We start from the raw sequence: 56,028 nt of genomic DNA, 5'->3' as shown, positions 1-56,028 counted from the left end.
TTTTTTTGTTTTTGTCAAATTTTTCTATAAAAAAATCACTGACCCATGTAGATCAGCGATTTTCCTTATTCTTCTTCTGGATTATAGTTAACTATGGCTACCATTTTTCCGTCTTTGTCTTTTATTCTTCTTATTTTTCTATCGAAGTCCAGTCTTTTCATCCATATGTTTTTTTCACATCCCAGGCATTTTAGTTTTATGTCAGCACCTAGCCTTTGGATTTGCCATAAGTTTTCTCCACATGGATGTCCTTTTTTTAGGCTTACTATGTCATCTACTTTGTATTTTTTCATTGTTTGCACTCCACTAATGAACTTTTCATATTTCTTTTTTCCATTTCATATTTTATCATTTCTCTTATTTGTCTAGATATTTCCCATTGCATTCCATTTTTTACTTTTGCTGTTATTCTTACTTTGTATGAGAATTCGTTTAGGTCTTTTATTTCAAATATTTCAAATTTTTTCTTGAATGCCTTTTTATATTTTTCTTTTTCTGCTATTTCACTGGATATTTTCTTTACCATTTCTTTTACTTGATCAAGGCTTGTATCGTAAGATACACTAAAGGTCGCCTCAGATATCATTAGACCCCTGTTGAAGTTTTGGACGCTGGTTATTTCCGAGTTTGGAATTATGTGTAAGGAGCCATTGAAGTCCCTTATTTTTGTTATTCTAAAGTCAAGAGCCTCAACTTCTCCCTCTATTCCTGCTACTTTTATCCATTCGCCGACTCTTATTTTATCATCTAAGATTATTAGTATCCCTTTTATGAAGTCAGCAATTATTGTCTGAGTCCCAAGTGCTATAGCTACACCACCAACCCCTGCTGTAGCTATTAGAGTTGATGTGTTGATACCGAATATGTCAAGAACCATAGTTATAGCTATGAATATTATTAATACTCTTATTATGGAGTATAGGACCCTAGAGATTGTGTGTATTTTGTTTGTATTGACTGAAGATTTTTTTACTAGGCTTCCTTCCAGAAACTTATTTATTATTTTTTTTATAAGAGCAAGAATTATGACACTTACTAAAACTACTATAACTAGGGATATGGCTCCATAGAGCAGTTTATGCTTCATTATTTCTCTTACCATTTCTTGCTTTTCTATTTGTTCAATCATTAATTTCCCTTAATATTTCTTCTGCTAGTTTTTTGTGAAAATCCCTAGCCAAATGAATGCCATCAATGTATCTGCCAGAAATCCTCCTTGCATCTATTAGGATAAAATCTTTATTTTTTCTTAGCTTTCCTAATTTTTCTGTTAAGTAGTCGATTTTCATATTAACTTCTTTGTAAAAAATATAACTGGCTTCTTCTTCTATATATGGAGGTATAACTATAATTGTTTTTTCTAGCTTTCTCATATTTAATATACGTTTTAGATTTTGGTAGGCAAATTCTACGCTTATCGCGTTTAGAAAGTCATTCGTACCAGCAAATATTATAAGGGTGTCTTCTTTGTTTACTCCCTTGAATCTTTGGTATCTTTCTAATATTTCTTCAGTTGTCGAACCATTTACTCCCAAGTTTCTAACAAGAAAGCCCGCCTTCTCAAGAAAGCGGGTATAATTTTTATCTTCTACAAGATAGCCTTGGGTAAATGAATCTCCTAGGCAAATTATTTTCATTGTATTTTCTTTAAGGCAAGACCTGTTCTAGAAGGAATATATATCTTAATTCCATCATAGTCTGTTCCTGCCAACCTTTCTGTTTTATATACTTCCTCGTGGCTAATCCTATCAAATCCTCCAAATCTTGACTCATCCGTATCCATAGCAACTATAAATTCTCCTATGTCATGGATTGGCAAATGGAAGGATTCGTAAGAATTTTCTGGATGGAAGTTAAAGATATAGACCACATCCTTATTTCTGTAAGCTATAATTTTTCTGTCATTGTCAATCCACAACCTGTAGGTTTCAGTGGATAGTTGCTTATTGTTTTTTACAAACTCAATCATAGCTGTATCAAAGTTGTTTAGATATTGGTATTTCAAATCTTTGGAGTCGGCAAGTGACCATTGACGTCTGGCGTAGTGGTAGGAGTAGCCATTTCCTTCTCTCGGAAAATCTATCCATTCAGGATGACCAAATTCATTGCCCATGAAGTTAAGGTAGGCATCTGCTCCCATGGATATAGTAATCCACCTAATCATCTTGTGGAGGGCTACGGCCCTATCTATGATTATGTTATGATCATCTTTTCTCATGTTCCAATACATTTCTTGGTCGGCTAGCCTAAATATAGTAGTCTTTGAACCGACTAGGGCTTGGTCGTGACTTTCGACATAGGAAACTCTTTTTTCCTCTGGCCTATGGGTTGATAGTTCATACCACATTTGTGATAAGTCCCAATCTTCATCACGCTTTAGTAGTGATTTTTCCCAAAAATCAGGCATACCCATTGCTAATCTATAGTCAAAGCCAATTCCTCCATAGGAAATAGGCAAGCACATTCCAGGCATTCCACTCATATCTTCTGCTATGGTTATTACATCACTTTTTATTTCTCTGGCCAATTGGTTGGCAAGTTGCAAGTAATTAATTGCTTCAATGTCTGTATTCATAGAAAAATATTTCTTGTATGAGTCAAAGGCCTCTCCTCTTCCATGGTCCTTGTAAATCATTGATGTTACTCCATCAAATCTAAATCCATCGAAGTGATATTCTTCTAGCCAATATTTGATATTTGAAAGAAGGAAGTGGCAAACTCCGGGCTTTTTATAATCGAAAAGCTTGGAGTCCCAGTCAGGATGATTTCCTTCTTCTCCATCATGGAAGAATTGATAGACTGTTCCATCAAATTCATTAATTCCTTCAGCTGTGTTTTTTACCGAATGAGAATGGACTAGGTCCATTATTACATTAAGACCTAATTTATGGGCAGTATTCACCAGAGATTTAAGCTCATCATTTTCTCCATACCAGGAGCTTGGAGCAAAGAAGTTTGCTACTTGATAGCCGAATGAACCATAGTATGGATGTTCTGCTATAGCCATAAGCTGAATAGTATTGTAGCCGCCTTTTTTTATTCTAGCAAGGACATGTTTTTCAAATTCCTTATATGAGGATACCTTTCCCTCTTCGCCTGCCATACCAATATGAGCTTCATATATAAGCAAGTTGTCTTTTTGAGTCTTAAAGCCATCATCTTCCCAAACAAATTTCTTCCTAGGATTTTGTATTATGGCTGCATAGTCAAGATTCTCATTTCTTTCGACCCTAGTCGCATAAATAGGTATCCTATCTCTTATAGATCCATTTGCATCAACTAGGACCTTAACTCTCGACTTATGGGCAAGAGTTCTAATGCCTTTTATCTCAATTTCCCAATCTTCATCGTTTATCTTCTTCATAGGATGAGAATGTCTATCCCAATTATTAAAATCTCCTATAAGGTAGAGGCCCTCAGCGTGAGGGGCCCATTCCCTATAAATCCAACCTGTTTTTGTTTTGTGAAAGCCGTAGTAATTGTGTGCATTTGCAAAATCGGTTAGCTTTTTACCTTTTCCTAGGAGCTTTTGCCTTTGTCTTTCGAAAGATTCCATCCTCAAATTAATGTCATTTTCATAATCTTTTAGCCAAGGATCAATGTTTAATATTTCCCACTTTGCCATACACCCTCCTAACCTTCTTTTCTTAAATTATTTTCCTAAAATTTTCGCTGTTATTTCTTTTGGTACTTCTTCATATCTTACAAATTCCATAGAGAATGATCCACGAGCTGATGTTTGGCTTCTTAGGTCGATTGCATAAGTTAGAACTTCTGCTAGTGGAGCTTCTGCAAGAATAATTTGGCTACCGTCAGATTGAGGTTGCATACCCAAAATTCTTCCACGTCTCTTGTTCATATCTCCCATGACATCGCCCATGTTAGCATCTGGAACCTTTATTTCTAGTTTCATAACTGGTTCTAGTAGGATTGGATCTGCTTCTTCTATACCCTTCTTGAAGGCAATCTTGGCAGCAGTCTTGAAGGCTTGCTCATTTGAGTCTACTGGGTGATAAGAACCATCATATAGGGTTGCTTTAATACCTGTAACCTTATAACCACCAAGTGGGCCTTCTGATAGGGATTCTATAAGTCCTTTTTCTACTGCAGGGAAATAGTTCTTAGGAACTGCTCCACCGAATACTTCTTCTTCAAAGACGAAATCTTCATCAACTGGCTCAAATCTAATAAATACATCACCATATTGGCCTGCACCACCAGATTGTTTTTTATGTTTACCTTGAACATCTGACTTAGATTTGATTGTTTCCCTATAAGGAATCTTGTATTCAACGACTTGTGTATTTACAGAATAATTATCTTTTAGTTTATCCATCAATACTTCTAGTTGGACATTGCCTAGACCTGAAAGAATTGATTGGCTAGTTTCTTGATTTCTCTCTTGACCAAAGGTTGGATCTTCTTCGGCGAGTTTTTGTAGGGCTTCTGAAATCTTATCCTCATCATTTTTGCTTAGGGCTTGGATTGCGAAGAATAAAACTGGTTTTGGATATTTTATTTTCTTATATTCAATCTTATTTTCCTTTGTAGCTAGTGAATCCCCTGTTGAAGCAGACTCAATCTTAGAAAATGCTCCTATATCTCCTGCAACTAACTTATCGACCTTGATTTGTTCCTTGCCCCTTAGGACGAAGAGGTTCGCTACCTTTTCTTCAACATCCTTTGTTACATTATAAATCTTATCGTCTTTCTTTAAAGTACCGGAAATAATCTTAAAGATTGAAATTTTACCTACAAATGGGTCAGCAATTGTCTTAAATACAACTGCAGAGAATGGTGCATCCTTATTTATTTCGAAAGCTTCATAGCCTTCTTTTACCCTGTAGCCTATATTTGCAGCCTCATCATCTATGGCTGGCATATATTTTGTTATGCAATCGAGTAAAGATGTTAGTCCTATTTGTTTATCACTTGATCCTGCTATAAGTGGAACAACATCTCCTTGAAGGATTGCCTTAGATAGACCCTTCATAAATTCTTCTTCTGAGAACTCTTCTCCCTCAAAGAATTTTTCCATTAGACTATCGTCAGATTCAGCTACAGCTTCTATGACTTGATTGTAAACTTCTTCAACCTCTGCCATTCTTATCTCAGGAATCTCTACTTCTTTCTTTTCGTCATTTTCATAAGAATAAGCTTTTTTATCAATTACATCAATAATTCCTTCAAAATTTTCCCCTTCTCCAAGCATTAGGGTTAGAGGGATGATTTTCTTGCCAAATTCTATGTGGAGGTCTGATACTACCTTGTTGAAGTTAGCATTCTCTTTATCTAATTTATTTACAAAAATTATGGATGGTAGATTAATTTCTTGGGTATATTTCCAGTATTTTTCTGTTCCTACTTCTATTCCATTTTCTCCATCTATTACAAATAGTGCTGATTCTGCAGCTCTTAGGGCCTGCAAAACTTCGCCTTCAAAGTCAAAAAATCCAGGAGAATCTATAAAATTAATCTTAAAATCATTATATTCGATTGGAATAATTGAAGTTTGGAGGGATATTTTTCTCTTTTTTTCTTGTGCTTCATAATCTGAAACAGTTGATCCGTCTTCAACTTTTCCCTTCTTATCGATCACACCAGTTTTGAATAGTAATGACTCTGTCAATGAGGTCTTACCAGCTTTTGAGTGACCGACCAAAGCTAAATTTCTGATTTTAGATGTGTCATAATTTTTCATATTTACTCCTTTGCGAAAACATTTATTCTTTGCATAATAAAATGTTCTTTTTTGATATTTATACTATAATTATATAGCAAAAAACAAAATTTATCCACTAAATAGAAAATGTTTTCACGCAGTCAAGTTAAAAGCCCCCGTGAAGGGGGCTTTTAGTGTTTTTTGATAGCTTCTTTTAGATAATCTAAAACCGTCTTAGACTTTCTAAGTTTATCACTTGCTATATATTTGCTTATGGCTTTAAGGGTTTTCTTGTTATCTCTGCTTGCGAAAATGAAGTCGCCATTGTTTTTGGTGTGAATTGCAAATCTATTAATTCTTTTACCAAAGATAACTAGGGCAGTTATTAGTTTAATCTCTGTCCAAGGTATTTGAATGAAGTCATTCTTATTTCTATTGTTATAATATTCGAAGGCCTTATCTCCTACCATTATCTTTCCATTTGATGTAAAAGCGTTGAGATTTGTCGCATCAATAGCAAGATCCACCCTAGTATTTTGTGATTTTATCATTACATTATGCCAAAGAATCTAGCGACAATTCCTATTGCAAATAATACAAGAATTATTGTAATTGGAGAAACGTCTTTCTTTAGAAGTTTACAGATTCCAAGGGTTAGTAATAGTGGAATGAGTCCTGGGATTAGGCTATTAAGGTTATCTTGAAGGGTTGTAACCTTAACTGGATCTAGGGCTGTAGCTCCAATAGAGTTATATTGGCTTAGGGCTTGTTTTATTCCTTCTGCTCCAGCAGGAAGATTTGCCCAGTCTATATAAGAGCCTGTTTGTTGGGTAATTTCTGATACCTTTACTGTAAAGTTAATTGATACCCATCTTTGTACTAGGGCTCCAACTATAAACATACCAAGGATTGATGCCATCAAGGTGATTTTACCTAAGAGTCCTCCTGAAAGGTCTTTTGTAATTTCGCTACCTGCCTTGTAGCCCATCTCTTGAGTCTTCCATTCAAAGAAGTATCTAATTAAGTTCCATGCTACAAAGAAAATTATTGGTCCTAAGATATTGCCGGATAGGGCAAGAGAAGCTCCTAGAGCACCTAAAATTGGTCTTAGGGTAAACCAGAATACTGGATCTCCTACACCTGCAAGTGGTCCCATCATTCCTACTTTGACACCGTTAATTGCAGCATCATCTATTGGAGTTCCATTCGCCCTTTCTTCTTCCATAGCAAGGGTAACTCCCATTACTGGACTTGATACATATGGGTGGGTGTTATAAAACTCCAAGTGTCTTTTTAGCGCTTGTTTTTGATCTTCCTTATCCTTATAAAGAGCCTTGATAGCTGGAATTATAGAGAAGGCCCAACCACCATTTTGCATTCTTTCGTAGTTCCAAGTTCCTTGGAGAAATTGGTGACGGTTGCAAACTTTCCTACGAACAGATTCTGTAAGGACAATTCTTTCTTGATTTGTTTTAGTATTTTCAGTCATAATTGCTCCTTTTAATAATCATTAATTATATCGCCAAGTGGGTCGCCAGAGCCTGAACCTCCACCTTGATTAGACATTGCCAAGTTTTTGAGTGTCATATAGATTATAGCTAACACCACACCTATAACACCAAGACCTATTAGGGTTATTTGTTTAATAGCAGCAAATACAAAACCTAGAGCAAAGAATGGCCATGTTTCTTTTGTACTCATCATGTTTAATACCATAGCATAACCTACGGCCGCAACCATTCCACCACCTACAGCCATACCACCTTTTAGCCATTCTGGCATCATGTTTAGGGCATCAGTTACTACTTTTGGTGGGATGAAGCAAAGAACTAGGGCAGGAATAGCAATTCTTAGTCCTTGCATAACAATTCCCATCCATGATAGGACTTCTATTTTCCCAAAATCAGCATTTTCTGCCGCAGCATCCATACCATGAACCATTGGTATAGCAAGAGTCCTTGCAATCATTGTAAGAAATAACCCTGCTACAGAAAGTGGGATTGCAAGAGTTATTGATGTGTTTATTGCTGTCTCTACATTTTGGCTACCACCTCCTAGGGCAAGAGCCATGATTATAGCACTCGCTACAGAAGCTAAAGCAGCATCTGGAGCAACTGCCGCACCAACATTTGCCCAACCTAGGGCTATAAGTTGTAAAGAACCGCCCAAGATAACTCCTTCTTTTAGGTGACCTGTTACAAGTCCTATTAGGGTACAAGCAACAAGTGGTTGGTGGAATTGGAATTGGTCCAAAATCCCCTCACAACCTGCAAGAAAAGCTACAAGGACAATTAAAATTATATTAAGTATATTCATAATTTCTCCTATTAATTCATATTAAGTTCGCTTTTTGCTTTCTTCATTAAGTTGTCAAAGTTTTCGCTCTTATCTGCTGGAACTTTTCTAACATCAATCTTGATTCCGTATGATAAAATTTTATCAAAACACTCAACATCTTCTTTATTCATTGAAACCGCATTGGTAAGGTTGATGTCGCCTTTTTTGTAGGCCATAGATCCTAGGTTAACCTTTTCTAGTTTGCCACCTATTTCTAGGAATTGCAAAACATCTTGTGGTTTTTCAAACAAGAGCATAACACGAGTTGCCCCGAAACGAGGGTCATCTACAATTTCTTTCATCTTCCAAATTGGAACTACGTGAGCCTTAACTCCTGGAGGAGCTGCCTCCATTACCATGTTCTTTCTTAACTCATCCTTACTTACATTATCGCTTACTACTATGATTCTGTCCGGGTTAATGGACTTTGTCCAGCTAGTAGCGACTTGACCATGAAGAAGTCTTGTGTCTATCCTTGCAAGGCCAATGTCAATTTTGCCATCGCCAAGGACTGTTCCTTCAGGGATTGCTCCTTTTGGACTAGAAGTATCCTTAACTTCTTCTTTCTTCTCTTCAACCGGATTTAGCTCTTCCGGTTTGATTCTTACGCCTTCCTTGGCAGATCCTACTATAGCCTTTGCTACATCGTGGCTTTTGTCCGCTGTAAATCTTTCGCTTAAAGCTTCGATAACCATAGGAAGGTTCATTCCTGCAACTATTGCCCATTTTTCTTCATTACCCTCAAATAAATTTGAGCTTTGGTTAAATGGAGTACCACCCCATAGGTCAACCAAAAAGAGGATTTCTTCAGAATCTACTGCTTTTATAGCATCTTTGAGCTTTTGTCTGAACTCATCTGGCCCCATTGAAGCTAATAGGCAAACTGACTCGAATTTTTCTTGCTCGCCAAAAATCATTTGGGCAGATTCTTTGATACCATCTGCAAATCTACCGTGGCTTGCGAGTATTATTCCTAGCATACGAACTCCTTTCTTTAATTAGTTTTAATATATTCATAATATACCCACCTTCCAACATCCTAAGCCTTAAAAGATAATTTTTATTAATAATTTGGAAAAATACACCCAGCATTTCTTCTAACCCCATCTAAAATCCATGCTCTAAGTAGCTTCAGGAAATATTTATCGATTTCCTTGTATCACTTTAACTATAGGCTTATCATATTTCCTAAATTTATAAATAATCTATCCAAGGCTCATTTAAGTTTACTTGTTCATAATCTAAAAATATTAATATATATAAGTCCTAGACGTCTATTAGCTTGGGCTTACTATTATTTCTAACTCAATGACAAGTCAGTAAATCTTTTTTGCCATCAATAGGGCTAAAAACTTCTCTAACAGTTTTTTCTGCCCTCCAAGCCCAAGTTTCATAAGTCTCTTTCAAAGATTAGCCTTAGTAAACTTACCTTTATATAATAACATAATTTCACATCTTGGCAATAGTTAAAAACTTATCAATTTCTCAATATAATTTCTTTAATCTATAAGCTTATTTTAAGTAGTATAATATTACAAATGGAGGAAGTATGACTTACGATTTATTAAAAAAAGAAACTTTTGACAAATTAGGCCTTGAGGTTTTCTATTATGAGCATAAAAAAACTAAGGCCAAGATTATATATGTTAAGACAGATGATGAGAATAAAACTTTTGCTATAGGCTTTAAGACACCGCCCACAGATTCTAAGGGCAAGGCTCATATTATGGAGCATTCTGTTCTTAATGGTTCCAAAAAATATAGGACCAAGGATCCCTTTATGGATATGGCCTCCTCTAGCCTTCAGACCTTCCTAAATGCCATGACCTATCCTGATAAGACTGTTTATCCAGTATCTAGTGAAAACGATAAGGACTTTAGAAACCTAGTAGATGTCTATTTGGATGCCGTTTTTAATCCCTTGGTTTTGGAGAAGAAGGAAATTTTAGACCAAGAAGGTTGGCACTATGAAATGGAAGATGGAAAGATTAAAGGAATTTCTGGAGTTGTTTATAACGAAATGAAGGGGGCACTTTCTGATCCAGAAAGTCTAATCTATAATGACATCAACTCCCTATTATATAAGTATAGTCCTTATGAACACGAGTCTGGTGGCAATCCTGACTTTATCGGAGATTTATCCTATGATGAATTTATAGACTTTTACAAAGACCACTATCATCCATCAAACTCCCATATTTACTTTTATGGAAATATGGAAATTGAGCCACTCCTAAAAAGTTTAGACGAAGATTATCTAAGCAAATACGACTATAGAGAGATTGATACTTCCATAGAAGTAAAGGAAAATTATTATCCAAAGCTAGTAGAAGGCAAATACCCAACTAATAAGTTTAAAGAAAATGAAGATTACTTATCCTACGCCTTTCTTGCAAGCTCTGCCCTAGATAGCAAAGAATACCTAACTCTTTCAATCCTAGTTAACACCATCTTTAATATGGATTCGTCTAAGATTAGAAATGAAATCATAGAAAGGCTCAATCCAGAATATTTCTATGCAAGACCAGGCTATGGTAATAGGTCTTCTGTCCTTATCCAAGCTCAAAAGGCTGATGGAAGTAAGATAGATGAATTTGTAGAAATTATAGAAAGAGGCTTAGCTGAAGCAAGCAAAAATATTTCCATAGATAGCCTAAAGTCCGCTTTTTCTATATTTGATTTTGCCCAAAGGGAAAATCTCAACGATGTAAATCGTGGTCTAAATTATTATTTGATGACAAATTTCGATGGAGATCCTTTTTCTGTCTTTAGGATAGTGGATGTTTTAGATGAGTTAAAAGCTCTTATAGGGACTGGCTACTATGAGGATTTTATCAAAAAATATTTCATCAACAATAAGACCCGCCTAATCCACCTTGCAAGACCTGATGAAAATTATTGGCAAGAAAAAAATCAAAGCTTTAAAGATAAGATAGACAAACTAAATGCCACAATGGATGAAAAATCTTTGGCTATAATAGAAAACGACCTAAAAAGGCTCAATAATTATCAAAATAGGGAGAACACTCCAGAAGAAAAGGCGACCATACCAAGGCTTGACCTAAAGGATGTACCTACTAAGCTAAAGGAAATTCCAAGAGAAGTCCATGAGGATAAGTTCAAGATAATCTATCACGATTTAGAAACAAGTGGCCTTATCTATGCAAATCTATATTTTAATGTAAACCATCTAAGCCTAGAAGAATTGCAATATCTCCAACTAATCAATGAGTTTATGGGATCTATCGACACCAAAAATATTTCCTACAAGGAGATTGACGATGTCATCTGGCAATATTTGACAGGACTTAACTTTAGCCTAACAAATATTAGAATTAAGAAAGATGAAATCGAAAGTTACCTAAAGGCTTCCCTAAAGACCACTAGAGAAAATATTGATAAGGCCCTTGACATCATCAAGGACTTTCTATCAAATTCTATCTTCGATGACCAAAAGAGATTAATCGAACTGTTGCGAATTAGAAAATCAGTTTTCGAGTCTAATATGTATGACTCAGGACACCTCATAGCTATTAATAGAAATAATTCTCATATTGATAAGCTTTCTTATATAAAGGAGGCGATTTCTGGAGTTTCATATTATCTTTTTGTTAAGAAAATGATAAAAGAAGCAGGTGAGGACTTCCCTAGCTTTAAGGATAAACTTTCTAAAGTTTATGGAAAAATCTTATCTAAAAATCTCTTAGTAAATCTTACAGGAGCTAAGTCTGACCTAGACTTCTTTAGAAGCTCAATAGAAACTAAGCTAGGCTTTTTGGATAAGACCTATGAGAAAAAAGAAATTAACTTCGAGAAAAAAGCTATCAAGGAAGCCCTAGCCTCTGATGCTAATGTAAATTACGTTTCAAAATCAGCAGACCTTAAAGCCTTCGGAGCCAAATATGACGGTAGATTCTCTCTAGCAAGTGCTATAATATCAAACCCTTACCTCTATGAACTAATAAGGGCTAAGGGAGGAGCCTATGGGGCAGGCATGCTAGTAGATAGGTCTGGACTTTTTTCTAGTTATTCTTATAGGGACCCAAATATTAGAGAGAGCCTTGATAATTACGATAAAATTTCTACTATAGCAAGAGAGCTTGTAATGGATAAAAGGGATTTCGAGAACCAACAAATCTCTGCTATGGGGACAATCCTTAGACCAAAATCTCCTTCCCAAAAGGCCGACATGGATTTTCTAGCCTACATGAAAGGAAATCCTAAGAGCGAAGAAGAAATCCTCGCTGAGATTAAAAATGCCAAAATTTCTGATATTAGAAGTTTTGCTGATATCTTTGAAAAGGCCCTAGCCCTTAATAATATTTGTGTTTTTGGTAACAGAGGAAAGATAAGGGAAAACTCTGACCTCTTCGATAAGATAATAGACCTTGCTGATTAAGATAATTAATCAAAAATGAATTATATTTAAATATCTTTTATAATAAATTGATTTGTAGTATGATATAATTAAGAAAACAAAAGGAAGAATTATGTCAGATAAAAATAATAAAAATAAAAAAAACATCTCCGATTTTGTGGAAGATATCGAAAACTTCTCTTTTGACGATATCCCCTTTGCAGAAATTGGCGAAAGAATAAAAAATTCAATTAACGGAGCTTTAAGGGGCTTTTCTAATTCAGCCAAGAAGAGTCTTCCACCTACTAGAAATCCAAGGGTCTGTGCCCAAAAGCCACCACAAAAAGATTCGGGAGTCTTTGCAGGTATAGTTTCTTTTATAGGAGGTCTTACCGCTCTTTCAGCCTTTCCTATGTTACTCGATGGGGAGGTTATTGCAGCTTTCTTATCCTTCTTTTTTGGTATAGCCTTTGCAGGAGTTTTTTGGAAAATATCAGCTAGACTTAAAAGACTATCTAATAATTACCTAAGATATCTTAGGGAACTTGGGGATAATACAGTAATTTCCATCAAGGACCTGGCAAGTGCTGTCGCCCAAAGCGAAGAAGAAACCACCAAGGACCTCCTCTACATGATGAAGAAAAATTATTTCATGCAAGCAAGGATTGTCGAAAATGGAAAAATTTTTATCCTAGATATACCAACCTTCAAACTCTACAAGGAAAAACTTGAACAAATTCCTTCTTATAGGCAAAATCTAAGTGATGATAGCATGTTAGAAGCTAGTGATATGTCAGTTGAAGATTTAAATAGCGAAAGAGCCAAGGAGATTATTGCTGAATCCATAAAATCTTTGGATAAGCTTAATGATGAAAAAGAGAAAATCGAAAACTTAGCTTTTAGGGAGAATTTGGGAAAGCTTATTGATAATTCAACTGCTATCCTAAGGATAATCGAGAAGTATCCAGAAAAAGCAACAGGCCTTAGCAAATTTTCAAATTATTACTTGCCTACCAGCTTAAAGCTTGTTGCTTCCTACAAGGATTTCGAACTAGTAAATAGTAGCGACCCTAGGATATTAAAGTCCATGGGAGAAATCGAAGGCTCTATAAAAACTATAGGAGAGGCCTTTGACAAGATGAAAATAGACCTCCTTGATGATAGGGCCATGGACATAAAGACTGAAATCGACACAATTAACCTCTTGTTAAAACAAGAAGGGCTCGCAGATGATGATTGGAGTAGAAAATGAGCGATATTAAATTAACCCTTGATGGGGCAAATGAAGATGACAAATTAGAAGAAGTCGGAAAAGAAATAGACCTAGTAGAAAATAAAATAACTTTTTCTCCTGAAGAAGACAAGATGATAGAAGATTTTTCCCAAAAAATCGACCTTGAAGATACTAATATTATCCTCCAATATGGATCTGGAGCCCAAAAGAAGATTTCAAACTTCTCAGAAAAAACTCTCGATACCGTAAGAAACAAGGACCTCGGAGAAATCGGTGGCCTTCTAGATAAATTGGTTGTGGATATAAAAAGTATGGATGCCGAAGAAAGCTCTGGTCCACTCGGCTTTTTCAAAAAGCAAATAAATAAACTCGATGCCCTAAAGTCTAAGTACCAATCTGCAGAAAAAAATATTTCTGATATTTCCAAGATCTTAGAAAACCATCAGATAACCTTGATGAAGGACATTTCCATGCTTGATCAAATGTATGATCTTAACGAAGAATATTACAAGGAAATTTCCATGTATATAGAAGCTGGCAATAGGAAACTTATGAAAACTTACAAGGAGGATATACCAGCCCTTGAAAGTAAGGCAAGAACATCAAATCTTCCCCTTGATGCCCAAAAGGTTAATGACTTAAAATCCCAAGCCAATCGCTTCGAGAAAAAACTCCACGACCTAGACCTAACTAGAATGGTATCAATTCAGATGGCCCCACAAATAAGGATGGTTCAATCATCAAATTCCATCATGGCAGAGAAGATTCAAACTACAATCGTAAATACCATACCTCTTTGGAAAAACCAAATGGTTTTAGCCTTGGGTATGAACCACACCGAACAAGCTATCAAGACCCAACAGAGGGTAACTGACCTTACTAATGATCTTCTAAGAAAAAATGCCGATATCCTAAAGCAAAATACCATAGAAACTGCCAAGGCTACCGAACGTGGAATAATTGACCTTGATACAATCAAACACACCAACGAAGCCTTAATTTCAACTATAGAAGAAGTGAGAAATATCCAAATAGAGGGCAAAAAGAATAGAGAACTTGCCAAGGCTGAGCTTAAAAACCTTGAAGAAGAACTAAAGAAAAGGCTAAGCATAGGAAACTAGGGTATAATGTATTTGGTAATCTTTATCAATACTAGGGACTGTTTTACTTAGGGCTTGATAAAGTAGAAGAAGAATTAAAGGAGAAATAATGACTGATAAATTAGAATTTAAGTTCGACTGCCAAATGCTTATAGCAGGCGAAGATTTGGACGAAGATGAAATATTTGACTATATAACAGAACACCTAGAAGGCGATAGCCTCCTTGCTGTAGGAGATGAAGACTTAATCAAAATCCACTTTCACTCCAACAAACCTTGGGAAGTCCTAGAGTATGCAGCAAGCCTAGGAGAAATTCACGATATAGTAATAGAGAATATGCAAAGACAAGCTGAAGGCCTCCAAGGCTAGAAATCAAAAAGACTATCAGGTACAGAGATTGATTGATAGTCTTTTTTTTGGGGATAACCCCAAGCCTTATTTACTTTATTTCAAAATTTTAATCCAAGAGTTCTTTTAGTCTACCTATAACTTTGTAGTCGACTTTTTTCAATTCTTCGATATTTTTTGCCCCTACTAGGCACATAATAATTTTTATCTTGTAATTTAAATCCCTTAGGAAGTCTTCGCAAGCCTCATAGCCTCCATGGAGGAGATATCTTAGGACTTCCCCGCTCATAGCTGCCATATCAGCACCTATTATTATGGATTTTACGATATCCATGGCGTTTCTCAAACCGCCTGAGGCGATTATAAATACATTTTTTGATACGCTTCTTACATCTATAATTGATTTTGCTGTAGGGATGCCCCAGTCGTAAATTTCTGAGAAGTCTGTTTCTACATCTCTTAAATCTTCTATCTCTATGAAGTTGGTTCCGCCTTTGCCTGCTACATCAATGTATTTTACACCCATAGTCATAAGCTTTTGGGCAACTTTTTTGGAAATTCCAGAGCCTGTTTCCTTTACTATTATAGGCAAATCAAAATTTTCTACTAGATTTTTGATATTTTCATCAAGCTTTCTAAAGTCCCTATCCCCTTCTGGCATTACCAGCTCTTGGGCTATGTTTAGGTGAACCTGCATGGCATTTGCCTTGATTAAATCTCTTGCAAAAATAAAATCCTCTAGACTTCTTTCACTTCCCAAATTACCAATTTTGATTAATTCTTTATCCTTCATTAGGGTGAAAGCATCTCGACTTTCTTCATCGTCTATGGCTATAGCTTCGCTTCCTACAGCCATAGGGATTCCTACGCTCTCGCAAATTGATGATAAGTCTTCGTTAATATCGCAACCTGCCTCACCACCTCCGGTCATGGCGTTAACCATAAGAGGCATGGTGATTTTTTTGCCTAAAAATTCTATGGATGTATCAATTTCATCCAAGCTCAAATTTCCCAAGGCATTGTGCTCTATATAAATATCGTCTAGCAGGCTATTGGTTAAACTTTCACTCTTTAAATAATTTTCTATATGTTCGTCTTTCCTTAATCTTCTTTCTTCCATTTCTCCACCTACTATTCGTCTATATCGCTAGTGTCAGCTTTTTCGACTGTGCTTTCTTGAGGAGCTTCTGGGGCTGGCTCACTAGGCTTACTCTCCTCTTGAGGCTCTTGTTTGCTTGTATCTTCTGTATTTTCATAACTTGGCTCATAATATTGACCTTCTGGCTCTGGCTCATAGTAATAATACCTTTCATTGTTTGTATTACTATTATAGCTTGGAGGGTTAGCTGGTGCTTGATTTTCCACTGGAGGATCAGGTTTAAGACTTCCAGTATTTTCTTCCTCTTCTTTTTCGAAGCCCGCCTTAGACTTATCCCAGTTTTTAAGTTTGAAATCTTTGAAGTGCCTATCCACAAGCTTTAAGGTTTTTTCAAAGTCAGGTATATAATAGCTTGTCCCATATATAGTTTGCTCATGACCAGGAACCATATAGGTGCTTACCTTATCTGATGAGAAAACTTTCACATTATTAGCTAAATCCATCATGATTGGCATAGGTAGGTTGGTCTTAACATATTTCAAATAGTTAGTTATAAAAGTCATAAGATTAATCTTTTTAGACTTATATACAATTTGATCGACCATAGCCTTCACAAAACCTTGTTGGGCCTTGACCCTTCCTATATCACCATTTACATAGATTTTTCTAGTTCTAAGATACCAAAGGGCATGCTGACCATCGAAATGGTTCATTCCTTCTCTAATTTTTAGTCTTCCGACATCTATTGAGACACCTTCCGGCACATCAAAGTCTACACCTCCCAAGGCATCTATAATATTTTCTACAGCCTTGTAATTGACTTGTACATAATAATCTATATCAAGACCCAAAAAGTTCCTTAGAGTTTGCATAGTTAGCTCAATTCCTCCAAAGGCATGGGCATGGTTTACCTTATCAAATTCTTCTCTTATTTTAACCCTAGAGTCCCTAGGAATTGATAGAATGTCGATTTTGCCCGTTTCAGTATTTGCTTTCATAAGCATAATAGTATCAGTTCTGGTAAAATCGTCATTATTATCGCTATCTGAATTTTTATCTACTCCAACAAGTAATATCAGATGCTCATGTTCATTAGTAGAAACGGCATTATCATCGAAAGAATAACCTTCGCCAAAGGTCTTCTTTAGCTCTCTTGCTTGAAGCTTATCAAGAATTGCACTTGATCCAAAATATGCTAGAACAGCAACCATAACTACTGCCAAAATTCTTTTTAGTTTCATCTTATTTCCTTATCTAAATTTCAATAGTCCTTATCTATACTATTATATGCTAAATAACATCTCCTACAAGATACTTAGCTTTAGATTTGCACGAAAAAAAAGGAGGCGATGCCCCCTTATTAATCACTTAGAACTTTCTAATATCTTCCCTTAAACTTCAAGGCTTCTGCCATAGATTTGATAGCTACCATGAAAGAAGCTTGTCTGAGGTCGACATCTTTTTCTTCTGCCATATCGAAAATTCTTTTGAAAACTCTTAGCATATCTTCTTCTTCTTTATCTTTAACTTGATCGTAAGAGAAATAATAGCCTAGTTGATTTTGTATCCATTCATAATGGCTTACCAAGACTCCGCCGGAGTTTGCCATTATATCAGGAATAATAGTTACTCCCTTAGCCTCTAAGAAATCTGATGCAAGAGGAGTTGTTGGGCCATTTGCCCCCTCAGAAATAACTTCTGCCTTAATACTCTTAGCTATATCTTCTGTAATAACATTTTCTAGGGCACAAGGTAGGAGAATGTCAGTATCTAAACCAAAGAATTCTTCGTTAGAAATCTTCTTAGTTCCTTCTGCCTCAAAATCTAGGACAGACTTACCAGCTTCCTTTAGTTCTAGTAGGGCTTCTGGATCAAAACCATTTTTGTTAACTATAGCAGAAGAACCTGATGGAGCATTTTTATCGCTAGCATTTACAGCAATTAGCTTTGCCCCAAATTCCTTTAGATACTTGCAGGTAAAATATCCTACATTACCAAAGCCTTGGCAGATAAAAGTTTTTCCTTCCAAGCTTTCATTTTTTCTTTGATAGTAATATTTTACAGAAAGAGCAACACCAAAACCTGTAGCTTGATCTCTAGCAAAAGATCCGCCTAGGGCAAGTGGCTTACCTGTAAATGTAGCTATATCTTGCTTACCTTCATTTAGGCTTATATACTCATCAATAAAATATCCCATTATCTTTGCATTAGTATTTACATCTGGAGCTGGAACATCTTGTCTAGAACCTAAATAATTATTTATGCTTCTAACATAGGCTCTGGATAAAAGCTCTAGTTCTCTTTCGGAAAGTTCTTTTGGATTAACGCAAATGCCACCCTTGCCTCCACCTAGAGGAAGACCTAGGAGGGCTACCTTGATGCTCATCATCATAGAAAGAGCTTCAACTTCTTCTCTTGTAACCTTATCATCAAATCTAACTCCACCCTTGGATGGGCCTAGGGCTGAAGAATGTGCTGACCTATAGCCTTTAAATACCTTAGTGTAGCCCTTATCCATCTTTACAGGAATAGCTACTTCTAAGATTCTTTCAGGCTCTTTTAGTATCTCATAAACACTAGGATCTAGATTAAGTTTGTCACAAGCATCCTTGTATCTTAATCTGGTTGCTTCTAATATATCCAATTTTTCACTCATCATTAGCTCCTTATATTGTTTTATATTAATAATAATACATACATATTTATAGATAGTCAATTTTAAAAATAAAAAAACTTTCCGAAATTTTTCAGAAAGTTTTCATCAATTTTTAGCCCCCATTAGCTGTTGGATAGTTGTTATCGAATCCCTATAAGATTTGGATAAAATATCTGGTGCTGTTGGGTTTTCTTCATTAATTTTTCCTGCTGGATCATAACCGAGAGTATTGGTATAAGTAAATACTAGACCAGAATTTGGCATAACAGAATTTATTACTCCTAGGGTTATTCCATCTCCACCAGTATTTTGTCCGATAAGGGTTGCTGTGTTAGAATATTTTACAAAGTTTGCAAAGCCTTCTGCTGCAGAAAATACTTCTCCATCTACCAAAAGATACATAGAGCCTGGATAGCCATAATCCTTATCCGATGTATCTGGATTAATGGTTAAGACTTCCTTCATATAAAAGTCAAAACGCTTGAGATCATCAGCATGGTCAAGTTTTATTGCTGAGATATCGACATTAGAAAGTCTTTCTACATTTAAACTGTTATCAGCAAAGATAAGTTTAGACTCGTCAGATTCCTTGAAGAATAAATTGTTAGTAACTGTTTTTGGCCCAGTTATTAGCTTAGGTAGGAGGAAGTTTTGCCAATATTCCATGTTTCCTCCGGTATTTCCTCTTATATCAATAGCTAGGGCCTTGTATAGGTGTTTGTTTTGGAGAAATTCTTTTAAGACTTTGAGGTCTTGGCTATATTTATCGCTAGATGCCATAGACTTTACTTTTAGTAGGGCTATACCATCAGCCGCTTCTTCAAATTCTAGATTGTTATCAGAAATATTGTCAAATATAGCCGATCTTCTATCAAGATCAAGCTTTGCCTCAGTATCACTTTGGACTCCATCTATCCCATACCTATTTCTAACTACCTGCCTATTTAGGTTTAAAAATTCGTAATAAATTGACGGAGACTTCCAATTTTTAGAAAAATACTTCATGGTCTTTAGGACATAGTCCCTATCTGCAATCCTAGTGTGATTATTTTTTAGGTCTAGCATGACCTCTTCCATGGTTTTTCTAAATTCTTCGTCATTTTTGCATGCTTCTACCATGCCCTTATACTTATCATAATTGTTTAGAAAGTCCATCTTGTGCTTTCTCTTTAGGACACCAAAAAAAGGATAATTATTTTTGATTTGATCAAAGAAATAGTTAAAGTCCTCCACTCTTTGCTCTTTAGTAAGCTCTTTTGGTCTTTGGACCTTGGGAAGCTGAAGCTTTAGGGGATGGCTTAAACCCTTATACCATTTAAGGTAATCATCTACTGAAAAATCCGTAATCTTATCTGGGTAAAATGAACCGTCAGAAAGGACAAGTCCCTCCTTGTCATATTCCCTCATGGCTTTTTTCATTTTCATTGATTCAAATCTTCTTTCTACACAAGAAGTCAGAAAAAGGAGGATGATTAATAAAAAGCCAACCCTTAGTTTTTTATTCATCTATAAGTCCTCCATTTAAAACCAAATCTCTCTTGTAGAGATCATAGAGAAGGGCAATATTACCCAAAGGATTAACTAGAGAATAAATTATTATAAAAAGGATTATAAAGGATAATTTATTTAACTCAACTCTTCTGATAGAGGCCTGGCTATAGTTGGTGTTTTTGAGATTTAGGAGGGAATAAATCATAGCAAAGACTCCAAATACAATCTCAAATATCTCCCTAAAATATATACCAAAGGCTAAAACTCCCAAACCCGACAAAAACCATAACAAGGAGCTTAGTTTAACTAAGCTATTATATTTTCTTATTACATTTCTTTCTTTGTTTTTTCTCTTGCGCATATCATAATTCCAGATTCGGATAGACTTTCATGAAATTATCGTCCACATCTCCGTTTTTATAGTTAAGATAACCCGCCATGGCTATCATAGCCGCATTGTCTGTACAAAGTATGGTTGAAGGGTGGTAGAATTTGATATTTTCCTTCTCACATTCTTCTGTCAACCTCCCCTTCAATCTAGAGTTTGCTGCAACTCCTCCGCTTACTGCTAGTGTTTTCATCCCAGTTTCTTTTAATAAAGCCATGGACTTATCTACCAAAACATCGACAACTGCTTCTTGAAAGCTTGCTGCAAGATCAGCTTTATTAAACTCCAAGCCTTTTTGTTCCATATTATTAGCATAATTAAGGACAGCTGTCTTTAGGCCAGAAAAAGAGAAATCATAGGACCCCTTCTTTAGCATAACCCTAGGAAAGTCGATGGCTTCCTTATTTCCATCCTTGGCAAGCTTGTCGATTTTTGGTCCTCCAGGATAGCCTAGACCAATCTTTCTTGCCACCTTATCAAAAGATTCTCCAGCCGCATCATCTAAAGTCCTACCCACAACTTCATAATCAGTATAGGAGTTTACCTTACACAAATAAGTATGACCACCTGATACAACTAGACTTATAAAAGGAGGCTTCAAATCTTTATTTGATAGATAATTAGCACATATATGACCCTGCATATGATTTGCACCGATTAGGGGGGCGCCTGTAGCTAGAGAAAGTCCCTTGGCAGCAGAAATCCCTACCAAAAGAGATCCCATAAGACCTGGACCCTTGGTTACAGATATAAGGTCTATATCATCATAGCTAAGCTTAGCATCAGCTAGGGCCTTTTCGATCAGAGGATTTATCGCCTCAAGATGCTTTCTGCTGGCAATTTCTGGTACGACTCCACCAAATAAGGCATGGATATCTATCTGAGATGATATCAAATTAACCAAAACTTCTCTTTCGTTTTTTAAAATTGCAACCGAGCTGTCATCACAGCTGGTCTCAATTCCCATTGTATAAAAATCACTCATATAATTTCCTCTTCATATTGTAGGCATCTTCTCCCAACTTCTGATAATAATTTTTCCTTATGCCGTCTTTTTCAAATCCGAAATTCTCATAAAGGGAAATAGCCTTGATATTTTTGACCGATACCTCAAGCCAAATTTCACTTGTCCCACTTTCTTTACTCTTATCTATCAAATGCCTAAGAAGCTCGCTGGCAATTCCTTTTTGCCTGTGATTTTCGTCAACAGCTATGGTAAAAATCTCTACAAGATCAAGGACCTTACTAGCTATATAAAAGCCTACAACTTCTCCATCAAGTTCATAAACATAGTGCTTCAAGAGGGAATTGTCCATAAGCTCTTTTATAAGCTGTTTTTTGCTCCAAGGTTCGAAAAAAGATGCATTTTCTATTTCATAGACCTTGTCAGCATCCCTTATTTCCATCTTTCTTATCATTTTTATGTAACTGCCTTTCTGCTTGACTAGCCCTTAGATAATTTGGAACAAGTTCATAAAGTTTTGGGCTAGGGGCCTTATCTTCTAAGGCTATCTTAATCAAAGACCTGCCTATAGAATTGTTGAAATTAAGAGAAAGAGGCCTTGCCTTAGTAAATTTATCCCTATATTTCTCATTCATAGTTCCAATAAGCTCGACTTGTTGATCTAAATCATTGACAAGCCTAGCTAAATCGTCAATATTATATAAATCTTCCTTAATAAGTTCATTGAAATCCCCATCGAAGCAGGCCGCATACACCCTATCTCCCCTTGCATCAATCATAGGTAATTTAAGAGTCTTTGATGAAGAGTTATTAGCTAGGGCAAGGAGTGTAGATACTGGGATCAAATCCTTATTTCCTACTTGAGCCAAGGTCTTTGCTATGGTCATTCCTATCCTAAGGCCTGTAAAGGAACCTGGCCCCTTGGCTATGACGAATTTATCAATATCGGCTATCTTCATTCCAAGAAGGGACAAAAGACTTTCAATCATAGGAACCAAGGATTCGCTATGAGTTTTTTGTTGGTTGACATTAAAATCTCCAATAATCTCCACCCCATCTGATATAGTTACAGTAGAAATCATTGTAGATGTATCAATTGCTAAAATATTCATTTATTTCACTTCCCCTAGGAGTATCATTATCAATAATAAGCTGTCTACTAGTCTCATCTATCTTTTTTATCTCTAGATTAATCATATCATTTGGCAAGTAGCCTTCGACATTTTCTGCCCATTCAAGAATAGTGATAGCATCTTGAGGATAAAAATATTCCTCAAAATCTATATCCAATACATCGTCTGGATGATCAAATCTATAAAGATCAAGATGATAAATCTTTTTATCTCCATCGTAAATATTTACAATAGCAAAAGTAGGAGATGAAGAATCGTCTATATGAAAATACTTACAAATATAGCCTGTAAGTGTAGTCTTGCCCGCTCCCATATCTCCTATTAAATTAACGACATCGCCTTCTTTTAAAAGAGAGGCGAATTTATCTGCAAAATTTTTTAATTCTTCTAAATTTTTAATAATCATAATTCCTCTTAATTTATATTATACTAAGAAAGAGCAAATAAAAAAGCCCAATCGGTCTGATTGAGCTAATAAGCTATTTGTACTTGATTATATGTGATACTCTCTTATAAATCAAATCGGTAACAAGACTTGCTATAAGGCCCTTAACTATATTAAATGGTAATATTGATAAAATCATTAGAGAAAAGTAGCTCTTTACAAGGCCATTTGTCTTAGCTGTCATTGCTACAAAAGCATTTAGGTCTATACCCATAACCCTAGCATAGGTTGGAAAAACTACAAAAGCATTGGATATGGTAGCAATTGCAGTCATCGCTACAACTCCTAGGCTTAAAGCGAAGAGAGCATTCTTTTTAGTCTTTCTATTCTTATAAATACTTGATGAAACATAAACAAATACTGCACCAACTATGAAATTAGATAACTCTCCAACACCACCTGTTGTTGTCTTTGTAAGATTCAATATATTTTTGATAAGTTGGATAAGAACTCCATACCAAGGACCCATAGCAAAGCCACCTATGAGGGCTGGCACATCAGCAAGATCGACTTTCATAAATGGTGGGGCTATTGGTATTGGGAATTGAATAAACATCAATATGTAGGCAAAGGCTGCCAAGACACCAACTTTTACAGCTGAATTTAAACTAAAACTTTTACTTCTATTCATACTTCCTCCTTTAGGGCAATAAAAAATGCCCAAGATCAGGGCAAAAAAAGCAGATTATTATAATCTTCTTTCATCCAGACTATACTGTCGGTATTGGAATCTCACCAATTCAGTCATTCGACTCGCGGACTATACCGCCGGTTAAGGAATCACACCTTTCCCTGAAGATGTCGCTTTTGCGACTTTTGTTTAGTTTTTGTTAAAACCATCATACCATATGCTTAAAATAATTTCAAGAAAATTTGCTATTCGTTTTCACACTTATTTAAGATCCACATATAGCCCTTTTTATTAATGGTCTTTATTGGGTTAATTTTTGCTTTTTTGAATTGACTTCTTATCTTTCTTATGTATTCTCTTACAGACCTTTCGGTTGTATCAAAGCCTTTAGCGCACATATCATTAACTATGTCTTCTCTAGATAAGACCCTACCCATATTTTTAATAAGAATAGAGCAAATAGCAATCTCGCTTCTAGTAAGATCTAAGATATCGTTTCCTATCCTAAAGATTCCATTATCCTCTTCTAAGCTACATATGCCCAAGCTTACGATATTAGCCTCTTTTAGCTCTTCAACCTTTCTAAATATATCCTTTATAAACTCTTCTCTAGTTAGAGAATGGATTACAAAGTCCTTATCATCTATCTCTTGCTCGTAAGGATTTTTCTTATACCTTTCTGTAAGATAGATAACAGGAATTTTGGTCTTTTGTTTAATAAATTGAATAACCTGAATGCACTTATTGTGAGTCATGTCTACCAAAATTAGGTCAACGCCCTTTAGGTCTCTAAACAAGAGATCATTAATGGAATCTATCCTTTCTACAAGAACCTCGTTTTTGTTAAAACGAGTATTGATAAGTGAGGATACCCCATTTTCATTTTCTACAGACAGAATCCTCATTATTCCTCCTATTCTAAGGAACAAGCCCTTAATTATGTAATGTGGACAAATATCCCGTCTATTTCATTTTACCCTATATATAATAAGCCTGCAAAATAAAGCATTAGCAATATCTTCCTTGTATCATTAATAGCTAGTTAATGATTAATAGCCTAAGGGGGATTAGCATAAAGATAGCTTATATCTTCTCAAAAAAAAGAGCCCCTGAAGGCTCCATGTTTTATAGATAATATTTTTTCACTACGTTAAGTTCGTCATCTAGTTCGTAAACTAGAGGTTGACCAGTAGGAATTTCTAGGCCCATGATGTCATCATCTGAGATTTTCTCTAGATGTTTTGCTAGGGCTCTAAGGCTGTTACCATGAGCTGCTACTAGGACTGTTTCTCCATCTAGAAGTTGTGGAGCAATATGGTCGAAGTAATAAGGAAGAACTCTTTCGAGGGTTACCTTTAAGTTTTCTGCTCTTGGAACTACATCAGCTGGTAGGTGTTTGAACATTGGAAGCTCTTTTTGTTTTTTAGCTTCTTCATCACTTAGTTCTGGTGGAAGTGTATCATAGCTTCTTCTCCAAATATGAACTTGTTCATCCCCATATTTTTCTGCTGTTTCTGCCTTGTTTAGGCCTTGTAGAGCACCATAGTGTCTTTCGTTAAGTCTCCAAGATTTTTCTACTGGAACAAACATTTGTCCTGAATATTCTAGGGCAAAGTTACATGTTTTGATTGCTCTTGTTAGGACTGATGTGTGAGCGTGATCAAACATTATTCCTGCTTCTTTGATTTTTCTTCCAGCTTCTTTTGCTTCTTCTTCCCCTTTTTGAGATAGGTTAACGTCAACCCAGCCTGTAAATTTGTTGGCAAGGTTCCATTCACTTTGGCCATGTCTTACTAGAACTAATTTCTTTGTCATTATCTTCTCCTTAATTTTTCATCCATTTCTAACTCTTTTTGCTTACTTTTTAAAGCATTATTTCTTTCTTCGTCTAGGGAGTCCATCCAGTTAAGGGCTTTGGAGCTTCCAATTATTACGCATTCACTAGGATTGTCAGCTATTTTAACTTCTATTTGAAGCTTTTCCCTAAGCCTATCTTTTAGGCCTAAAGTATTTGCTGCTCCTCCTGTTAGGATTATTTGCCTATCGTAAATGTCAGAGGCAAGCTCTGGTGGTGTTACTTCTAAGACTTTCTTCACTCCATCAACAATTAAATCAATCTCACTTCTTATACAATCGTAAATTTCTGCCACAGGTAGGTATATTTTTTGAGGTAGGCCACTTGTTATAGCTCTTCCTGTAACTTCTAGAGATTGTTCAAGGTCAGCTAGTCCCGCTTCGATTTTGATTTCTTCTGATTTGGTATCCCCTATTAATATACCATATCTTTGTCTAATATAATCTTTAATTTTCCTATCGAAGGAAGTTCCTGCAGAATCAACGGACTTACTTGCCACAACTTGGCCCATAGAAATAACTGCTATGTCGCTTGTTCCTCCACCTATATCAATTACTAGGCTTCCTCCCACATCAGTTATATCACATCCTGCACCAAGAGCAGCTGCTAGGGGCTCTTCTATTAGATAAGTCCTATGACTACCTGCATTATCGCTGGCTTGAAGGACTGCTCTTTTTTCTACTTGAGTAGACCTTGATGGTACGCATATAAGAAGGTCTGGTTTTAGCAAGGCTTTTTTCACTGCCTTATCGAGGAAGTATTTGAGCATTCTTTCTGTCGCTTTAAAATCGGATATAACTCCATCTTTGATAGGCATGATTGCCTTGATATTGCCCGGCGCTCTTCCTATAAGCTTTTTTGCTTCACTTCCTACAGCGAGGATTTCATCAGTAAGTACATCTATCGCTATAACAGAAGGCTCTTCTAAGACTATTCCCTTGCCCAATACATATACTAAAACTGACGATGTTCCCAAGTCTATCGCAATAGCTCTTCTTAGTCTTGCCATATTATCTCCTAGTATTTTTTCAAATCATTCACTTTATCTAGACTTTCCCAAGTAAAGTCTTTGTCATTTCTTCCGAAATGTCCAAAGGCTGCAGTCTTTTTATAAATTGGTCTTTTTAAATCAAGCTTGTCTATTATAGCTTGAGGTCTAAAGTCGAAGTTCTCCTTAACTATTTCAAGGAGTTTTTCATCATCATACTTTCCTGTTCCAAAGCTATCTACATAAATAGAAAGTGGTCTTGCAACTCCTATTGCATAGGATAGGCCTATTTCTAATTTCTTGGCAAGGCCTGCTGCAACCATGTTTTTGGCAGCATATCTTGCCATGTAGGCTGCAGATCTATCTACCTTTGTAGGATCCTTTCCAGAAAAAGCTCCACCACCAGATTTAGAATATCCACCGTAAGAGTCTACTATTATCTTCCTTCCAGTAAGACCGCTATCTCCCTTAGGTCCGCCTATTACAAACTTACCTGTTGGATTTACATAGATTTTTGTATTACAATCCATGAGATTTGCGTCAATTACCTTATCAATTACTTCTCTGATTATATCTTCTCTGATTTTTTCTAAAGATACATCAGGGCTGTGTTGGGCAGATATTACTATGGAGTCTATTCTTTTTAGGACTCCATCATCATATTCTACGGTTACTTGGCTCTTTCCATCTGGTCTTAGGTAGGATAAAACCCCATCACGTCTAACCTTACTTAGTCTTTGGGAAAGTTTTTGGGCATAGACAACTGATAGAGGTAAGTATTCATCACTCTCATCATCGGCATAGCCAAATACCATACCCTGATCTCCAGCTCCAATTTTGTCATAGTCATCATGGCTATTTTGATAATCTTGGGCAGAATCTACGCCTTGGGCTATATCTGCTGATTGCTCTATGAGGGATGTTAGAACTGCTACATTTGAATAATCAAAACCTAGGCTTGGATCATCGTAGCCGATTTCTTTGATAGTATCTCTTACTATGGCCTCTATTGGAGCATAAGCTTGTGTAGATATTTCCCCTACTACTAGGACAAGACCTGTTGTTGTTACAGTCTCGCAGGCAACTCTTGAATCCTTATCTTGACTTAGACATTCATCAAGGATTGCATCAGAGATCTGATCGCATACCTTATCTGGATGTCCTTCTGTTACTGATTCGCTTGTTATTAATTTTTTCATTATTTCCTTCTTTCTAAAAGAACTACTGCGCGAGCTTCTATCCCTTCACCCCTACCGGTAAAACCTAGTTTTTCACTAGTAGAAGCCTTAACACTTATATTTTCTATATCACATTTGAGATGTTTAGCCAAAAGTTTCCTTATTTCTTCTCTAAGTGGGGATATTTTTGGCATTTCACAAATAATTACCGTATCGAGATTTCCAATCTCGTAGCCTTCTTCTTGCATTAGAGCTACAACCATATCTAGAAGATTTATGGAGTATATATCCTTATAGGCTGGGTCTGTATCTGGAAACAAATTTCCAATATCAGGCTTAGCCAAGGCTCCAAGTATAGCATCCATTATTGCATGGGTTAGGACGTCTGCGTCTGAATGGCCCAAAAGGCCTAGTTCGTAATCAAACTTAACTCCTCCCAAATACAAATCTCTTCCTTCAACTAATTTGTGAACATCATAACCAATTCCAATTCTCATTATACGTCCTTTTTCCTCTGAAGATATGCATTTGCAAAAATTATATCTTCTTGGGTTGTTATTTTAATATTTGAATACTCGCCATGGACAACCTTGACCCTTTCGTCCCTATCGAAAAATTCGAAAAGTTGGGAATCGTCTGTAACCTTAAACTCACTTTCTAGATATTTTTCATACATGGAAAATATTAGCTTCTTATCAAAAGCTTGTGGGGTTTGGATGTTATAAACATAATCCCTGTTTGGGGTAAAGTCTACATACATATTCTCATCTACGATTTTTACTGTATCCTTAGACTTGGTTGCAGTAATTACAGCCTTATTATCCCTGAGGGATGCTATGGTTTTAAGAAAAAGTTCAGGGCTTGCAAAAGGTCTTACCCCATCATGGGTTAAGACCAAATCACAGCTAGGATCTAGGGCCTTTAGACCCTCAAAGGTCGAAAGTTCCCTAGTATTTTTGCCATATACATAGCGAATATTCTTATAATACTTCTTTAGAAGCTCTTCTACTAACAGACTATCGTCTTTTCTGATGACAAGTATAATCTCATCAATTAAATCTATATTTGTTATGGTATCTAGGGTGATTTCCAATATTCTCCTTCCCCCTACTTCTATGTAGGGTTTGTTAATCTTAGATTTCATCCTTTGACCTGATCCTGCTGCTGTTACTATGCAGGATAAAAACTTTCCATCAATCATTCTTATGCCTTACAAATATCATTCTTCCGGCTGATGTTTGAAGCACTGATGTAACAGTCGCATCTATTGTTTGATCAATATATTTCACACCATCTTCTACTACAACCATAGTTCCATCTTCTAGATAAGCTACACCTTGATTTTTGCCCTTACCTTCCTTGATGACATCAACTCTCATCATCTCACCTGGTATAACCACAGGCTTTAAGGCGTTGGCAAGGTCATTTATGTTTAGGATTGGTATTCCTTGGACATCTGCAACCTTATTTAAGTTATAATCATTAGTAAAAATCTTACCATTCAAGTCAATAGCAAGCTTTAATAGCTTAGAATCAACTTCCTTTATGTCCTTATAGTCCTTGTTTATAACCTTTAGCTTGATTTTCTTATTTTCTTTAATCTTGTTGATTATATCAAGGCCCCTCCTGCCCCTTTCTCTTTTTAGGTCATCAGGAGAATCTGCTATATGTTGGAGCTCTTCAAGGACAAACTCGCTTACCACAAGTTCTCCTTCTATGAAGTCTGTTTCTATAATATCTAAAATTCTTCCATCTATTATTACAGAAGTATCTAAGATTTTAGGAGTAGCACTGTGCTTGTTTCTATCAAAGATAAAGCCCCTAGTTTCTTTCAAATCCTTAGTTTCTTTTCTCTGGAATATACCGAGGATGTCCTCTGCATTATTAGATGCAACTCTCCAACCCATATAGCCTAGCCCGATATATAATAAAATAGATAATAGCACAAAAATTAAATTTCCTACATAAGGAATGGTTAGTTCGGTTAGGGGTCTGGTTACCAAAGCTGCTATCAAAAATCCTAAGATGGCACCTAATATACCAACAATAAGCTTATTAGCTGGAAGTTTTTTTAAATTGTCTTCAAATAAGTTAAAACCTTCCGAAAACTTATCAGAAAACCTATCAGTTAACATGTAAAAAACTAATGCTCCCAATAAAGCTGCTGCAATATGAGCAAAGATTATAGCAAAGCCGGCGCCTGGTAAAAAATCCGTGCCGGCATTAACAAGTCTTAAAATCACTATGCCAAGAACAGCTCCGATTATTGAAAGCACTAATCGAATTATTCTTTTCATTTATTTCTCCTTAGAGTCCTATGGACTCATCAATCATTTTTTCCGCTTCTTCTTTTTCTAGAGAACCTGCCATTACTAATTCGCTTGCGAGAATTCTTCTTGACCTATTTAAAAGTTTCTTTTCAGTGGTAGAAAGTCCCTTATCCTTGTCCAAAATAGCTAAGTTTCTAACCATTTTAGCAATCTCAAATATGTCGCCTGTCTTTAGGATTTCTTGATTTTGTCTGTATCTTACTGTCCAATTGCTACTCATATCACTTGGTTCATCGTCAAGAATTTTAAGTACCCTATCTCCCTCTTCTTTACTTATAACATCTCTGATGTTCATGTCATTGATTTTATTTGTAGGGATTGATATATCCATATCCCCTATTGGCATCTTTAGGATGAAATAATCTTTTTCCTCTCCCAAAAATTCCTTTTTCTCTATCGAATCAATGATTCCTGCACCATGCATAGGATATACAATCTTATCGCCGATTTTAAACATTTTTACCTCCTAGGTTCTCTATTATATTATAACCTATTTGGTAAATTTAGTAAATGGCAGACTGAACAGTATATCACAATCTAGTAATAATTTCAATCCTTCAGACCATTTTTTATGCAAATTCTCTTCTTCAAAATTTCTATTTTGGCATCCTTGCTAGAACCACCGTAATCTCCATCAAGTGACCAGGCTATTTCCTTGTCCGTCCTTATCCTAAATGATGAAGCCTGCCTTAAAATAACCATCTCGTTTTCCTTCCTATTGGTAAGGGCTGATACTATTTTGTTTAAATCAGAAAGGCTATTAGGTTTTTTTACCATTGTTAGCTCGAATATTCCATCATCAAGACCTACATTTTCGCTAATTATATTGGTAAAACCTCCTACTGAATAGGAGTTTGTAACCATAAAGTGAACAAAATCACCTTCGATTTCTTCATCATCAAAATCTATTATGGCATGATTTGCATCCATTGATTGGAGGGGAAGGGCCTTTCTAAGGCCTTCAAAGACATAGGCGCTCCTACCGAAGATATTCTTCAAATCTTGGTCAGTATTGAAAGAAACATCAGAAATCGTTCCAAAGGCTGCCACATAGACAAAGTATTTATCATCTATCTTTCCTATATCTATCTCTTTTGTGCTATCACTTATAGCAAGCTCTGTGGCATCTTTTATATCAAGTGGAATCTCAAGAGACCTTGCAAAGTCATTAGTAGATCCTGTAGGCAAATATGAAAAACTAGGGCTTATCCCAGCTTTAAGAGCTCCAGAGATTACTTCATCCAAAGTTCCATCACCACCTGAAACCATAATTCTATCAAATTTATAGCCAAGCTCTTCTACAAGTCTTCTTGCATCTCCTGCTTGTTGGGTTGCATAGCTTGTAACAAGATAACCTTTCGCACTCAAAAAATCCACTATCCAACTAATATAATCAGTAATAATTTGCTGGCCTGAGTTTGGATTATAAATAAATAACAAGTCTTTCATTTTTAGCTCCTAAGAAATAAGTAATCTTTAGGATAACTTTACTATTTATTTAGCTATTTTAAAAGCTCTGATTTGTATATAAAAAAATCTAGGCGATTTAGACCTAGATTTTAATTTACTAAGCTACAGAAAGTTTCTTTTTGTGGAAGTATTCTGTGGCAAAATATAGGAGGGCTAGCTCAAGGATTACAAAAATAACAAAGATATAATTCATTTCAAAGAAATTAATGCTGGCATTTGCTCCCTCATATATACTGGCATTGACAGAATATTGGGCAAATAATTTTATTTGTATTAAATTTTCAATTATCACTAGACAAACCGCTACGAAGGTTGACCCCCATTTGCCAAGTCTTTTGAAATAATAGGAATTTCCAATACTCAAGGCCGCCATCATAGTTAGAGAAATCATTATCCCGAAGACAAATATAGAAAATATACCCTTGACTGCCACCATATACTGGTCATAAGTCATAAGACTTAGCACATTCTTAATCTCTCTAAAAAATCCGGCAAAGTTAATCCATTTGTTGGTTAAGGGTGCTACTAAGAAAATATTTACCATTAAGACAAGGTTCATGAATATTCCCAAAATCGTGTAATTTAGTAGCCTAGCAAGGCTTATTTTTCTTGTACTTGCTGGATAGGTTGAGTAAAGTGCAGCATATTTGCCGTAGAACCTGTCATTATCTCTTAGGACAAGAATTATCAAGCCTATGAAAGGTCCTGCAGCTAAGATTGTTATAGATATAACTGTTATTATGTTAAAACCATCTATTCCCGTAAGATGGGTTAGTTTAAGTCCCGTTAAGGCTCCAATCAAAGGAATAAAAAGCCAAGGTAGAATGGCAAAAAAGTCTTCTTTTAATATTTGTTTGAGTAAGTTTTTCATCTAAATTACCTCCGTAAAGTATTCTTCGACACCCATCTTTTGTTTTTCTCTAATGTCATCTACTCTTTCATTGACTAAAACTCTCGCCTGGTCTATGAAAATTGCCCTATCAAGCACTTTTTCGATTTCTCCTATAAGGTGGGTTGATATTATCAATATCCCCTCGTAATCAAAGTTATCTATGATTGTTTGAAGGATGATTTTTCTTGATTTTGGATCAATTCCACTCATTGGCTCATCTAAAAGATAAATCATAGCTTTTCTTGATAGGCTAAGGGCTATTTGAATCTTATCCTTCATACCCTTAGAACATTCCTTGATTTTCAAATTCATATCTATGTCAAAATCACTTATCATCTTTAGAAATTTCCCTTCATCAAAATCCGTAAAGAAATTTTTGTATAATTTAGAAAGCTTACAAATCTTTAGGGAAGGGTCAATTGGCAAGTGGTCTGGCTGATAGGAGATAAAGTTATTTGTTTCTTCTCCTGGATTTTTGCCATTAATCTTAACTTCTCCCAAATAATTTCTCTCAAGACCTGCAAGAATCCTAAGTAGGGTAGTCTTTCCCGAACCATTTTCTCCAAGTAGGCCTACGATTTGCCCCTTATCTAAATTCAAATTTACATGATCTAGGACAGCTCGTCCCTTATAAATCATGGTCAAATCCTTAATTTCTATCATTGCTTATCCTCCCAATAATTTTTTAATAAGTCTATTGCCTTATCTTTTTCTAAATTAAGACTTTTTGCCCCTTCTATAAAATCATCCGCAAATTTATAAAAGGCCCTATTAGATAATTTATCAATAATCTTTTTATCATCAGTTACAAATCTTCCAGCAGTCCTCCTGCTTTCACATAGACCTTCTCTTTCTAGTTCGCTAAGAGCCCTCTGGACAGTGTTGGGGTTTACTTCATAAGTTTTCGCCAAGTCCCTTACAGGAAGAATCTTTTCTCCTGCCTTCCAATCGCCTACTGATATCTTTATTTTGAAATCATCGACTAGTTGGAGATAGATAGGTCTATTATTATCAAATTCCATCTTAGCTCCTTTCTTAATTTTGTATTATTGTATTATTATCTTAATACAATAATACCACCTCTAGTAAAATACTGCAAATTTTTTTGAAAATTTTTTTATATTATTTTTTTATGTTAAAATAGTGAAAAGGAGAAAGCTATGAAATTAATAATTAACAATCTATCCAAATCTTTCGGCAAGAAGGATGTAATAAAGAATGCTTCCTATACTTTCGATCAAGGAGAAGTCTACGCTCTTTTGGGAAGAAATGGAGCTGGTAAAACCACTCTCTTTAAGCTTATAACTGACTCTCTTAGTAAGGATGAAGGAGAGGTCTTACTTGAAGATAAGGATTCTATAAAGCCTATCGACTTTAAAGATGTTTTCTTTATGGTAAGCGAGCCAGAACTTCCTAAGTTTCTTACTGGCAGGGAATTTATCAGCTTTTTTATTGAAGCCAACCGAGAAAATATTAAAAATTTAGCAAATCTTGACGACTATCTAAGCCTTGTTGACCTTGAAGTTGATGATTCAAATAGACTTATCCAAGATTACTCAACTGGTATGAAAAACAAGCTTCAAATGATTATGTTTTTGATTTTAAAACCAAAGGTCATCCTCATGGATGAGCCTCTTACAAACCTTGATGTCCTAGTCCAAGTTCAGATGAAAAAAATTATTAGAGAAATCCACAAGGACCATATCATTATTTTCTCAACCCATATCCTCCAACTGGCTAAGGATATTTGCGATAAAATAGTCCTAATTCACGATAAAAAATTAAATCCAGTAGACGGCCTCCTAAAGGATGATCCAAACTTTGAAGATACTATAGTAAGCCTTTTAGCTGGCGATGCTGAGGCAAGTGAAATAAAAAGAATCGAAGATAATTTAGGGGAAGGTCATGAATAAGAGTCTAAGAACTTTTTCCCTAATTAAAAGAATAGACCTCGCCAAGGCAATCAATGGCATGGTCTACTTTATAAGAAAAACTCCCCTCCTGGGTAAATTTTTGGGAGATAAGTATAGGTTTTACGAGTTTAAACAAATCGTCTATATGTTTTATCCACTCTTTGCCCTTATTTGGCAAGTAATTAAATCAGCTCTAGCTTTTGGAGTGGCTATTATTTTTATGATAAATTATAATAAATTTGCTCTAAAAATTTTAGGAAGCAATGAAATCATTATAAATAATATGGCGGGCCTAACTCTTGACGAATATACTGCAAGCCTTCTTGTACCAAGCTTTCTTTATATAGTTATAGGACTTTTTAGAAATATGATTGTCGATAATGGTAATTCCATCCATGAACTTTTCACAAATTTTTCTATGGATGCAAGGGATATTTTCAAAGCCTATCTCTACTACGAACCTATCCTAAGATTTGTGGGAAGGAGCCTTGTTTTTGCAATAGCCTTTTACTTTTTAGCTGGACTTTCCCCAATTTATTCCCTAGCCATGAGCCTTGCCATCTTATTTATAGAACTAGCAAGTTCTGTCTTCTGGATGAATCGAAGTCTACGATATGAAAGAAGTATCTTGGATAGTGCATGGGTTCATTTGTTTGCTATAATAATTTTCCCTCTTTGCTTGTACCTAGGAGATATCTACCTTGCTATACCAGCTAGCTATTTGAGCTTAGGAGTTCTAGTCTTATCCATAGTTGCATTTTGCTTTAGCCTTGCTTTTATGAAAAATTTCAATTCTTATGGGGCTGTAATTGAAAAAGCAAGCAGAAAATATGAACTTAGCATGGATACAATCAAGGACGCTCAGGAAAATCAAATAAAAATCAAAGAAAAAGATCTAGGCCAAGAAAAAGTTAAGGGTGAAGGTTTTAAGAAATTAAACAGACTATTTTTCCTAAGGCACAAGAGGCTAATCAAAAAGCCAATACTAATCAAAACTGGTATCCTTGTAGCAGTCGGCCTTGTTATAGTAGCCTTACTGTCCAAATATGGCTATAGTGGCGAAGATAGTTTGAATAAAATTGCCGCCTTTATAATCCCCCTAATCATGTATATGCTATTAAGGCAGGATAATATAATAAGAAGCATGTACCTAAATTGCGACCAAGGACTTATGCCTTATGGTTTTTATAGGGATAAGAAAAATATCCTAGCTATGTACAAGGAAAGATCTATCTCTCTTTTTAAAATAATGATTATACCAAGCCTTATCCTTATAGCTATCTACCTTCTTGTAGCAAGCTTTGATAAGACAATTGGCCTTAATCAAAAGATTTTAACTATAATCTATATAATCCTCTTAGACTTGTTTTTTGTAAACTTGCCTTTGATGGAATACTATCTCTTCCAACCCTTCAACAGGGAAGGTCAGAAAACTGGAAAAGCTGTTATGCTAATAGACGGACTCGTCTACGCTTCGGTATTTTTCATCCTTCCTCAAATCACAAGAAAGGTTTCTTATGGAGTGTTTTTGATGATTATGTCAATCTTTATCCTAAGCTTCATAGTCCTAAGCCAAGTTTTAATCTATAAATACGCACCAAGGACCTTTAAAATTAGAAACTAAAAAAAAATTAGAAACTAAAAAGTCGGTGAGAATAAGCTCACCGACCTTTTTTATATTCTTTGCAAGTCTTTTGTTATTACATTTCTTAGTAGGTAGATGATTATTACAGTTATAACAAATTCTACTGCCAAGTAACTTGCATTATAAATTATTGAATACATCCAAGGATTTTGTCCTTCTGGGGCGTAGGATGCGAAAAATATAGCTCCAGTTAGGGTATGGGCAAGCATCCTTAGGGCAATTCCCAAAAATGTTCCATAGAAAACTGGCTTGATGCTTCTAGTTTTTTCAAACTGGCTGGCAAATATTCCAGCTAGTCCCAAAACTCCAAAGGCTACCGGATAATCGAGTAGGGCTTGGATTGGATGATAGACAGAACCACCAAAAAGCAATTGGATAAAGCCATAAACTGCACCAACGACTATTCCTTGAAGGCTTCCATGTCTTAGGGCAAAGATAATTATAGGTATCATCTCTCCAGCTGTTACTGAACCTCCTTGGGGCATAGAAAATAATTTTATATAACCTAGCACGAAAGAAAGAGCTATACAAAGTCCTCCTTCGACTAGCATTTTTACTGACCAATTTTTCTTCATAAAAAATACCTCCTTTACACGAATGTTAGCGAGGTATTCACTTACCTCCGCCAGCATTACCTGGATCAGGTTAAGGGTCTTCTCTCAGCCACTGTTTGGCACCCCTAGTGTATATTCATAATATTGTTTTTTCCTGAATTTGCAAATCAAAAGTCCTTGAGGACATCTTTTTCTACAAAACCGATGTTGCCATTGTAATCTACTAGGGCGAAATCTTTATCACTTGGATCTATCATCTTCACTATAGAGCCTTTATCCAGCTTATCGACAGCTGATTTTTTGTCCTTGTCCGAATATATCTTAGTATCCTCGGTAATCAGATAAGAAAGTTCTGGACTAAAACTATTGTCTTCATCCCTATAAGTCCTTTCTCTTATCTTTATATCCATTTTTTGGTAGGCTTCATCCTTAGCACATCCTGTAAGGCTTAAAATTATCAGTCCTAAGCCAATTATTTTCTTATTTATCGTAAATCACCCCTAAAACTTTGCAACCCATATCTTCTATGGCCTTGATTTTTCTAATTAATTTTTCCATAGATATATTCTCATTTACTACGACAATCTTGTAGTCCTCATATCTTAAACTTATGATTGGTCCAAGCCCCCTAAGACTAGATTCATTGATTAAAACGTAGTTGTAGGTGTTCTTTAGGTCGAAAATCTTTTCTTCGAAGGCATAGGAGTCGAGGATTCTATCAGATTTTTCCCTTAGAATAATAAAATCCATATCCTTATATCTTAAAATTTTGACATCCTCTTCGCTAGATTGGTATTTCTTTTCGACATTTTTATTCTCGCCCATAGAATCAATCAAGCAAAGCCCTAGGGATGTGGACATAGTTTGGGCAAGTTTTTCTGAAAAATCATAGGTCGATTTTTTAGGGTTAATCGAAGTTATACCTATGACAGCATTTTCTGTTAGGTGATTTATAGTCGACTTGGTTGTGTATATACAAGCCTTCTCATCTTCATAAATATTACCCAAGACTCTAAGACCCATATCCTCTATATCTTTCTCATCCCTTATCCTATCTGATAAAATCTCTTTGAGGATGCTTAAAAGAATACCCAAGAGTAGGCCTGCAAAAAGACCAGCCATAGAAAATATCATCCCCTTAGTAAGAGAATATTTTTCAAGCTGTGGTTTTTGTAGGTAATTAATATTATCCATATTGAGAAGTTTTAGGGCATAATTTCTAAATTCTTCTGTAATCAAAGTAAGACAATCCTTAGCCCTATCTGCGTTAGTATCAGAAAAAGTAAAACTAATTACCCCTCCTTGAGGGTTTACATCGTATTCTAAATTAGCCTTAATTTCGGAAGGAGTAAGGACACCTCCCATTTTTTTGCCTACATCTGAATAAAGATCACTTGATTCTAGAAAACCGCTATAAATATTAGCAAGCTTCTCATTTAAAATTATATTGTTATAGCTTATAGCTTGATCCTTACTTTGACCTGTAACCATGAGCATGGCTGTTGACTTATAACTTTTATATTCCTTAATTACTGTCTTATAAAAAACTAGAGCAAATAACAAGATTGCTGGAATAAGGATTAGTAAGATATTTCTTTTTGCCGATTTCAATAATTGTTCTGTAGTAATTTTTCTCATAAGTTCCTCTTTTATTTTAGTGAATGAAGTGCGTTAAGATTGCTGAAGAAAAAGTCATATGTTGGTGCTTTCGCCATCAAAAATCCTGCATAAGGCAAGATGAAGATTATTATAGCCAAAGCTATAAAGAAAAGTCCCAACTTATCATCTAGCTTCGCCTCTTTTATGATTTTCGGTATAAATATCAACTGATAGATTGTAAAGAAATTGCCAAATCTAAAGGCAACAGCAGTTGATGACCTAAAGATTAACAGTACCATAAGTCCAAACCAAATAGCCTTAGAGCTTATCTCTACGAGAGAGTATTTCTCAAAAGTATATTTAGAAAAATACATGATCGAAAATAGAAATAACATCATAGCAAAAACTATCCTCGGGTCATAAAATTTCATAGGAAAGGCAAACATTCCTCCCGAGAATACATAAGTATTTAGTTTGCTAGATATTACCCCTAAGCCAACAGCAGCTGTTATAGCCCCTACTATATTAAATACAACAATAGAAAATACTGATGTAACCAAGGCAAAGCCCATGGTAAATATCTTAATGAAGTTACCAATCCTAAAGTTAATAAGGATGAGGAAGGGTAGGACTATAAGGGCCGACTTGTGAAAAGCTACACTAAAGGCAAAAAAGAAAAGTGCCCTCAGATATTTCTTCTTAGCTAGGAAGAAAGAAGCCAGCATGCTAAGACCAATTGCCGATGCAGTCCTAGATGTTTGCATATCAAATTGGATGAAGATAGGCAAAAATATTATAACTGAAAGGAAGGGGTCAGCTGATTCTTTGATGGTGATGTAGGCTATAGGTAAAATCGAGCATAGATTCATTATAACTATAACCCACTGCCTCGATATACCAAGCATATTGATAAGAACAGCAAAAAACCTAAAGGCAAATTCTACTGGATAAGTAAAATCAAAAATCTTCCTATAGTCATCCCCCAGGTCTTTTGCAAACCACAAGTAATTGTAGTAATCTCCATCGCCCGAACCTCTTATGCCTGCAAAGACGAACATTATTAAGAACATGACTCCACAGGCTATATTCATTTGTTTTTTGTTTTTAAAATCGATGCTCTTGTTTATAAAAAAAAGAAGAAGCTCGATTGTCGTAAATAAGGCAAATCCCATAATATATTCTCTCTTGAATATATTATAACATGAAAAGACCCAAAGACTAAAGAATTTGTGATAGGATTTTACAAAAAAATACACAAATTTATCAGAAAATAAAATTTCCCAAACGAAAACCCCTCCATCCTTCTTTTGGATTTTGGGGTTTAATAACTTGTCTATAAGTATCTTTATCTGAGTGAAACTCTACCAAAGTCACAAGATACCTTTATTGATAAATCAGGATCTTCTGTACTTGTGCTAATTTCATAGCCCTTGCCATCTTGAATCTTGTTGGCAAATTTTTCTGTAATATTTATAGACTTACTTTCAACATTAGCCCTAATTATTCCATCAAAATCGCTAGTATCAACTACCATATTGCCAAAACCAGACTTTAGCGATATCTCCTTAGTGCTTTTGATATTGAAAACTCTAATAGTTCCAGCATTAGAATTGGCAATTAATTTTGAAGATCCTAGACCATCTACCCTAACATTACCATTAACTGTGGAAATATCAGCATAATCTCCACCTATATTGTAGGCATAGATTGATCCGTTGACATTGTTTATATCTATTGGACCGAACACATTCTTAATATCTATCTTACCATTGACATTAGAAACATTTACAAAAGCCTTAGTATTTATCAAAAGAATCCTACCATTTACAGTATTTAGATCTAGATTATTAAAATCAACATCTGCTATCTCGATTTTTCCGTTAACTTGGTTAATAGAAAGATCATCATAGCTACTAGCTGGTAGGCTTATTTTTAAATCACAAGTAGCTTGTATTAACTTATAGGCTTCATTTAAGTTAATTGATAGCTTATCACCAGCTACTTCTACGTTTAGGAAGTCTGAAAGGTCAGCCTTTTTTGCCCAAACATCTGCCCTAATGACTAAAGAATTATCATCTGACTTGTCAATTTCTATATCACCATTTACTATATCAATATCTATAGTCTTAATCTCATCATCTACCCTAATTTCCTTATGGGTATTATACTCGCCCTTAAAGTTAAATTGGCTTAAATCCAAAGCTTGATCAAGATCAATGGCTTGGATAGTATCAGTTGCTTTTTTTATAATACTATCAACCGCTCCTGTAATCTTGTTAGTAAGATTATCAGACTTATTCTTATTTGATCCCAGAGCTCCTAGTAAGTCACTAGCTTGTTCAACAGTGATCTTTCCTTCTTTAAGCATATTTAAAATCATTTGTTTTTCATCATTCATCTTTAAGCTCCTCTAATAGACTCTTAGCCTTCTCAGCTGTAATTTCACCATTATCTAGCATATTGAGTATATCAATCCTGCCAGCCTTCTTGTCGACCTTACCCCCAAGTTTAGAAACTATTCTATCGATTCTATTTCTTACTGTAGGATAAGATATGCCTATTTCTTCTCCCACATCCTTAATAGAACCTCTTTTTTGTAAAAATAACTCAATAAATTCTTTATCTTCTTTATCTAATCTTTGAAATTTGTCAATCTCAAACTCGCCTGTAACTTCTGTATAGCATGAATTGCATCTATAAGAGGTGATAACCATCTCATCACCACAATTTGGACATTTATTAATCATAAGACCTCCCTTTTGATAAAATTATACTCGTTCTTATATATTTGTAAAGTTAGCTTTGAATATTTTAAAATATACGGCGAAATTATTTAACATATCAATCACAACTTTCAGATGTGTGAGTTTTGCAAATAAAAATCCACAAGTCTCCTTGCGAATTTCATCAAATATATTTCCTATCCCAAAAGGATGTTGTAGTCCTTATAAGCCAGATTATTGCATTTATCATGAATGCCAAAAGCATAGCTAGACCTAAAAGATAGAGTAAATACAAAAAAGAAGGAGTCATTGAAAGGCTCTTTTTCCCTATGCTTACAGGTCCTAGGAGTAGGAAAAAGGCGACAAGCCATTTGATACTTGTCTTTAAATTTTCCTTAAAGTCTGGATATATCCTATGTCTATTTGCATATTTTTTGTTAAAATTATCTCTTCTGATTTTAATTTCTTCTCTTTCTTTGCCAGAAGAGCTTGCGATTAAGGCTGAAAAATAATGTTTCATATCGTTAACCGAGTCGGTGTATTTTCTCAAATTATTTGCTTCTTCTTTGGAAAATCCTCTGTTTAAGATTTCCCTTGTAACCATAGCCTTTGATTTATAAGTAAGTCTTTTTTCCCTAAGCCTTCTCAATTCCTCTATACTTCTTGCCTGTTTTATCAACTGATTTGTCCTTAGCTCATAAGTTCTCATAAACTCGAAAGACTTGGTAAAGGAGATTACCAATAAAAGCATTATTATAAATTGGCTTATGATTACTACAAGCTCGCTTGCCTTTAGGAAAGTTACAAGTCCCATAACAAGGCTTGGAATAAGGATTGCTACAAGTATGTAAGCTAAAAGTTTAACTATAGATCTCATTATTTATTACCCTTTCATAGATTTCTACAAGCCTTTTGCCTGTATTTATTATAGATTTATCTTCTGCCTTGGCATAGGCTAAATCACCTAGTGATTTAAGTTTACCCTCGCAAAGACCTATGATTTTTTCCCTAAAATCATCTAGGTTTTTAGCCTTATAGATGTTTATCCCATCCTCATAATCCTTCTTAAAAATTTCTATATCACGAATTATAATGTCTGCCCTAGTTGCCAAGGCTTCCAAGAGGACTATCCCCTCAGTTTCTTCGTGGGTTAAAAAAAGATAAAGGTCAGATCCACTATAGGCAAGTCTTAAATCTTCACTATTTACATAGCCTGGAAATTTTACATTAGAAGGAGCTTGATCTATTAGCTTTTTGATATTAGGACTCATCAAGGCCCTATCGAGCTTACCAAACCAGATAAATTCATATTGGGAAAGGCTTTGGGCGATTTTAATAAAATCATCAATCCCCTTTCTCTTTATAGGAAGGCCTACCGATATAATCGACTTTTTCTTATCATCAAGCTTATATTTTTCGTAAAATATTTTCCTATCACAAGCTTTCTTTTTCCAAAAATCTAGGTCGATTCCATTGGAAACTACTTCGATTTTTTTGCCAAGCTTGTAGCCTTCTAGGATATTTTTGGAATATTCACTGGGCGTAAGGATTAGGTCTCCTTGCTTGTAGGCGTGGATTAACCACTTCTTGAAAAGTGGAGCTAATTGATTAGAAAAAATAAAGGAATTTCTAAAGTCTTCCATGGTTGAATGGCCATGATAGATTACTTTCTTGCCTTTTTTATGGGCTTTTTTGGCAAAAGCTACGGACTTAGGAAAGACAGTATTGATATGAACAAGATCGTAATCGTCATTTTCATCTAAGGTAAAGTCACATCCCACTTTCTTTAGGGCAGCTATTTGATGGTCAATAGCCTTGCCTACTCCACTTTCTTTGACCAAGTCATAGTCTTTTGAATATATTAATACTTTAATGCTCATACTCAATTATTACCTTCTTGTAGATATTCTCACACTTTTGACCAAAGGCCTCTACCGAGAATTTCTCAATAGCGAAGGATCTGGCATTTTTGGATAGGTAGTTTTCAAAATCTTTATTTTCCATTATCTTTTCTAAGCTCCTATTAAAGCCTTGGAAGTCCTCATAGACATAACCGTTGTAGCCATTAATTATCACCCCATCGAGGGCCCCATCCTTCCTACAAAGGGCTGTTGTTCCATTGGCAAGGGCTTCGTAGTAGGTAAGGCCTTGGGTTTCTGAAGTTGAGCCTGATACGAAAACATCAGCCATTTGGTAGTATTTGTTTACATCCTCGGGGCTTACCATGCCTACAAATTTTACTTCCTTAGCAAAGCCACTAGCAAATTCTTTTAGTTTATCAAGATGAGGTCCTCCACCAACTACATAGAGTTTTATTTTAGGATCAGCTAGTCTTTGGTAGTAGTCGATAATCTCTTCTATGTTTTTTTCTTCTCCAATCCTTCCCAAGTAGAGGAGGATTTTCTCGTCTTTTTCGATTGATAGAAGCTCTCTTGGATTAGTCTTAATAATTTCTGGTATATGGATACCGGTAGGAACTACAGAGATTTTTTCTTCACTTATGCCATATTCCTTTAATAGGTTAGAAGTTTTCTCACTTGGAGCTATGATTGCATTGCACATATCAGAAAACTTCTTGCTGGCAAGGGCGACTGCCTTCTTGCCCATCCTCTTACTTGCTATAAAATAATGGGTGTAATCCTCATAAATTGTGTGATAGGTATGGACTATAGGAATCTTACATTCGTAGGCTAGGGTCTTTGCCATAATGAAAGTCGAAAATTCACATTGGGAGTGAATTATATCAGGTCCCCATTTTTTTATTTCTTTTATGTAAGTTTTTGATAAGAGATTAGTTACTCTTGCTTCGGGGTAGATTTTTCTTGCTGATAGGCTTCCTATATAGTAAATATTTCCTGACCTATATGATTTTATAGTATTAGAAAGAGTCAAGATTTTAACATCGTGGCCCTGTTTTTCTAAATATTCTTTTAAATTTAAAACCGACCTTACTACTCCATTGATAACAGGATAGTACCAGTCGCTAGTGATTAATATTTTCATAAGTACCTCCTTATAAGGATAACATAAATAAAACAATTTACAAAGACTCGTTTAATAATTTATGATTGGTATAATAGAAGCTAGCGAGGTGAAATATGGGAGCATTAATAATTACCGATACCCTACTTTTTGTTTTTAGTATTTATATTGGAGTTTTTCTTATAAACTTCCACTCAGCCTATCCAGAGATGACTGTCGGTTTTCATGTATGGGAAGTCTGCTATTCAAAAAAGACTTGGACCTATGGCAATAAATTAGCTGGCAAAATAGCCATACTTTTAGGAATTGTATTTTTTGCTATAATTTTTCCCCTATGCCTATACATCGGATCAAACAGGAACTATCTTGCCATCCTTATAACAGGACTTGTGGTCTTGTATCTAATCTCATTATTCACCATAGTTAAGCTTTGGATGAGAAAGAAATTCTCCCTTAAAGATAAATAAGTAACTTTTACTTAAAAACCGAAAACATAGGCTTATGTTCTCGGTTTCTTTTTTTATTTATCAATTTTATCAAACAAGGAATTAATTTCCATTTTTTGGGAGTAGGGACTAAGCCTTACATATACATCTGCTCCCCTTTTAGAAAAGTCCTCGAAAATTTTCAAATCTTTATCATCTACTGCTACTTGATCAGTAAGGGCCTTTTTTCCTATGGCCATGTGAATTATGCCTATGTTTACTTCTGGAATTTCTATATTTTCTTGGCTGATTTTTTCCAAATCGCTGGCACTATCTACTATGAGAAAGACATCCTCGTCGTAATTTTTAAGAAAAGATCCTACCTCGCCCACCTTTAAATAAAAGGCAGAAATTCCTTCAGGTATGGTAAGGTCCATGACTTTTTTTCTAAAATCATCCAAGCTTACTTCATCATTGGCTATTATTACAGTTTTTGTATCAAGTTCCTTAGACCAAACTTCTACGACCTTGCCATGGGATAGGCGTGAATCTATCCTACAAAGCTTGACTTTACCCACTACATCCTCCTTATATCTTTTATTTCACTCGGATCATCTATAATAAGATTTGGCTTCTCCTTCATAAGTATTGCCTTATCTCTAAAACCCCAAGCACATCCTATTGTAAATATCCCAGCGTTTTTACCGCATTTCATATCGACTTCACTATCACCAAAATAAAGGATATCAGAAAAATCTACTCCAAATCTTTCCTTTATAATAATAATTCCCTCAGCCGATGGTTTTCTCTTGTAACTTTCCTTATAGCCTAAAATAAAATCAAAGTAATCTTTACCAAAAACAGCCTTTATAACCTTATTGGAGGTTGAATCTGGCTTGTTGGAAAAGCAAGTTATAATTTCTCCTCTTTTTTTGATGGCATCTAAGCTTTCCCTAATTCCATCATAAGGCTTTAATAGGTAGGTCGGATCATCGTCATAGGCCTTGTTGTAGAAATCCAAGATTTCTTTTCTGTAGGAAGGATTATTGTCTGCCCCAACAAAATCCAAGGTTTTTTCTATCAAAACAACTGGCCCATTTCCGACAAACTCCCTAACCTTAGTCTTGGAAATTTCTCCTAGCTTATATTTTTCTAAAGTCTTGTTTATATAAAAATTTATTGACTCTATTGTATTTAACAAAGTTCCGTCTATATCAAATATATACATAATCTCTCCTCGTCTCTCTTCTCTATCACTCTACCTGTTTTTTATTGATTTTGTTATAAAAATTTCTATTCATTTGCCGATTGGGTATAATAGAATAAAGTAAATTAAATCGAGGAGATTATGAAAGAATATAGAAATTTAAGTCTGCTTAGTGATTTTTATGAATTTACTATGGCAAACGCTTATTTTAATAATGGTATGAAAGATACCACAGCAGTATTCGATGCCTATTACAGGAATAATCCAGATGGCGCAGGTTTTTCGATTTTTGCTGGACTAAATGACATAATATCTTATGTCAAAAACCTAAGCTTTAGTGATGAGGATATCGAGTATTTTAGAGAAAACTCAGATTTTTCCGAGGGCTTTCTTGAATATTTGAGAAATTTCAAATTCACAGGTGATATTTGGGCCTTCCCTGAAGGATCTGTTATGTTTCCAAACGAGCCTATAGTTACTGTCAAAGCTCCAATTATCGAATGTTCCATATTAGAAACTTATCTACTCCTATCAATGAACTTCAATTCCCTAGTTGCTACAAAGACAAATAGAATTGTAAGGGCAGCAGGAAATAGATTAGTTATGGAATTTGGTGCAAGACGTGCCCAAGGGGCTGACGCTTCTATTAATGGAGCAAGAGCAGCCTATATTGGTGGAGCACCTATTACAAGTAACACTTACTCAGCCAAAAAATACAACTTTAAGGCTGGAGGAACTATGGCCCACTCTTGGATTCAAGCCTTCCCTAGTGAGTACGAAGCCTTTAAGACTTATGCTAAAGCCTATCCAAACAATTGTATCCTTCTAATAGATACCTACGATACCCTTCACTCAGGTCTTCCTAATGCCATGAGAGTCTTTAGAGAAGAGCTTGTGCCAAAGGGAATTTCTGGAGGAGTTAGAATAGATTCAGGCGACTTGGCCTACCTATCTAAGGAAATTAGAAAAATCTTGGATGAAAATGGCTTTACTGATGCCAAAATCGTAGCAAGTAACTCCCTAGATGAATTTAAAATCGAATCCCTCCTTTCCCAAGGAGCAAGAATCGACTCTTTCGGTATAGGCGAAAGACTAATAACTGCCAAGTCAGACCCAGTCTTTGGTGGAGTTTATAAGCTTGTTGGAATAGAAGTCGATGGAAATATCCAAGCAAAGATCAAGGTTTCTGAGAATGTAGAAAAAATTACAACCCCAGGCGAAAAGAGAGTTTACAGGCTCTATGACAAAAAAACTGGCAAGGCTGAAGCTGATTATATAGCCCTTGACCATGAAATAGTCGATGACTCAAAGCCAATGGTAATCTTTGATCCTCTCTTTACTTGGAAGATGAAGAGAATGGAAGACTACACAGCCCGCAAGATGCAGGTAAAAGTTTTCGAAGCTGGTAAGTTGATATACGAAAATCCAAGTCTTGATGAAATAGCGACCTACTCCAAAGCCGAAGTAGCTAGCCTTTGGGATGAGGTTAAAAGATTCGACCAACCTCACAACTACTATGTCGACCTTTCCCAAGAACTCTGGAACTTAAAACAAAACTTAATACTTGAAGCAAAAAGAAAATAAAAAAAATCGGAGCTTATGTAGGTCTTACACAAGCTCCTTTTTCATGCTTAATTTAATTGCTAGCTTCCTTTAAGGCTTCCTTAGCTAAAACATAGCCACCTATTAGGCCTGCTTCATTGCCTAACTCTGGGAAAACTATATAGTCATCCGCCCTAGGGATATCTATATATTTATTGTCTAGCTTATCAAATTCACGTCTTATTTTTTCAATCATGCCTTCCTTATTGGCAACTCCTCCTCCTATTATAATTATATGAGGTCTTAGAATCATAGTTATACTCATTAGTCCCTTGGCTATATATTTGGCGAGGATATCAAAGGCTGGATCGTCCTTATCTAGATTTTCTCCCCTATCCCCTGCCCTTAGTTCGAGGGCTGGCCCTGCACAAAGTCCTTCAAAGCAAGAATCGTGGAAGTCGCAGAAGCTTTCAACTTCATCATCTTTTTCTCTTGCGATTTCTATATGGCCCATCTCTGGATGAGAGAAGCCTTGAAGCAAGATACCATCTTGGATATAAGATCCACCTACGCCAGTACCTATTGTTATATAAACAGAAGATCTCTTATCCTTAGCTGCTCCGTACTCATATTCGCCTATTCCACTTGCCCCAACATCCGTTGTAAAGCCCATAGGAAGGTCTATTTCCTTTTTGATTGAACCCAAGAGATCAAAATTTCTCCAAAGTTTTTTAGGAGTTTCCAAGACATAACCGTAGGTCTTTGACTCTTTATCCACATCTATAGGGCCGAAGGCTCCTATGCCTATACTTTTTACAGGATTTTGCCCTAAAAATTCCACAACTTCCTTCATATTTTCTTCTGGATTTCCTGTCTTGATCCTAATTTCTTTTACAATATTACCCAAGTCATCTAACACTGCACATCTAATTTTCGTTCCGCCTAATTCAATTGATCCGTACATGCTTTCTCCTTTTTATCCTTGCGATCTAAAATCATAATAAGTTATTATGAGGGATGCTTCTGGCTTAAAGCCTCATAGATTCCTTCCAAAACCCTAGAAGTCTTAACCCCTATTTGCTCATAGCTATCTGGGCTTGATTCTTTAAGAACTGAAATCTTACAAGCCAAACTTTTATCATAAAACTCTCTTGCCACAAGAAAATCTTCATCAATTGCTAATCTTACCGCCTTTAATAAGTAGCTTAGGGCTGTAAAGAAGCAATCAACCTCCCTAAATAGACTCTGATTTGTATAATTTTTATAATAAGAATCTATAGCAGCAAGCTTTCTATCAAGTAAGGCCTTCAACTTTTCAAAATCTCCTTTTTTGTAGGCTTCGTTGATTTGTGCATCTTCTAAATATTTTTTACCTTCAAACTTATCGTAGACGCCTGAGCCAAAAAAGGAGTCCGCAATTATAAAAAGCTCATGGCAAACGGCCTTATCTAGGTAGGAAAGGGCTTTTTTGAAAGATTGCCTAGGCTCATAGCCTTCTGGATCTTTTATAAAATCCCCTATTTGATAAATTTCAAGCTTGCTTAACTCTGCTTGATTCATAGGATTAGATAGGATTGATTCACAATTTAGGTCGGTCGAATCATAAAACTCAAAGACCTCCATAAAAATTTGATCTCTTAGATAATCATTGACTGGCCAGTTAAACCAAATATTTGCCTTCTTTCCACTTAATTTCATAAAACTATCGTTAGATGACCTAGAAAGAGGAACTACTACATGAGAACCTGTCCACATTATAGATAAATTGTCCAAGTCCCTAAAAATCTTATGATATTCTTCTCCCTTTTCATCAGTCCAAGCGCCGTTATACCAAGGATGGACAAAAAGCAAGTTCTTATTTTCAAAAGATTCTATATGTTTTAGGATATCCTTAACCATTCTTAAATGTTCATATCTTTGTTCATAGGCAAGATCCCTGTCAATATCATCCATACAAAGAGCAAAAGATTTTACACCAGCCTCATGAAGGCTATCATATTTGGCAAAAAGCCTCGCCATTTCTTCTTCATAAAAGTTAAAATCAATCAAGTTTTGTCCAGGATGAATTGCCCAAACGAAGTCTATGCCTTTTTTCTCGGAAAGGCTTTCAAGTTTACTAATCTCAGCTAATTTATCATCCGGATAAGCTTCTCTCCATTTAATATTGTGGTAGGGATCATCCTTTGGCGCATAGACGTACTGATTCATTCCGATGGCAGAAAGAAATTCTATCATCGACATTCTTTCTTCAAAGCTCCATGGAATCCCATAGAAGCCTTCAATAACTCCTCTTTTTTCTAGCATAATTACTCCTCTTCCAATAAAGTAGTCGGATAGGACTCTATAAGGCTAAGTTCTCCTTTGATTTCAAATTTATCGCAAAATTTGCTAAGTATAAAAAAATCACCCTTTTTTATCCCATAAAACCTGCCATCTATATATATTTCTCCTTTTCCATCTACGAGACTAAAAAGACTATAAGGCTTATCCTTAATGAACTTATTTTTTCCCCTAAGCTTGTATTCAAGAACAGAAAAATACTCATTTTCCGTCAAAATCCTTCCCCTCATATTAGCTTGGCTGAAGGATTTAATCTCAGTGTCATTTTCATTTATCTTTATTGCTTCTTTGGCCTTATCTAGGTGAAGCTCTCTTAGCAAGCCATCCTTATCTGTCCTATCATAATCATAAAGCCTATAAGTCAAATCACTGGCCTGTTGGATTTCAAGAATTAAGGAGCCCTTTTTTATAGCATGGACAGTGCCCGCCTTAACAAAGAAAAAGTTTCCCTTTTTTGTAGGAACTTCCCTAAGTAGGTCTTTCCATCTTCTCTCATCAATTAATTTTAAAGCAAGATTCTTATCCCTTGTCTTTAGCCCATAGATTATTGAAGCAGCTTTTTCATTTAAGATATACCAACATTCGGTCTTTCCCCTAGAATTTTCAAGCCTTTGGGCCATTTCATCATCTGGATGAACTTGGATGGATAAGTCGTCATTGGCATCTATTATCTTTACTAGGAGGGGGAAAGTTTCTTCCTTAGGATTTCCAAAAAGCTCCTTGTGATTTTTATAGACCTCTTCTAAGCTTTCACCTTTGAATTGCCCATTTTTAATTACAGAACTCATATCTCCCATAGCCGATATAGCCCAATACTCTCCCGTCTTATCTGATGGGATTTCATAAAACTGTCTAAGCGTACTTCCTCCCCAGATTTTTTCTCTGAATTTACCTTCCAAAAATAGAATTTTTTCCATCAATTCCCTCCTTACTCTTTCTTACTTCTATATTATTATAAATCTTAAAAAAAGTAAAAGAAAAAGGACCCGAAGGTCCAAGATTTCTATTTAGCAAGAGAGCCCATAGGATCCCATGGTTTTAGGTGGATTGGTTCTTTCTCCCAAGCCTTTTTTTGATCATCGGTTAGATATTTCTTATCAACAGCTATTTGATACATATATTCATTAAACCACTCATCGCTCATTACGAGATAGCCCTTGTTGCCTGCACGATCTCCCCAAGAGTTTTCTATTTTCCATCTTATAGGATTACCCTCATCATCAAGGTCAACTCCAGTAAAGACCATAGCGTGAGTCATAAGACTTTCTGAATAATCTAGTCTATCTTCCTTGGTCATAGCAAAGTCTAGACCGAATAACTCTTCTAGCTTGAAGGCCTTGGTTGATAGGATTCCTTCTTTTCTTACAAAGCTTTGGCCAACATCACAACCCATCCATACAGGATATCCATCTTCAAGTTGTCTGATAGCTGCTTTTTTTAACTCATCAATAGGAAGGTTTAGGTATTTAACAGGCTTACCTTCGCAAACATTGCCGAGATAATCAACTGTGAAGGTTTCATTAAATGGCTTATCAGCTGTTGGGGCATTGATTAGGGATACGAAATCATCTATGTTCATCTTCACATATTTATCGAAAAATTCCTTAGGGCTTAGGTTCTTATCGCAGATATAATTGTCATCCTTATCCCTAGCTTCAAAGTCTATTGTCTTTGGTGGAGTTCCAAGGATAAGAGTTAGAGCCCTATATATATCCTCATTAAAGCCATCTTTCATCTTTTCTAATTCTTCTAGGCTTTTTCCCTCTTGGTGAGCCTTTCTCAAATCTTTGGCAAAAGACCTCAACATCTTTGTAAGATAGGAGTCCATTTCCCTTGTAGATGATGAAGCATTTACTTCAGGCATGGCGTATTTTGGAACAACTCCATATTTGTTAACCAAATTTACAAACATATCCCATTGACCACCATCTCCCAAAGGATCAGCAAGGATATGTTTTACAAGTCTTCCTTGGAGGTCCTCATCCAAGGTTTTGATAATTGATTCTAGAAAATAGTTGCTCTTTTCTAGCTTATCAAAAAATAAAGGATAGGCTTGAGAAAGCTCAAAGGTTTCTAGCTTATAGTCTTTTATAATCCTATATCTCATAGTATTTAGGGCAGAAAACATCCAACAACGACCAGATTGCTTTTGATCTGTAATTTCCCCTTGCTTTAGCTCAAGTGAAAATGAGTGACGCATATCTTTGATTACATCAGGATCTAGGACAGATTCTGTAATACCATTTCTTGTAACTGCACTTTGACCTATAACATTGGCCCTGTCGGCATAAAATTTCTTATCTAAGTCTTTAAATTTTTCTTTATTAATCATTTTTTCACCTCCATATTATTTTACCTAAAAGAAGAATAATTGATAGTTATTATTAGTTAGATTTTTTCCAAATAAGATAAAGTTTCTCTTATGTGACCATCTGGAAGGTCGTCTATATTAGTAAAGGCTACTCCCATTACGACTACTATATATTCCTTGCCATCTTTCTTAGCTAGTGTCGCCCAGCAAAGGCCAGCATTATCAGTAGTCCCACTTTTGCCACCAATAATTTCAAAGCCATTTTCGTCATAGTCTTTAAGGTGACTAAAAATTGTACTTGCTATATGAAGTCCATCCGGATGTTCGTTAGTTGGACTTGATAGAAACTCCTTCTTTGTAAAAATCGCCCTAAAATTTCCATCTTCCAAAGAAGCTTTTATAAGCATGGCACAATCCCTAGCTGATTGATAGTTCTTTTCATCATCCATCCCATCAGCATTGGCATAAGACGTGTTAGTAAGCTTTAACTCCTTTGCCTTATCATTCATTAGCCTTACAAAATCATCAACAGACCCACTGACATTAATAGCCAAAGAGTCGCAAGCCTCAGCCCCTGAGGCAAGTATTGTCCCATAAAGCAGATCCCTATAAGTTGTAGTTTCATTAGCCCTAAAACCTGCCATAGAAGCATTAGCATTAACAGCATCCATATAGGCATCATAATCAATGGGAGCAAGTGCCCCTAGGTCTGTAATATGCTCAAGACTTACTAAGGCTGTCATTATTTTTGTAAGGGAGGCCATGGGCAAGGGCTCATCAGCATTCTTAGCATAGACCTCCTTATCGTCGGTCAAATTATAAATATAGACTGCCTTGCTTGTAAAACTATCATCATGAAATCTCTCATCCTTATTCGATAAATACTTTTTCCCAAATACCAGCCCTACAATTATTAAAACACCAAGGGCAAGTACCCCTATTTTTTTCTTCATTAAGCTACCTTCTTTCTAACATTTTAGTCTTAGGCAAATATTTATGTCTTCTACTTATTATACGCCTCATAAACTCTTTAATAAGAATTTATTCGTAAAAATTCCCATAAGAAAAGGATTATCGCTAATGGCTAGTCGATAATCCCTGCCTTATATATTCTATTAAACACTAGCTTGGGCTAGGACTTTTCTATCGCTTAGCTTTTGCCTAGAAATAATATATTTTCTTAGTCTTAGAACAACATAAGAAACATAAACTAGAGTATATACTATGATAGAAAGTCTGTTCTTTTCTACATTCATTGAAAATAGAAGCATAACATGGATGTAGATTAAGATAAAGAAAGGATAGGCTAATCTTTGCAATCTCTTCCAGCTTTTTGCCTTCATTTTTTTCCTTACACACTTAAAAGATGTAATAAAAAGCGGAATCATAAGGCAAATCAAAATCAAACTTATAATTGCTGCAATCTTTACTTGTGCTGGCATAAATGATGGCTTTTTGAATAAATTAACAAAGTAAACTACCCCAAAAATAATATTGTGGGTCAAAGCCATAAGACAAGCTATAATTGACATCTCCCCTCTTATGGTGAAAAATGTCTTGCTTAGCTTGTTGTGCTTGGTAAATACCCCTATAAACATTATTATTATGAACATAGAAGTCGATATAACTCCCCTTTGGAAAAGGTCTATATAAAACTTTCCAATAGGAGATAAATTCTTATAATAGCCTAGGGCATTAATACCAATCATAAGAAGGATCATAGCATAAAATCCAACATAAAAGGCAAGGCTATATTTTTTTAACATATCGCTAGTTAAGTAGAAAAAGATTCCACTTAATAACAGCCCTGTAATTAAATTCATTTTTCCTCCTTTTTATTTAAAATTTTGCTGCAAGACCCCAAATGAGTCTTGCAGCTAATATTCTCTAAGAAACAACTACTAAAATTGTTACTGTGGATTCTTTTCCTACGTTTTTTGACTTAACCTTCATCCTTATCCTATAGTTTCCTTTACTTTGCATATTTGGAGTTGATAGAGGTTCTATTGATACACTTCCATCATCTGGTAAGTTTGTGATTAAGTTCATATAGTCATCTACAGTTGGAGCAGGATCACCGACATTTTTCTCAATTTTCCTTGCACTCCAAGTTGGATTGAACATCGCATCTCCATCTTCGCCTTCATCCATGGCAGATGTTCCGTCTCTATCCTTATCTTGGTAGACTGTAAGCTTTAGAGTTCTCTTGATAGCTTTACCATCTTTCTTTCCATAAATGGTAATTGGATACTCTTTCATAGAGGCAAAGCTATCTTCGCTATAAAGTTGTCCACTTATGCTACCATCTGCAAAGTCAAGACCTTCTGGTAGACCTTCTACATCTTCTATAGTTACTCCTTGACCTGCATTAATTGTTATAGGACTTATTTCCTTATAATTAATGTAAGATGCGGCTATATTCGCATTAATATCACTAGCTCCTACTTCCTTTGCATCTTTTGGTATTTCATAATCTGAGCCTTCACCGCTTTCATCATCTGGTTTTTCTACACCTGGTTTAGATTCTGAAGCTCCATCTTTTTCGAATGTGATATAGAGAGCAAAGTTAGCATTTGGATTGTCTGTTGCTACATCTTTACCCTTTAGGAAGGTGTATTTAAAGTCATAGTCTTTAATTGGGCTAGTGCAAGTGTAGTCATAGGTCTTGCCAGATTTTGTTTTGAGTCTGAAGCTTGCGATTTTTCCACGATTTGCATCGTTGATTTTGATTGTTTGCCTGTAAGAAACATTGTTAGGATTTTCTTTAGACATAGCTGGGCTTGTTAATTCTTGCCAATTACCATCACCAAATTTATATTCCATGGCTACTATATAGTCATCGCTGTATGTTTCAAATTGGATAGCGAAGTCTGTGCTTCTCATTGAGCCCTTGTGGGTAACATCAGCAATTATAGCTTGATTCATCTCTTCATTTGTTAGTCGAGTATTGTTTTCAAGTGTTTTGCCTGTATCCCTGTCTTTTATTTCTATGCCCTTAGCTTTGAAGTCCTTGTATTCAACAACTTCCTTTTTGCCGTCTTTGTGTACAAGTTCAAGTTTTAAGCGACTTAGGTCCAAGGCCTTTGATCTATCTTGTTTTAGAACTCTTTGACCTGTTATTCCATTTACATCACTTGGTTCTATTATATTGATTTCTTTGATGTCATTTCCAGTTTCCTTATCATGAGCTGACATTCTTAGGGCGTTATCTACTGATTGACCAAGACCTCCTGATGTTAGGGTTGCACCTGTAACAGCATCTAGCATTTCTTTGCCTTCTCCTCCAATAGTACCAGCCATAAATTCTCTAACTATTGGTGAGATCAATTCTGGTCTTCTTAGGTCTTTAATTTTCTTGGCGTAATTTTCACCTAGGAGTTCTTCGGCCTTCTTCTTTCTCTTATCCATATCTTCAACTGCCATGATTTGGTTTACATAGTTTTCGTGAGCTCTTAGGATTGCGACATTTTTCTTGCCATTAACCCCAGCTAGATATGGGATAGCCTTTGATGACATAGTCCTATATTGGTCACCAGAATATCCCTTACCTTCAACAAAGGTTACATTCTTGATATCCCCATGGTCTATTTCTACTATTGTCTTTAGCTTTCCTCTAGATAAATCAAAACCTACTCCGTAGCCCATAAATTCTCCATTGAGAAGCTTTGATCTGATGGCTAGACTATCTATAGTTTTTTCCAACTGATCTTTTGGATCTGGTTTAGCTTTAGCCGCTTTTAATTTTACAGTTATGGACTTGTGGGAAACTCCATCTACATGAGTTGAAGTGAATTTAAGCCTTGCTATAGTTTGTTTATCCTTAGCATTCATATCAGGTTTCTTTACTACTTCTATTGTTACAGAACCATCATCTGGAATATTCTTGAACAACTTCTTGTAATCTTCGATGCTTGGTTCATCGCCACCAATAAAAGCAGTCAAGCATTGGTCATTACGTGTTTCTCCCTTAAATTCAGGATTGAACATCACATCTCCATCTTCGCCTTCTTCCATGGCAGATGTTCCGTCCCTATCCTTATCTTGGTAGACTGTAAGCTTTAGAGTTCTCTTTATAGCTTTACCATCTTTCTTTCCATAAATGGTAATTGGATACTCTTTCATAGAGCCAAAGCTGTCTTCGCTATAAAGTAGACCTGTTATGCTTCCATCTACAAAGTCAAGACCATCTGGTAGGCCATCTACGTATTCGATAGTTACTCCTTGACCT

At 35.6% G+C, this 56,028-nt stretch carries 57 protein-coding genes and 2 riboswitches; of the genes, 8 read left to right on the top strand and 49 right to left on the bottom strand.

Going from position 1 to position 56,028, the window contains the following annotated elements; genetic code table 11:
* Positions 1–65 precede the first annotated feature (65 nt).
* The 9 genes from HMPREF0077_RS08600 to HMPREF0077_RS08560 all read right to left on the bottom strand — a co-directional run bounded on the left by HMPREF0077_RS08600 (position 66) and on the right by HMPREF0077_RS08560 (position 8,979).
* On the bottom strand, positions 66–293 hold the full coding sequence (locus HMPREF0077_RS08600) for a DUF951 domain-containing protein (RefSeq protein WP_004837625.1): 228 nt from the start codon (positions 291–293) through the stop codon (positions 66–68).
* Complete coding sequence (locus HMPREF0077_RS08595) at positions 290–1,129, bottom strand: mechanosensitive ion channel family protein (protein WP_004837624.1); 840 nt, start codon at positions 1,127–1,129, stop codon at positions 290–292. The genes HMPREF0077_RS08600 and HMPREF0077_RS08595 overlap by 4 nt, the downstream gene beginning before the upstream one ends.
* A complete protein-coding gene (locus HMPREF0077_RS08590) occupies positions 1,122–1,637 on the bottom strand; it encodes a GDSL-type esterase/lipase family protein (RefSeq protein WP_004837623.1) in 516 nt (171 codons plus the stop codon). Before HMPREF0077_RS08590 ends, HMPREF0077_RS08595 begins: the two co-directional genes overlap by 8 nt.
* The gene (locus tag HMPREF0077_RS08585) at positions 1,634–3,625 is read right to left on the bottom strand and encodes an alpha-amylase family glycosyl hydrolase (protein WP_004837622.1); all 1,992 of its coding nucleotides are present in this window, start codon (positions 3,623–3,625) and stop codon (positions 1,634–1,636) included. The genes HMPREF0077_RS08590 and HMPREF0077_RS08585 overlap by 4 nt, the downstream gene beginning before the upstream one ends.
* Positions 3,626–3,652: 27 nt before the next feature.
* A complete protein-coding gene (gene fusA / locus HMPREF0077_RS08580; RefSeq protein ID WP_004837621.1) occupies positions 3,653–5,701 on the bottom strand; it encodes an elongation factor G in 2,049 nt (682 codons plus the stop codon).
* Positions 5,702–5,853: 152 nt separating this feature from the next.
* Positions 5,854–6,213, bottom strand: a complete 360-nt coding sequence (locus HMPREF0077_RS08575; RefSeq protein WP_004837620.1) for a DUF956 family protein — start codon at positions 6,211–6,213, stop codon at positions 5,854–5,856.
* On the bottom strand, positions 6,213–7,151 hold the full coding sequence (locus tag HMPREF0077_RS08570; RefSeq protein WP_004837619.1) for a PTS system mannose/fructose/sorbose family transporter subunit IID: 939 nt from the start codon (positions 7,149–7,151) through the stop codon (positions 6,213–6,215). Before HMPREF0077_RS08570 ends, HMPREF0077_RS08575 begins: the two co-directional genes overlap by 1 nt.
* Before the next feature lie 11 nt (positions 7,152–7,162).
* A complete protein-coding gene (locus HMPREF0077_RS08565; RefSeq protein ID WP_004837618.1) occupies positions 7,163–7,978 on the bottom strand; it encodes a PTS mannose/fructose/sorbose transporter subunit IIC in 816 nt (271 codons plus the stop codon).
* Between the two features lie 11 nt (positions 7,979–7,989).
* Complete coding sequence (locus HMPREF0077_RS08560) at positions 7,990–8,979, bottom strand: PTS sugar transporter subunit IIB (protein ID WP_004837617.1); 990 nt, start codon at positions 8,977–8,979, stop codon at positions 7,990–7,992.
* 569 nt (positions 8,980–9,548) lie between these two features.
* Between HMPREF0077_RS08560 and HMPREF0077_RS08555 the strand changes: the two genes are divergently transcribed.
* The 4 genes from HMPREF0077_RS08555 (at position 9,549) to HMPREF0077_RS08540 (ending at position 15,060) form a co-directional block, all read left to right on the top strand.
* The gene (locus tag HMPREF0077_RS08555; protein WP_004837616.1) at positions 9,549–12,398 is read left to right on the top strand and encodes an insulinase family protein; all 2,850 of its coding nucleotides are present in this window, start codon (positions 9,549–9,551) and stop codon (positions 12,396–12,398) included.
* Between the two features lie 91 nt (positions 12,399–12,489).
* Positions 12,490–13,608: a 5-bromo-4-chloroindolyl phosphate hydrolysis family protein gene (locus HMPREF0077_RS08550; RefSeq protein WP_004837615.1), complete on the top strand. Its 1,119-nt coding sequence runs from the start codon at positions 12,490–12,492 to the stop codon at positions 13,606–13,608.
* Positions 13,605–14,711 (top strand): toxic anion resistance protein, encoded by a 1,107-nt coding sequence (locus HMPREF0077_RS08545; protein ID WP_004837614.1) that lies wholly within the window; start codon positions 13,605–13,607, stop codon positions 14,709–14,711. The genes HMPREF0077_RS08550 and HMPREF0077_RS08545 overlap by 4 nt, the downstream gene beginning before the upstream one ends.
* An 88-nt stretch (positions 14,712–14,799) precedes the next feature.
* A complete protein-coding gene (locus HMPREF0077_RS08540) occupies positions 14,800–15,060 on the top strand; it encodes a hypothetical protein (RefSeq protein ID WP_004837613.1) in 261 nt (86 codons plus the stop codon).
* An 88-nt stretch (positions 15,061–15,148) separates the two neighbouring features.
* On the opposite strand, the gene fni is transcribed toward HMPREF0077_RS08540, so the two are convergent.
* From fni to HMPREF0077_RS08430, 22 genes are all read right to left on the bottom strand, one after another.
* Complete coding sequence (gene fni, locus HMPREF0077_RS08535) at positions 15,149–16,159, bottom strand: type 2 isopentenyl-diphosphate Delta-isomerase (protein ID WP_004837612.1); 1,011 nt, start codon at positions 16,157–16,159, stop codon at positions 15,149–15,151.
* 11 nt (positions 16,160–16,170) lie between these two features.
* Entirely contained in the window at positions 16,171–17,379 is a 1,209-nt protein-coding gene (locus HMPREF0077_RS08530) for an LCP family protein (protein ID WP_004837611.1), read from the bottom strand.
* Positions 17,380–17,516: 137 nt separating this feature from the next.
* Positions 17,517–18,794, bottom strand: a complete 1,278-nt coding sequence (locus HMPREF0077_RS08525; protein ID WP_004837610.1) for a Glu/Leu/Phe/Val family dehydrogenase — start codon at positions 18,792–18,794, stop codon at positions 17,517–17,519.
* A 105-nt stretch (positions 18,795–18,899) separates the two neighbouring features.
* Positions 18,900–20,300, bottom strand: coding sequence for a S41 family peptidase (locus tag HMPREF0077_RS08520; protein WP_004837609.1), 1,401 nt, complete (start codon positions 20,298–20,300; stop codon positions 18,900–18,902).
* A complete protein-coding gene (locus HMPREF0077_RS08515; protein ID WP_004837608.1) occupies positions 20,293–20,646 on the bottom strand; it encodes a hypothetical protein in 354 nt (117 codons plus the stop codon). The genes HMPREF0077_RS08520 and HMPREF0077_RS08515 overlap by 8 nt, the downstream gene beginning before the upstream one ends.
* Position 20,647: 1 nt before the next feature.
* Entirely contained in the window at positions 20,648–21,658 is a 1,011-nt protein-coding gene (gene tsaD / locus HMPREF0077_RS08510) for a tRNA (adenosine(37)-N6)-threonylcarbamoyltransferase complex transferase subunit TsaD (protein WP_004837607.1), read from the bottom strand.
* The gene (gene rimI, locus HMPREF0077_RS08505; protein WP_004837606.1) at positions 21,651–22,091 is read right to left on the bottom strand and encodes a ribosomal protein S18-alanine N-acetyltransferase; all 441 of its coding nucleotides are present in this window, start codon (positions 22,089–22,091) and stop codon (positions 21,651–21,653) included. The genes tsaD and rimI overlap by 8 nt, the downstream gene beginning before the upstream one ends.
* A complete protein-coding gene (gene tsaB, locus HMPREF0077_RS08500; RefSeq protein WP_004837605.1) occupies positions 22,060–22,749 on the bottom strand; it encodes a tRNA (adenosine(37)-N6)-threonylcarbamoyltransferase complex dimerization subunit type 1 TsaB in 690 nt (229 codons plus the stop codon). The genes rimI and tsaB overlap by 32 nt, the downstream gene beginning before the upstream one ends.
* Complete coding sequence (gene tsaE / locus HMPREF0077_RS08495; protein ID WP_004837604.1) at positions 22,730–23,176, bottom strand: tRNA (adenosine(37)-N6)-threonylcarbamoyltransferase complex ATPase subunit type 1 TsaE; 447 nt, start codon at positions 23,174–23,176, stop codon at positions 22,730–22,732. The genes tsaB and tsaE overlap by 20 nt, the downstream gene beginning before the upstream one ends.
* A gap of 73 nt (positions 23,177–23,249) precedes the next feature.
* Complete coding sequence (locus tag HMPREF0077_RS08490; RefSeq protein ID WP_004837603.1) at positions 23,250–23,846, bottom strand: ECF transporter S component; 597 nt, start codon at positions 23,844–23,846, stop codon at positions 23,250–23,252.
* Positions 23,847–23,904: 58 nt separating this feature from the next.
* Positions 23,905–24,019, bottom strand: a riboswitch (FMN riboswitch).
* Between the two features lie 72 nt (positions 24,020–24,091).
* Positions 24,092–24,751: a winged helix-turn-helix transcriptional regulator gene (locus tag HMPREF0077_RS08485; protein ID WP_004837602.1), complete on the bottom strand. Its 660-nt coding sequence runs from the start codon at positions 24,749–24,751 to the stop codon at positions 24,092–24,094.
* 220 nt (positions 24,752–24,971) lie between these two features.
* A complete protein-coding gene (gpmA, locus tag HMPREF0077_RS08480) occupies positions 24,972–25,661 on the bottom strand; it encodes a 2,3-diphosphoglycerate-dependent phosphoglycerate mutase (RefSeq protein WP_004837601.1) in 690 nt (229 codons plus the stop codon).
* Positions 25,661–26,710 carry a rod shape-determining protein gene (mreB, locus tag HMPREF0077_RS08475; RefSeq protein WP_004837600.1) on the bottom strand — a complete coding sequence of 350 codons (1,050 nt, stop codon included), beginning with the start codon at positions 26,708–26,710 and terminating at the stop codon, positions 25,661–25,663. The genes gpmA and mreB overlap by 1 nt, the downstream gene beginning before the upstream one ends.
* 8 nt (positions 26,711–26,718) lie before the next feature.
* Positions 26,719–27,888, bottom strand: a complete 1,170-nt coding sequence (metK, locus tag HMPREF0077_RS08470; protein WP_004837599.1) for a methionine adenosyltransferase — start codon at positions 27,886–27,888, stop codon at positions 26,719–26,721.
* Positions 27,888–28,364 (bottom strand): 2-C-methyl-D-erythritol 2,4-cyclodiphosphate synthase, encoded by a 477-nt coding sequence (ispF, locus tag HMPREF0077_RS08465; RefSeq protein ID WP_004837598.1) that lies wholly within the window; start codon positions 28,362–28,364, stop codon positions 27,888–27,890. The genes metK and ispF overlap by 1 nt, the downstream gene beginning before the upstream one ends.
* On the bottom strand, positions 28,364–29,068 hold the full coding sequence (gene ispD / locus HMPREF0077_RS08460; RefSeq protein ID WP_004837597.1) for a 2-C-methyl-D-erythritol 4-phosphate cytidylyltransferase: 705 nt from the start codon (positions 29,066–29,068) through the stop codon (positions 28,364–28,366). Before ispD ends, ispF begins: the two co-directional genes overlap by 1 nt.
* Positions 29,061–30,164, bottom strand: a complete 1,104-nt coding sequence (locus tag HMPREF0077_RS08455; protein ID WP_004837596.1) for a PIN/TRAM domain-containing protein — start codon at positions 30,162–30,164, stop codon at positions 29,061–29,063. Before HMPREF0077_RS08455 ends, ispD begins: the two co-directional genes overlap by 8 nt.
* 10 nt (positions 30,165–30,174) lie before the next feature.
* A complete protein-coding gene (locus HMPREF0077_RS08450) occupies positions 30,175–30,654 on the bottom strand; it encodes a CarD family transcriptional regulator (RefSeq protein ID WP_004837595.1) in 480 nt (159 codons plus the stop codon).
* A gap of 92 nt (positions 30,655–30,746) precedes the next feature.
* Positions 30,747–31,646, bottom strand: a complete 900-nt coding sequence (locus tag HMPREF0077_RS08445) for a diacylglycerol/lipid kinase family protein (protein ID WP_004837594.1) — start codon at positions 31,644–31,646, stop codon at positions 30,747–30,749.
* Positions 31,647–31,764: 118 nt separating this feature from the next.
* Positions 31,765–32,538, bottom strand: a complete 774-nt coding sequence (locus HMPREF0077_RS08440; protein WP_004837593.1) for a hypothetical protein — start codon at positions 32,536–32,538, stop codon at positions 31,765–31,767.
* The gene (locus HMPREF0077_RS08435) at positions 32,539–33,222 is read right to left on the bottom strand and encodes an ATP-binding cassette domain-containing protein (protein WP_004837592.1); all 684 of its coding nucleotides are present in this window, start codon (positions 33,220–33,222) and stop codon (positions 32,539–32,541) included.
* A complete protein-coding gene (locus tag HMPREF0077_RS08430) occupies positions 33,219–33,581 on the bottom strand; it encodes a GntR family transcriptional regulator (protein ID WP_004837591.1) in 363 nt (120 codons plus the stop codon). Before HMPREF0077_RS08430 ends, HMPREF0077_RS08435 begins: the two co-directional genes overlap by 4 nt.
* A gap of 138 nt (positions 33,582–33,719) precedes the next feature.
* On the opposite strand from HMPREF0077_RS08430, the gene HMPREF0077_RS08425 reads away from it, so the two are divergent.
* Positions 33,720–34,472, top strand: a complete 753-nt coding sequence (locus HMPREF0077_RS08425) for an ABC transporter ATP-binding protein (protein ID WP_004837590.1) — start codon at positions 33,720–33,722, stop codon at positions 34,470–34,472.
* Complete coding sequence (locus HMPREF0077_RS08420; protein ID WP_004837589.1) at positions 34,465–36,096, top strand: hypothetical protein; 1,632 nt, start codon at positions 34,465–34,467, stop codon at positions 36,094–36,096. Before HMPREF0077_RS08425 ends, HMPREF0077_RS08420 begins: the two co-directional genes overlap by 8 nt.
* A 50-nt stretch (positions 36,097–36,146) precedes the next feature.
* Here HMPREF0077_RS08420 and thiT read toward each other — a convergent pair whose 3' ends face one another.
* The 9 genes from thiT to HMPREF0077_RS08375 form a co-directional block, all read right to left on the bottom strand.
* Entirely contained in the window at positions 36,147–36,692 is a 546-nt protein-coding gene (gene thiT, locus HMPREF0077_RS08415) for an energy-coupled thiamine transporter ThiT (RefSeq protein ID WP_004837588.1), read from the bottom strand.
* A 25-nt stretch (positions 36,693–36,717) separates the two neighbouring features.
* Positions 36,718–36,808, bottom strand: a riboswitch (TPP riboswitch).
* Positions 36,809–36,838: 30 nt separating this feature from the next.
* Entirely contained in the window at positions 36,839–37,081 is a 243-nt protein-coding gene (locus tag HMPREF0077_RS08410; protein ID WP_004837587.1) for a hypothetical protein, read from the bottom strand.
* Between the two features lie 70 nt (positions 37,082–37,151).
* The gene (locus tag HMPREF0077_RS08405) at positions 37,152–38,309 is read right to left on the bottom strand and encodes a YveK family protein (RefSeq protein ID WP_004837586.1); all 1,158 of its coding nucleotides are present in this window, start codon (positions 38,307–38,309) and stop codon (positions 37,152–37,154) included.
* 11 nt (positions 38,310–38,320) lie between these two features.
* On the bottom strand, positions 38,321–39,442 hold the full coding sequence (locus HMPREF0077_RS08400; protein ID WP_004837585.1) for an EpsG family protein: 1,122 nt from the start codon (positions 39,440–39,442) through the stop codon (positions 38,321–38,323).
* A 173-nt stretch (positions 39,443–39,615) separates the two neighbouring features.
* On the bottom strand, positions 39,616–40,668 hold the full coding sequence (locus HMPREF0077_RS08395; protein WP_004837584.1) for a DUF4097 family beta strand repeat-containing protein: 1,053 nt from the start codon (positions 40,666–40,668) through the stop codon (positions 39,616–39,618).
* Positions 40,661–41,017: a DUF2089 domain-containing protein gene (locus HMPREF0077_RS08390; RefSeq protein WP_004837583.1), complete on the bottom strand. Its 357-nt coding sequence runs from the start codon at positions 41,015–41,017 to the stop codon at positions 40,661–40,663. Before HMPREF0077_RS08390 ends, HMPREF0077_RS08395 begins: the two co-directional genes overlap by 8 nt.
* Positions 41,018–41,177: 160 nt before the next feature.
* Positions 41,178–41,870 carry a hypothetical protein gene (locus HMPREF0077_RS08385; RefSeq protein WP_004837582.1) on the bottom strand — a complete coding sequence of 231 codons (693 nt, stop codon included), beginning with the start codon at positions 41,868–41,870 and terminating at the stop codon, positions 41,178–41,180.
* Positions 41,854–42,867: an LTA glycolipid anchor biosynthesis glycosyltransferase, IagA/BgsA family gene (locus HMPREF0077_RS08380; RefSeq protein ID WP_040349660.1), complete on the bottom strand. Its 1,014-nt coding sequence runs from the start codon at positions 42,865–42,867 to the stop codon at positions 41,854–41,856. The genes HMPREF0077_RS08385 and HMPREF0077_RS08380 overlap by 17 nt, the downstream gene beginning before the upstream one ends.
* Positions 42,863–43,996 carry a glycosyltransferase gene (locus tag HMPREF0077_RS08375; protein WP_004837580.1) on the bottom strand — a complete coding sequence of 378 codons (1,134 nt, stop codon included), beginning with the start codon at positions 43,994–43,996 and terminating at the stop codon, positions 42,863–42,865. The genes HMPREF0077_RS08380 and HMPREF0077_RS08375 overlap by 5 nt, the downstream gene beginning before the upstream one ends.
* 95 nt (positions 43,997–44,091) lie before the next feature.
* On the opposite strand from HMPREF0077_RS08375, the gene HMPREF0077_RS08370 reads away from it, so the two are divergent.
* The gene (locus HMPREF0077_RS08370; RefSeq protein ID WP_004837579.1) at positions 44,092–44,442 is read left to right on the top strand and encodes an SdpI family protein; all 351 of its coding nucleotides are present in this window, start codon (positions 44,092–44,094) and stop codon (positions 44,440–44,442) included.
* A gap of 53 nt (positions 44,443–44,495) precedes the next feature.
* Here the strand turns inward: HMPREF0077_RS08370 and HMPREF0077_RS08365 are convergent, their stop codons facing one another.
* Both HMPREF0077_RS08365 and HMPREF0077_RS08360 read right to left on the bottom strand, forming a co-directional pair.
* A complete protein-coding gene (locus HMPREF0077_RS08365; protein ID WP_004837578.1) occupies positions 44,496–44,978 on the bottom strand; it encodes a PTS sugar transporter subunit IIB in 483 nt (160 codons plus the stop codon).
* Complete coding sequence (locus tag HMPREF0077_RS08360; protein ID WP_004837577.1) at positions 44,978–45,628, bottom strand: HAD family hydrolase; 651 nt, start codon at positions 45,626–45,628, stop codon at positions 44,978–44,980. Before HMPREF0077_RS08360 ends, HMPREF0077_RS08365 begins: the two co-directional genes overlap by 1 nt.
* Positions 45,629–45,748: 120 nt before the next feature.
* Between HMPREF0077_RS08360 and HMPREF0077_RS08355 the strand changes: the two genes are divergently transcribed.
* The gene (locus HMPREF0077_RS08355) at positions 45,749–47,191 is read left to right on the top strand and encodes a nicotinate phosphoribosyltransferase (RefSeq protein WP_004837576.1); all 1,443 of its coding nucleotides are present in this window, start codon (positions 45,749–45,751) and stop codon (positions 47,189–47,191) included.
* 52 nt (positions 47,192–47,243) lie between these two features.
* On the opposite strand, the gene HMPREF0077_RS08350 is transcribed toward HMPREF0077_RS08355, so the two are convergent.
* The 7 genes from HMPREF0077_RS08350 to HMPREF0077_RS10805 form a co-directional block, all read right to left on the bottom strand.
* Entirely contained in the window at positions 47,244–48,113 is an 870-nt protein-coding gene (locus tag HMPREF0077_RS08350) for an ROK family protein (protein WP_004837575.1), read from the bottom strand.
* A 44-nt stretch (positions 48,114–48,157) separates the two neighbouring features.
* Positions 48,158–49,453 (bottom strand): beta-N-acetylglucosaminidase domain-containing protein, encoded by a 1,296-nt coding sequence (locus HMPREF0077_RS08345; protein WP_004837574.1) that lies wholly within the window; start codon positions 49,451–49,453, stop codon positions 48,158–48,160.
* A 2-nt stretch (positions 49,454–49,455) separates the two neighbouring features.
* Entirely contained in the window at positions 49,456–50,406 is a 951-nt protein-coding gene (manA, locus tag HMPREF0077_RS08340; protein ID WP_004837573.1) for a mannose-6-phosphate isomerase, class I, read from the bottom strand.
* 86 nt (positions 50,407–50,492) lie between these two features.
* Positions 50,493–51,821 carry a C1 family peptidase gene (locus HMPREF0077_RS08335; protein WP_004837571.1) on the bottom strand — a complete coding sequence of 443 codons (1,329 nt, stop codon included), beginning with the start codon at positions 51,819–51,821 and terminating at the stop codon, positions 50,493–50,495.
* Positions 51,822–51,877: 56 nt separating this feature from the next.
* Positions 51,878–52,753: a D-alanyl-D-alanine carboxypeptidase family protein gene (locus HMPREF0077_RS08330; RefSeq protein ID WP_004837570.1), complete on the bottom strand. Its 876-nt coding sequence runs from the start codon at positions 52,751–52,753 to the stop codon at positions 51,878–51,880.
* Between the two features lie 162 nt (positions 52,754–52,915).
* On the bottom strand, positions 52,916–53,623 hold the full coding sequence (locus tag HMPREF0077_RS08325; protein ID WP_004837569.1) for a ferric reductase-like transmembrane domain-containing protein: 708 nt from the start codon (positions 53,621–53,623) through the stop codon (positions 52,916–52,918).
* A 64-nt stretch (positions 53,624–53,687) separates the two neighbouring features.
* Positions 53,688–56,028, bottom strand: a 2,341-nt coding sequence (locus HMPREF0077_RS10805; protein ID WP_169304257.1) for an FMN-binding protein, incomplete at its 5' end; no start/stop codon positions are given.

The sequence above is a fragment of the Anaerococcus tetradius ATCC 35098 genome, from assembly GCF_000159095.1.
Taxonomy (GTDB): Bacteria; Bacillota; Clostridia; order Tissierellales; family Peptoniphilaceae; genus Anaerococcus; species Anaerococcus tetradius.
This window is presented reverse-complemented; position numbering and strand designations above follow the sequence as displayed.

Excerpts from the sequence above, each read along its gene's own strand:
- HMPREF0077_RS08600 (WP_004837625.1), bottom strand. The coding sequence starts at position 293 with ATGAAAAAATACAAAGTAGATGACATAGTAAGCCTAAAAAAAGGACAT.
- HMPREF0077_RS08595 (WP_004837624.1), bottom strand. The coding sequence starts at position 1,129 with ATGATTGAACAAATAGAAAAGCAAGAAATGGTAAGAGAAATAATGAAG.
- HMPREF0077_RS08590 (WP_004837623.1), bottom strand. The coding sequence starts at position 1,637 with ATGAAAATAATTTGCCTAGGAGATTCATTTACCCAAGGCTATCTTGTA.
- HMPREF0077_RS08585 (WP_004837622.1), bottom strand. The coding sequence starts at position 3,625 with ATGGCAAAGTGGGAAATATTAAACATTGATCCTTGGCTAAAAGATTAT.
- fusA (WP_004837621.1), bottom strand. The coding sequence starts at position 5,701 with ATGAAAAATTATGACACATCTAAAATCAGAAATTTAGCTTTGGTCGGT.
- HMPREF0077_RS08575 (WP_004837620.1), bottom strand. The coding sequence starts at position 6,213 with ATGATAAAATCACAAAATACTAGGGTGGATCTTGCTATTGATGCGACA.
- HMPREF0077_RS08570 (WP_004837619.1), bottom strand. The coding sequence starts at position 7,151 with ATGACTGAAAATACTAAAACAAATCAAGAAAGAATTGTCCTTACAGAA.
- HMPREF0077_RS08565 (WP_004837618.1), bottom strand. The coding sequence starts at position 7,978 with ATGAATATACTTAATATAATTTTAATTGTCCTTGTAGCTTTTCTTGCA.
- HMPREF0077_RS08560 (WP_004837617.1), bottom strand. The coding sequence starts at position 8,979 with ATGCTAGGAATAATACTCGCAAGCCACGGTAGATTTGCAGATGGTATC.
- HMPREF0077_RS08555 (WP_004837616.1), top strand. The coding sequence starts at position 9,549 with ATGACTTACGATTTATTAAAAAAAGAAACTTTTGACAAATTAGGCCTT.
- HMPREF0077_RS08550 (WP_004837615.1), top strand. The coding sequence starts at position 12,490 with ATGTCAGATAAAAATAATAAAAATAAAAAAAACATCTCCGATTTTGTG.
- HMPREF0077_RS08545 (WP_004837614.1), top strand. The coding sequence starts at position 13,605 with ATGAGCGATATTAAATTAACCCTTGATGGGGCAAATGAAGATGACAAA.
- HMPREF0077_RS08540 (WP_004837613.1), top strand. The coding sequence starts at position 14,800 with ATGACTGATAAATTAGAATTTAAGTTCGACTGCCAAATGCTTATAGCA.
- fni (WP_004837612.1), bottom strand. The coding sequence starts at position 16,159 with ATGGAAGAAAGAAGATTAAGGAAAGACGAACATATAGAAAATTATTTA.
- HMPREF0077_RS08530 (WP_004837611.1), bottom strand. The coding sequence starts at position 17,379 with ATGAAACTAAAAAGAATTTTGGCAGTAGTTATGGTTGCTGTTCTAGCA.
- HMPREF0077_RS08525 (WP_004837610.1), bottom strand. The coding sequence starts at position 18,794 with ATGAGTGAAAAATTGGATATATTAGAAGCAACCAGATTAAGATACAAG.
- HMPREF0077_RS08520 (WP_004837609.1), bottom strand. The coding sequence starts at position 20,300 with ATGAATAAAAAACTAAGGGTTGGCTTTTTATTAATCATCCTCCTTTTT.
- HMPREF0077_RS08515 (WP_004837608.1), bottom strand. The coding sequence starts at position 20,646 with ATGCGCAAGAGAAAAAACAAAGAAAGAAATGTAATAAGAAAATATAAT.
- tsaD (WP_004837607.1), bottom strand. The coding sequence starts at position 21,658 with ATGAGTGATTTTTATACAATGGGAATTGAGACCAGCTGTGATGACAGC.
- rimI (WP_004837606.1), bottom strand. The coding sequence starts at position 22,091 with ATGATAAGAAAGATGGAAATAAGGGATGCTGACAAGGTCTATGAAATA.
- tsaB (WP_004837605.1), bottom strand. The coding sequence starts at position 22,749 with ATGAATATTTTAGCAATTGATACATCTACAATGATTTCTACTGTAACT.
- tsaE (WP_004837604.1), bottom strand. The coding sequence starts at position 23,176 with ATGATTATTAAAAATTTAGAAGAATTAAAAAATTTTGCAGATAAATTC.
- HMPREF0077_RS08490 (WP_004837603.1), bottom strand. The coding sequence starts at position 23,846 with ATGAATAGAAGTAAAAGTTTTAGTTTAAATTCAGCTGTAAAAGTTGGT.
- HMPREF0077_RS08485 (WP_004837602.1), bottom strand. The coding sequence starts at position 24,751 with ATGAGGATTCTGTCTGTAGAAAATGAAAATGGGGTATCCTCACTTATC.
- gpmA (WP_004837601.1), bottom strand. The coding sequence starts at position 25,661 with ATGACAAAGAAATTAGTTCTAGTAAGACATGGCCAAAGTGAATGGAAC.
- mreB (WP_004837600.1), bottom strand. The coding sequence starts at position 26,710 with ATGGCAAGACTAAGAAGAGCTATTGCGATAGACTTGGGAACATCGTCA.
- metK (WP_004837599.1), bottom strand. The coding sequence starts at position 27,888 with ATGAAAAAATTAATAACAAGCGAATCAGTAACAGAAGGACATCCAGAT.
- ispF (WP_004837598.1), bottom strand. The coding sequence starts at position 28,364 with ATGAGAATTGGAATTGGTTATGATGTTCACAAATTAGTTGAAGGAAGA.
- ispD (WP_004837597.1), bottom strand. The coding sequence starts at position 29,068 with ATGATTGATGGAAAGTTTTTATCCTGCATAGTAACAGCAGCAGGATCA.
- HMPREF0077_RS08455 (WP_004837596.1), bottom strand. The coding sequence starts at position 30,164 with ATGAAAAGAATAATTCGATTAGTGCTTTCAATAATCGGAGCTGTTCTT.
- HMPREF0077_RS08450 (WP_004837595.1), bottom strand. The coding sequence starts at position 30,654 with ATGTTTAAAATCGGCGATAAGATTGTATATCCTATGCATGGTGCAGGA.
- HMPREF0077_RS08445 (WP_004837594.1), bottom strand. The coding sequence starts at position 31,646 with ATGAAAGACTTGTTATTTATTTATAATCCAAACTCAGGCCAGCAAATT.
- HMPREF0077_RS08440 (WP_004837593.1), bottom strand. The coding sequence starts at position 32,538 with ATGAAAAACTTACTCAAACAAATATTAAAAGAAGACTTTTTTGCCATT.
- HMPREF0077_RS08435 (WP_004837592.1), bottom strand. The coding sequence starts at position 33,222 with ATGATAGAAATTAAGGATTTGACCATGATTTATAAGGGACGAGCTGTC.
- HMPREF0077_RS08430 (WP_004837591.1), bottom strand. The coding sequence starts at position 33,581 with ATGGAATTTGATAATAATAGACCTATCTATCTCCAACTAGTCGATGAT.
- HMPREF0077_RS08425 (WP_004837590.1), top strand. The coding sequence starts at position 33,720 with ATGAAATTAATAATTAACAATCTATCCAAATCTTTCGGCAAGAAGGAT.
- HMPREF0077_RS08420 (WP_004837589.1), top strand. The coding sequence starts at position 34,465 with ATGAATAAGAGTCTAAGAACTTTTTCCCTAATTAAAAGAATAGACCTC.
- thiT (WP_004837588.1), bottom strand. The coding sequence starts at position 36,692 with ATGAAGAAAAATTGGTCAGTAAAAATGCTAGTCGAAGGAGGACTTTGT.
- HMPREF0077_RS08410 (WP_004837587.1), bottom strand. The coding sequence starts at position 37,081 with ATGGATATAAAGATAAGAGAAAGGACTTATAGGGATGAAGACAATAGT.
- HMPREF0077_RS08405 (WP_004837586.1), bottom strand. The coding sequence starts at position 38,309 with ATGAGAAAAATTACTACAGAACAATTATTGAAATCGGCAAAAAGAAAT.
- HMPREF0077_RS08400 (WP_004837585.1), bottom strand. The coding sequence starts at position 39,442 with ATGGGATTTGCCTTATTTACGACAATCGAGCTTCTTCTTTTTTTTATA.
- HMPREF0077_RS08395 (WP_004837584.1), bottom strand. The coding sequence starts at position 40,668 with ATGAATGATGAAAAACAAATGATTTTAAATATGCTTAAAGAAGGAAAG.
- HMPREF0077_RS08390 (WP_004837583.1), bottom strand. The coding sequence starts at position 41,017 with ATGATTAATAAATGTCCAAATTGTGGTGATGAGATGGTTATCACCTCT.
- HMPREF0077_RS08385 (WP_004837582.1), bottom strand. The coding sequence starts at position 41,870 with ATGAGATCTATAGTTAAACTTTTAGCTTACATACTTGTAGCAATCCTT.
- HMPREF0077_RS08375 (WP_004837580.1), bottom strand. The coding sequence starts at position 43,996 with ATGAAAATATTAATCACTAGCGACTGGTACTATCCTGTTATCAATGGA.
- HMPREF0077_RS08370 (WP_004837579.1), top strand. The coding sequence starts at position 44,092 with ATGGGAGCATTAATAATTACCGATACCCTACTTTTTGTTTTTAGTATT.
- HMPREF0077_RS08360 (WP_004837577.1), bottom strand. The coding sequence starts at position 45,628 with ATGTATATATTTGATATAGACGGAACTTTGTTAAATACAATAGAGTCA.
- HMPREF0077_RS08355 (WP_004837576.1), top strand. The coding sequence starts at position 45,749 with ATGAAAGAATATAGAAATTTAAGTCTGCTTAGTGATTTTTATGAATTT.
- HMPREF0077_RS08350 (WP_004837575.1), bottom strand. The coding sequence starts at position 48,113 with ATGTACGGATCAATTGAATTAGGCGGAACGAAAATTAGATGTGCAGTG.
- HMPREF0077_RS08345 (WP_004837574.1), bottom strand. The coding sequence starts at position 49,453 with ATGCTAGAAAAAAGAGGAGTTATTGAAGGCTTCTATGGGATTCCATGG.
- manA (WP_004837573.1), bottom strand. The coding sequence starts at position 50,406 with ATGGAAAAAATTCTATTTTTGGAAGGTAAATTCAGAGAAAAAATCTGG.
- HMPREF0077_RS08335 (WP_004837571.1), bottom strand. The coding sequence starts at position 51,821 with ATGATTAATAAAGAAAAATTTAAAGACTTAGATAAGAAATTTTATGCC.
- HMPREF0077_RS08330 (WP_004837570.1), bottom strand. The coding sequence starts at position 52,753 with ATGAAGAAAAAAATAGGGGTACTTGCCCTTGGTGTTTTAATAATTGTA.
- HMPREF0077_RS08325 (WP_004837569.1), bottom strand. The coding sequence starts at position 53,623 with ATGAATTTAATTACAGGGCTGTTATTAAGTGGAATCTTTTTCTACTTA.